General features: G+C 67.3%; 61 protein-coding genes. 7 read left to right on the top strand and 54 right to left on the bottom strand.

Annotation, left to right across the window (positions count from 1 at the left end):
• Positions 1 to 49: 49 nt before the first annotated feature.
• The 3 genes from QMK34_RS28070 to eccB form a co-directional block, all read right to left on the bottom strand.
• Positions 50 to 1,189: a WXG100 family type VII secretion target gene (locus tag QMK34_RS28070; protein WP_326417492.1), complete on the bottom strand. Its 1,140-nt coding sequence runs from the start codon at positions 1,187 to 1,189 to the stop codon at positions 50 to 52.
• The gene (locus tag QMK34_RS28075; RefSeq protein WP_326417493.1) at positions 1,189 to 1,509 is read right to left on the bottom strand and encodes a hypothetical protein; all 321 of its coding nucleotides are present in this window, start codon (positions 1,507 to 1,509) and stop codon (positions 1,189 to 1,191) included. Before QMK34_RS28075 ends, QMK34_RS28070 begins: the two co-directional genes overlap by 1 nt.
• Positions 1,510 to 1,579: 70 nt before the next feature.
• Positions 1,580 to 3,229 carry a type VII secretion protein EccB gene (gene eccB, locus QMK34_RS28080; RefSeq protein WP_326417494.1) on the bottom strand — a complete coding sequence of 550 codons (1,650 nt, stop codon included), beginning with the start codon at positions 3,227 to 3,229 and terminating at the stop codon, positions 1,580 to 1,582.
• A 486-nt stretch (positions 3,230 to 3,715) separates the two neighbouring features.
• On the opposite strand from eccB, the gene eccE reads away from it, so the two are divergent.
• The 3 genes from eccE (at position 3,716) to QMK34_RS28095 (ending at position 6,821) form a co-directional block, all read left to right on the top strand.
• Positions 3,716 to 4,951, top strand: coding sequence for a type VII secretion protein EccE (eccE, locus tag QMK34_RS28085; RefSeq protein ID WP_326417495.1), 1,236 nt, complete (start codon positions 3,716 to 3,718; stop codon positions 4,949 to 4,951).
• Positions 4,948 to 5,673: a hypothetical protein gene (locus QMK34_RS28090; protein ID WP_326417496.1), complete on the top strand. Its 726-nt coding sequence runs from the start codon at positions 4,948 to 4,950 to the stop codon at positions 5,671 to 5,673. Before eccE ends, QMK34_RS28090 begins: the two co-directional genes overlap by 4 nt.
• A gap of 248 nt (positions 5,674 to 5,921) precedes the next feature.
• Positions 5,922 to 6,821, top strand: a complete 900-nt coding sequence (locus tag QMK34_RS28095; protein WP_326417498.1) for an endonuclease domain-containing protein — start codon at positions 5,922 to 5,924, stop codon at positions 6,819 to 6,821.
• Positions 6,822 to 6,845: 24 nt separating this feature from the next.
• On the opposite strand, the gene truA is transcribed toward QMK34_RS28095, so the two are convergent.
• The 39 genes from truA to QMK34_RS28290 all read right to left on the bottom strand — a co-directional run bounded on the left by truA (position 6,846) and on the right by QMK34_RS28290 (position 31,264).
• On the bottom strand, positions 6,846 to 7,682 hold the full coding sequence (gene truA, locus QMK34_RS28100) for a tRNA pseudouridine(38-40) synthase TruA (protein WP_326417549.1): 837 nt from the start codon (positions 7,680 to 7,682) through the stop codon (positions 6,846 to 6,848).
• Between the two features lie 65 nt (positions 7,683 to 7,747).
• Positions 7,748 to 8,440: a 50S ribosomal protein L17, sunset domain variant gene (gene rplQ, locus QMK34_RS47950; protein WP_442785236.1), complete on the bottom strand. Its 693-nt coding sequence runs from the start codon at positions 8,438 to 8,440 to the stop codon at positions 7,748 to 7,750.
• A gap of 74 nt (positions 8,441 to 8,514) precedes the next feature.
• A complete protein-coding gene (locus QMK34_RS28110; RefSeq protein WP_326417499.1) occupies positions 8,515 to 9,591 on the bottom strand; it encodes a DNA-directed RNA polymerase subunit alpha in 1,077 nt (358 codons plus the stop codon).
• A 118-nt stretch (positions 9,592 to 9,709) separates the two neighbouring features.
• Positions 9,710 to 10,315 carry a 30S ribosomal protein S4 gene (gene rpsD / locus QMK34_RS28115; protein ID WP_326417500.1) on the bottom strand — a complete coding sequence of 202 codons (606 nt, stop codon included), beginning with the start codon at positions 10,313 to 10,315 and terminating at the stop codon, positions 9,710 to 9,712.
• 23 nt (positions 10,316 to 10,338) lie between these two features.
• Entirely contained in the window at positions 10,339 to 10,746 is a 408-nt protein-coding gene (rpsK, locus tag QMK34_RS28120; protein WP_297544165.1) for a 30S ribosomal protein S11, read from the bottom strand.
• 18 nt (positions 10,747 to 10,764) lie between these two features.
• Entirely contained in the window at positions 10,765 to 10,953 is a 189-nt protein-coding gene (locus QMK34_RS28125) for a hypothetical protein (RefSeq protein ID WP_326417552.1), read from the bottom strand.
• Complete coding sequence (gene rpsM, locus QMK34_RS28130; protein WP_326417501.1) at positions 10,950 to 11,330, bottom strand: 30S ribosomal protein S13; 381 nt, start codon at positions 11,328 to 11,330, stop codon at positions 10,950 to 10,952. The genes QMK34_RS28125 and rpsM overlap by 4 nt, the downstream gene beginning before the upstream one ends.
• 207 nt (positions 11,331 to 11,537) lie before the next feature.
• Positions 11,538 to 11,651 (bottom strand): 50S ribosomal protein L36, encoded by a 114-nt coding sequence (gene rpmJ, locus QMK34_RS28135; protein WP_004558882.1) that lies wholly within the window; start codon positions 11,649 to 11,651, stop codon positions 11,538 to 11,540.
• Positions 11,652 to 11,688: 37 nt separating this feature from the next.
• Positions 11,689 to 11,910, bottom strand: coding sequence for a translation initiation factor IF-1 (gene infA, locus QMK34_RS28140; RefSeq protein WP_005166804.1), 222 nt, complete (start codon positions 11,908 to 11,910; stop codon positions 11,689 to 11,691).
• A 398-nt stretch (positions 11,911 to 12,308) separates the two neighbouring features.
• Entirely contained in the window at positions 12,309 to 13,085 is a 777-nt protein-coding gene (gene map / locus QMK34_RS28145; RefSeq protein ID WP_326417502.1) for a type I methionyl aminopeptidase, read from the bottom strand.
• Between the two features lie 44 nt (positions 13,086 to 13,129).
• The gene (locus QMK34_RS28150) at positions 13,130 to 13,684 is read right to left on the bottom strand and encodes an adenylate kinase (RefSeq protein ID WP_326417503.1); all 555 of its coding nucleotides are present in this window, start codon (positions 13,682 to 13,684) and stop codon (positions 13,130 to 13,132) included.
• Positions 13,681 to 14,988 (bottom strand): preprotein translocase subunit SecY, encoded by a 1,308-nt coding sequence (gene secY / locus QMK34_RS28155; protein ID WP_326417550.1) that lies wholly within the window; start codon positions 14,986 to 14,988, stop codon positions 13,681 to 13,683. Before secY ends, QMK34_RS28150 begins: the two co-directional genes overlap by 4 nt.
• A 314-nt stretch (positions 14,989 to 15,302) precedes the next feature.
• Positions 15,303 to 15,929, bottom strand: a complete 627-nt coding sequence (locus tag QMK34_RS28160) for a LysE family translocator (RefSeq protein ID WP_326417504.1) — start codon at positions 15,927 to 15,929, stop codon at positions 15,303 to 15,305.
• Positions 15,930 to 16,185: 256 nt separating this feature from the next.
• The gene (gene rplO / locus QMK34_RS28165) at positions 16,186 to 16,632 is read right to left on the bottom strand and encodes a 50S ribosomal protein L15 (RefSeq protein WP_326417505.1); all 447 of its coding nucleotides are present in this window, start codon (positions 16,630 to 16,632) and stop codon (positions 16,186 to 16,188) included.
• Positions 16,629 to 16,814 (bottom strand): 50S ribosomal protein L30, encoded by a 186-nt coding sequence (gene rpmD / locus QMK34_RS28170; RefSeq protein ID WP_326417506.1) that lies wholly within the window; start codon positions 16,812 to 16,814, stop codon positions 16,629 to 16,631. Before rpmD ends, rplO begins: the two co-directional genes overlap by 4 nt.
• A gap of 1 nt (position 16,815) precedes the next feature.
• Entirely contained in the window at positions 16,816 to 17,466 is a 651-nt protein-coding gene (gene rpsE, locus QMK34_RS28175) for a 30S ribosomal protein S5 (protein ID WP_326417507.1), read from the bottom strand.
• A gap of 34 nt (positions 17,467 to 17,500) precedes the next feature.
• Positions 17,501 to 17,899, bottom strand: coding sequence for a 50S ribosomal protein L18 (gene rplR, locus QMK34_RS28180; protein WP_326417509.1), 399 nt, complete (start codon positions 17,897 to 17,899; stop codon positions 17,501 to 17,503).
• 2 nt (positions 17,900 to 17,901) lie between these two features.
• Positions 17,902 to 18,441: a 50S ribosomal protein L6 gene (gene rplF, locus QMK34_RS28185; RefSeq protein WP_326417510.1), complete on the bottom strand. Its 540-nt coding sequence runs from the start codon at positions 18,439 to 18,441 to the stop codon at positions 17,902 to 17,904.
• 16 nt (positions 18,442 to 18,457) lie between these two features.
• Positions 18,458 to 18,856: a 30S ribosomal protein S8 gene (rpsH, locus tag QMK34_RS28190; protein ID WP_326417511.1), complete on the bottom strand. Its 399-nt coding sequence runs from the start codon at positions 18,854 to 18,856 to the stop codon at positions 18,458 to 18,460.
• Positions 18,857 to 19,039: 183 nt separating this feature from the next.
• Complete coding sequence (locus tag QMK34_RS28195) at positions 19,040 to 19,225, bottom strand: type Z 30S ribosomal protein S14 (RefSeq protein ID WP_326417512.1); 186 nt, start codon at positions 19,223 to 19,225, stop codon at positions 19,040 to 19,042.
• Between the two features lie 4 nt (positions 19,226 to 19,229).
• Entirely contained in the window at positions 19,230 to 19,793 is a 564-nt protein-coding gene (rplE, locus tag QMK34_RS28200) for a 50S ribosomal protein L5 (RefSeq protein ID WP_326417551.1), read from the bottom strand.
• A gap of 11 nt (positions 19,794 to 19,804) precedes the next feature.
• Complete coding sequence (gene rplX, locus QMK34_RS28205; protein WP_326417513.1) at positions 19,805 to 20,119, bottom strand: 50S ribosomal protein L24; 315 nt, start codon at positions 20,117 to 20,119, stop codon at positions 19,805 to 19,807.
• A 3-nt stretch (positions 20,120 to 20,122) separates the two neighbouring features.
• Positions 20,123 to 20,491 carry a 50S ribosomal protein L14 gene (gene rplN / locus QMK34_RS28210; RefSeq protein ID WP_326417514.1) on the bottom strand — a complete coding sequence of 123 codons (369 nt, stop codon included), beginning with the start codon at positions 20,489 to 20,491 and terminating at the stop codon, positions 20,123 to 20,125.
• Positions 20,492 to 20,566: 75 nt separating this feature from the next.
• Positions 20,567 to 20,866, bottom strand: a complete 300-nt coding sequence (gene rpsQ / locus QMK34_RS28215) for a 30S ribosomal protein S17 (RefSeq protein WP_326417516.1) — start codon at positions 20,864 to 20,866, stop codon at positions 20,567 to 20,569.
• Positions 20,863 to 21,111 (bottom strand): 50S ribosomal protein L29, encoded by a 249-nt coding sequence (rpmC, locus tag QMK34_RS28220; RefSeq protein WP_326417517.1) that lies wholly within the window; start codon positions 21,109 to 21,111, stop codon positions 20,863 to 20,865. The genes rpsQ and rpmC overlap by 4 nt, the downstream gene beginning before the upstream one ends.
• Positions 21,111 to 21,530: a 50S ribosomal protein L16 gene (gene rplP / locus QMK34_RS28225; RefSeq protein WP_326417518.1), complete on the bottom strand. Its 420-nt coding sequence runs from the start codon at positions 21,528 to 21,530 to the stop codon at positions 21,111 to 21,113. The genes rpmC and rplP overlap by 1 nt, the downstream gene beginning before the upstream one ends.
• 3 nt (positions 21,531 to 21,533) lie before the next feature.
• The gene (gene rpsC / locus QMK34_RS28230; RefSeq protein WP_326417519.1) at positions 21,534 to 22,391 is read right to left on the bottom strand and encodes a 30S ribosomal protein S3; all 858 of its coding nucleotides are present in this window, start codon (positions 22,389 to 22,391) and stop codon (positions 21,534 to 21,536) included.
• Positions 22,391 to 22,810 (bottom strand): 50S ribosomal protein L22, encoded by a 420-nt coding sequence (gene rplV, locus QMK34_RS28235; RefSeq protein WP_326417521.1) that lies wholly within the window; start codon positions 22,808 to 22,810, stop codon positions 22,391 to 22,393. The genes rpsC and rplV overlap by 1 nt, the downstream gene beginning before the upstream one ends.
• Before the next feature lie 29 nt (positions 22,811 to 22,839).
• Positions 22,840 to 23,121 carry a 30S ribosomal protein S19 gene (gene rpsS, locus QMK34_RS28240; protein ID WP_326417522.1) on the bottom strand — a complete coding sequence of 94 codons (282 nt, stop codon included), beginning with the start codon at positions 23,119 to 23,121 and terminating at the stop codon, positions 22,840 to 22,842.
• An 18-nt stretch (positions 23,122 to 23,139) separates the two neighbouring features.
• Positions 23,140 to 23,976 (bottom strand): 50S ribosomal protein L2, encoded by an 837-nt coding sequence (rplB, locus tag QMK34_RS28245; protein WP_326417523.1) that lies wholly within the window; start codon positions 23,974 to 23,976, stop codon positions 23,140 to 23,142.
• A 16-nt stretch (positions 23,977 to 23,992) separates the two neighbouring features.
• Positions 23,993 to 24,304, bottom strand: coding sequence for a 50S ribosomal protein L23 (rplW, locus tag QMK34_RS28250; protein ID WP_326417525.1), 312 nt, complete (start codon positions 24,302 to 24,304; stop codon positions 23,993 to 23,995).
• Positions 24,301 to 24,990 carry a 50S ribosomal protein L4 gene (rplD, locus tag QMK34_RS28255; RefSeq protein WP_326417526.1) on the bottom strand — a complete coding sequence of 230 codons (690 nt, stop codon included), beginning with the start codon at positions 24,988 to 24,990 and terminating at the stop codon, positions 24,301 to 24,303. Before rplD ends, rplW begins: the two co-directional genes overlap by 4 nt.
• On the bottom strand, positions 24,987 to 25,643 hold the full coding sequence (rplC, locus tag QMK34_RS28260) for a 50S ribosomal protein L3 (RefSeq protein ID WP_326417527.1): 657 nt from the start codon (positions 25,641 to 25,643) through the stop codon (positions 24,987 to 24,989). The genes rplD and rplC overlap by 4 nt, the downstream gene beginning before the upstream one ends.
• 69 nt (positions 25,644 to 25,712) lie before the next feature.
• Positions 25,713 to 26,018: a 30S ribosomal protein S10 gene (gene rpsJ, locus QMK34_RS28265; RefSeq protein ID WP_003102098.1), complete on the bottom strand. Its 306-nt coding sequence runs from the start codon at positions 26,016 to 26,018 to the stop codon at positions 25,713 to 25,715.
• 414 nt (positions 26,019 to 26,432) lie between these two features.
• Positions 26,433 to 27,626, bottom strand: a complete 1,194-nt coding sequence (tuf, locus tag QMK34_RS28270; protein WP_326417528.1) for an elongation factor Tu — start codon at positions 27,624 to 27,626, stop codon at positions 26,433 to 26,435.
• A gap of 130 nt (positions 27,627 to 27,756) precedes the next feature.
• A complete protein-coding gene (gene fusA / locus QMK34_RS28275; RefSeq protein ID WP_326417529.1) occupies positions 27,757 to 29,853 on the bottom strand; it encodes an elongation factor G in 2,097 nt (698 codons plus the stop codon).
• Between the two features lie 63 nt (positions 29,854 to 29,916).
• A complete protein-coding gene (gene rpsG / locus QMK34_RS28280) occupies positions 29,917 to 30,387 on the bottom strand; it encodes a 30S ribosomal protein S7 (RefSeq protein WP_326417530.1) in 471 nt (156 codons plus the stop codon).
• Positions 30,387 to 30,761 carry a 30S ribosomal protein S12 gene (rpsL, locus tag QMK34_RS28285; protein WP_297544077.1) on the bottom strand — a complete coding sequence of 125 codons (375 nt, stop codon included), beginning with the start codon at positions 30,759 to 30,761 and terminating at the stop codon, positions 30,387 to 30,389. Before rpsL ends, rpsG begins: the two co-directional genes overlap by 1 nt.
• Positions 30,762 to 31,105: 344 nt before the next feature.
• Complete coding sequence (locus QMK34_RS28290; protein ID WP_326417531.1) at positions 31,106 to 31,264, bottom strand: hypothetical protein; 159 nt, start codon at positions 31,262 to 31,264, stop codon at positions 31,106 to 31,108.
• A gap of 592 nt (positions 31,265 to 31,856) precedes the next feature.
• Here QMK34_RS28290 and QMK34_RS28295 point away from each other — a divergent pair.
• The 3 genes from QMK34_RS28295 (at position 31,857) to QMK34_RS28305 (ending at position 33,797) form a co-directional block, all read left to right on the top strand.
• Positions 31,857 to 31,979 (top strand): hypothetical protein, encoded by a 123-nt coding sequence (locus QMK34_RS28295; protein WP_326417532.1) that lies wholly within the window; start codon positions 31,857 to 31,859, stop codon positions 31,977 to 31,979.
• A gap of 612 nt (positions 31,980 to 32,591) precedes the next feature.
• Positions 32,592 to 33,215, top strand: a complete 624-nt coding sequence (locus tag QMK34_RS28300; protein WP_326417533.1) for a hypothetical protein — start codon at positions 32,592 to 32,594, stop codon at positions 33,213 to 33,215.
• A 33-nt stretch (positions 33,216 to 33,248) separates the two neighbouring features.
• The gene (locus tag QMK34_RS28305) at positions 33,249 to 33,797 is read left to right on the top strand and encodes a GNAT family N-acetyltransferase (RefSeq protein WP_326417534.1); all 549 of its coding nucleotides are present in this window, start codon (positions 33,249 to 33,251) and stop codon (positions 33,795 to 33,797) included.
• Here QMK34_RS28305 and QMK34_RS28310 read toward each other — a convergent pair.
• The 7 genes from QMK34_RS28310 to QMK34_RS28340 form a co-directional block, all read right to left on the bottom strand.
• Positions 33,787 to 34,278 (bottom strand): MmpS family transport accessory protein, encoded by a 492-nt coding sequence (locus tag QMK34_RS28310; protein WP_326417536.1) that lies wholly within the window; start codon positions 34,276 to 34,278, stop codon positions 33,787 to 33,789. The two genes, QMK34_RS28305 and QMK34_RS28310, sit on opposite strands and share 11 nt — an antisense overlap.
• A 66-nt stretch (positions 34,279 to 34,344) precedes the next feature.
• Complete coding sequence (locus tag QMK34_RS28315; protein WP_326417537.1) at positions 34,345 to 34,596, bottom strand: hypothetical protein; 252 nt, start codon at positions 34,594 to 34,596, stop codon at positions 34,345 to 34,347.
• A gap of 36 nt (positions 34,597 to 34,632) precedes the next feature.
• Positions 34,633 to 34,881: a hypothetical protein gene (locus tag QMK34_RS28320; RefSeq protein WP_326417538.1), complete on the bottom strand. Its 249-nt coding sequence runs from the start codon at positions 34,879 to 34,881 to the stop codon at positions 34,633 to 34,635.
• Between the two features lie 59 nt (positions 34,882 to 34,940).
• Complete coding sequence (locus QMK34_RS28325; protein WP_326417539.1) at positions 34,941 to 36,707, bottom strand: hypothetical protein; 1,767 nt, start codon at positions 36,705 to 36,707, stop codon at positions 34,941 to 34,943.
• Between the two features lie 82 nt (positions 36,708 to 36,789).
• A complete protein-coding gene (locus QMK34_RS28330) occupies positions 36,790 to 38,583 on the bottom strand; it encodes a hypothetical protein (protein ID WP_326417540.1) in 1,794 nt (597 codons plus the stop codon).
• Between the two features lie 640 nt (positions 38,584 to 39,223).
• Positions 39,224 to 39,634, bottom strand: a complete 411-nt coding sequence (locus QMK34_RS28335; protein WP_326417541.1) for an SRPBCC family protein — start codon at positions 39,632 to 39,634, stop codon at positions 39,224 to 39,226.
• Between the two features lie 80 nt (positions 39,635 to 39,714).
• Positions 39,715 to 40,911, bottom strand: a complete 1,197-nt coding sequence (locus QMK34_RS28340; protein WP_326417542.1) for an MFS transporter — start codon at positions 40,909 to 40,911, stop codon at positions 39,715 to 39,717.
• A gap of 94 nt (positions 40,912 to 41,005) precedes the next feature.
• On the opposite strand from QMK34_RS28340, the gene QMK34_RS28345 reads away from it, so the two are divergent.
• On the top strand, positions 41,006 to 41,509 hold the full coding sequence (locus QMK34_RS28345) for an Lrp/AsnC family transcriptional regulator (RefSeq protein ID WP_326417543.1): 504 nt from the start codon (positions 41,006 to 41,008) through the stop codon (positions 41,507 to 41,509).
• Between the two features lie 22 nt (positions 41,510 to 41,531).
• Here QMK34_RS28345 and QMK34_RS28350 read toward each other — a convergent pair whose 3' ends face one another.
• The 5 genes from QMK34_RS28350 to rpoB form a co-directional block, all read right to left on the bottom strand.
• Positions 41,532 to 41,990: an SRPBCC family protein gene (locus tag QMK34_RS28350; RefSeq protein WP_326417544.1), complete on the bottom strand. Its 459-nt coding sequence runs from the start codon at positions 41,988 to 41,990 to the stop codon at positions 41,532 to 41,534.
• A gap of 2 nt (positions 41,991 to 41,992) precedes the next feature.
• Complete coding sequence (locus tag QMK34_RS28355; RefSeq protein ID WP_326417545.1) at positions 41,993 to 42,601, bottom strand: TetR/AcrR family transcriptional regulator; 609 nt, start codon at positions 42,599 to 42,601, stop codon at positions 41,993 to 41,995.
• A 216-nt stretch (positions 42,602 to 42,817) separates the two neighbouring features.
• The gene (locus QMK34_RS28360) at positions 42,818 to 44,575 is read right to left on the bottom strand and encodes a SpaA isopeptide-forming pilin-related protein (protein WP_326417546.1); all 1,758 of its coding nucleotides are present in this window, start codon (positions 44,573 to 44,575) and stop codon (positions 42,818 to 42,820) included.
• Positions 44,576 to 44,757: 182 nt separating this feature from the next.
• Positions 44,758 to 48,669 (bottom strand): DNA-directed RNA polymerase subunit beta', encoded by a 3,912-nt coding sequence (locus QMK34_RS28365; protein WP_326417547.1) that lies wholly within the window; start codon positions 48,667 to 48,669, stop codon positions 44,758 to 44,760.
• 90 nt (positions 48,670 to 48,759) lie between these two features.
• Positions 48,760 to 52,260 (bottom strand): DNA-directed RNA polymerase subunit beta, encoded by a 3,501-nt coding sequence (gene rpoB / locus QMK34_RS28370; RefSeq protein WP_326417548.1) that lies wholly within the window; start codon positions 52,258 to 52,260, stop codon positions 48,760 to 48,762.
• Between the last annotated feature and the right edge of the window lie 890 nt (positions 52,261 to 53,150).

Raw genomic sequence — 53,150 nt, forward strand, 5'->3', positions numbered from 1 at the left:
AAACGTGCTCGCGCGAGCACGTTTAGCCCGCTAAACGCAAGCGCGGGGGTCACTTGGGGGGCTGGGGCTTGGCCTTCGGTTTGGGGCTCGGGTCTTGGCCGAGGACGGGCGGGACGACCTTCTCCGGCTCGCCGAAGAGCTCCGAGGGGTTGGTCGTCGGCCGCGTCTTCGGCTGCCGCCGCGTACCGCCGCCCCCGCCGCCGCCGCCCATGGCCCCCATCCCCATCGGCATCATCGGCATCCCCATCCCGGCCTGGGCAGGGCCGTCGGCCTGAGCGGCCGCGGCCGGGACCATCTGGCCAGGCAGCCCCCCGCCGCCGTGCTGGCCCTGCTCGACGATCGGGTCAGCGGCGCCGGTCTGCCGCCCGGGGGACAACTCGTGTGCGGACGAGGGCGACGTCCCCTGGCCCACGTCTCCCCCGCCCTGCGCGGCGGGGGGTGCGGCAGCAGGCGCGTCGACGTCGCCGTGCAGGGCGAACCGGTTCTGCGGGTACCTGTGCGCGACCTCGATGCTCCGGGCCGCGGCGTCCGGATCGTCCACGCCGTCACACAGCCGTGCGAAGCCTTCCAGGACGTCCCGTGCGGCCTCGAACAGCGCCTTCGCGGACTCCTGCGCTTCAGACAGCTGGGCTCGCGCTCGGCGCATCCCACCAGACGGCAGCAGGGCGGACTCGGAGGCCAGCTCGGCGGTGTCCACCAGCAGTTGGACCAGGTCGATGGTGATGTGCCCGATCGTGGTGACGAGCTGGTCCAAGGCTTCGGCCAGCGTGTTCAGCGCGTCCTGGACGGCACTGCCCGCCGCGCTGATTTCCTCGATGTAGGTGACGAAGTCGTCGGCATCTCGCCCAGACCACGAAGCGTCGAGACGCCCGAGTTGATCGGCGAGCTCGACGGACACCGTCCCGGCCGTCTCGGCCGCGCCGCGGAGCCGCTGGGCCTCGTCCTGAAGATCGCTCCAGCGGCCGGTCAGCGGGGTGAGGTAGGCCTCGACCGGGTCGACGACACCCAGCTGGTCGGCCAGACCGGACAGGTACGCCAGATGCGGCTCCGCCGCCGCCAAGACGTCGTCCCCACCCCCACCGAGCGCGTTTAGCGGGCTAAACGCGCTCGGGGCGGCGACGGAGGAGCCGCCCCGAGCCATCGGGTGCGGGATCGACTCGGTCCGGGTGCTGTCCTGCTCGGAGGTCATCACGACGTCAGCTCCCCGGCTCGCCGGATCAGGTCCGCGGATTCCGCGTCCTGATCCGCGTGGCGTGCGGTGACCTTGCCCAGCGCGTCGGCCGCCGACCGCAGCGCGGCGGCGCCCTCGGTCAGCTGACGGCGCAACGCCCCGGCCGCCCGCGAGTAGGACGGCCCGAGCCCCACCAGCTCCCCGAGGGCACCGTAGGACTCTGCCGTGACCGGCTCACCGCTGACGTCCGCGGCCGCCGACTCCAGCTCGCCGGCCGCGGACTCGACGGTCTTGGCGTACTCCGCGACGACGACGCCGTCGATCTTCAGGCCGTCCACTGCACCCTCCACTCACCCGACTGTGCTCAGGCGTGTGACGGCCCGCGGCCGTCCCGGGTTCCGGCGAGCGTCAATTTCCGGCCGGGGCCGCCGCTGTCGACGAGGGGAACGAACCGGCGTTCGGGTCGATCGGCACGGTGTCGAACTCCCGCCGCACCGCCTGGGTGTTCAGCGACGATCCGGGCGGCAGCAGCCCGATGATCGTTTCGGGAGCGGGCTTGCGGTTGCCGAGCCCGATGCCGTTCGCGGTCGCGACGTCCGGGACGCCGTAACGGATACCGCGATCGGAGATCAGCTGGATGGCGCCCTTGCCGAAGGTTGCCTTGTTCGTCGCCGACTGGACCACCGCGGCGAAGCCCGACGGCATGTAGAAGCCGTCGATCGGCAGGCCGTTGGGCCCCCGGGTGCTCACCTTCACGGCTTTCGACGTGCCGTCGGGGTACTTCGGGCCGGGGAGCTTGTCGCTGACGAACACCGAGGTGTGGGAGTCGAGACTGGTGTCGGCACCGGTCAGGGACCAGCCAAGGCACGACACCGGGGAGCCCTTCGTGGCGTCCAGCACCACCGGCACCGTCCGCGGGTAGTCGCCGACCGCGAGGTACCCGTTGTCCGTCGGCCCCAGCACCTTCACGTTGCTGAGCTTGTCGAGGCCGAGGGTGGGCGGGCTGTTGCTGCCACCGCGCCCGGCCCGCAGGATGTCCGCGGCCGCGGGTGAGATCTTCTGGATGCCGTCCTGGGCGATCACCCAGGAGTCCGCCGGGCCCGCGGTCGGCTGGGTCTCGAAGACCTGTCCGACAGTGAGTCCGTCGAGACTGAACCCGGTGGGCTGGGCGCCCTGACCCGTGATCTGCGGGGACGTCAGCTGAGCCACTTCAGGAATGGCGTTGAGCAGGCCCCGCGAGATCTTGCGGCCCTTGGCGGGCAGCTTCAGCGCGGAGCTGACGGCGTAACTCTTGCCAGGGTCGATCTCCGCGCGGACGGTGTTCGCGTTCGGCTGGTTCGGGCTGGCCTGCAGGCGATAGATCAGATAGTTCTTGCCGTTGTCGGCGTTGGCGAGCAACGCCTCGTTCTCCCCGAGCTCACGGGCGCCGAGATTGGGGACACCGGCGAAAACCGTCGTCTCGGTCTTGTTGATGCTGTCCGGTACCGGCAGCTGCGGATCGAGTTTGACCTCGTCGCAGACCGCCCAATCGGGTGAAATCAACTGGTTGTCCGTGGGCATCAGCTGCGGGCCGTCCGGAATGCCGGTCAGCTTGCCGCGGGGAATGTTCTTGAGCTGCTCGTCGGAAACGACTGTGGCGTTCTTCACGTCGGGCGCGGCGGGCGCGGCGGCGGCCGGGGCAGGCGCGCCGGAGCTGCCGCCTGCCTGCTGAGCGGCCTGCTGCTTCTGCGCCATGAGGTAAAGACGCGCCGACGCGAGGTTGAAGGTCGGAATGAGCCTGATCGGGTTACCGGTGACCACGTACACGGTTCCCGACTGCTCGCCGATGACGATGTTGCCGGCCTGGGGAACCGTCGGTGCCGGGCTGAGCAGCCCCCAGACGATGAACACCACCATCCCCAGCCCGCCCAGCACCACGCCGACGATCGTCGCCCTGGTGTGGGTGCGCATCGGGTCGTGCAACATGACGGCGTCGCGGCGGACCAGCGCCGACTGCATCCGCCGTAGAACGAACTTGTAAGCCTGGACTTGAGACTTAGTCGTCGGTGTTGATGGCATTCTCGACCTACAGTCCTCCCCGTCGCGGTACGGTTCCGCAGGATAGCCGTACGGGGACCGTCTGGTGTGGGGTTTCTACCAACTCCGGCCAGTGTCCGATCCCCCGGGACCGGCTTTTCAGGCAAGCAGCACGCACGAGGGGAAGAGAAAGCGCGGATGTCCGTCACCACTCCTCCACGTCCGCCAGGCCCTCCTGGGCCTCCGCCTCCACAGGGCCGCCCGCCAGGGCCACCGCCCCGGCCCGGCAGACCGGGCGGTCCCGGTGGACCCATCGGCGGCCCTGGCGGTCCCGGTGGGCCCGGAATACCGCGACGTCCCGGCGGTCCGCCTGCGGGCGCGCCAGGTGGGCCTGGGGGTCCGGGTGGACCAGGGGGCCCTGGTGGACCTGGAGGCCCCGGTGGACCTGGAGGGCCTGGGGGTCCGAGCGGCCCCGGCGGTCCGGCCGGTCCGCCTTCCCAGCCCAGTGGCTCGACGCCCGCGGTGCGGATGGCGGCGCCTTCGCGGCGACGCTCCGCCGGGGTGAACCTCGGCCCGCTGCCGGTGTCGAACCTGGTCGTGCTGGAAGTCGGCCTGGCCGTCGGCCTCGTCCTGCTGGCGATCAGCATGTCGCTGAAGTATGTCGCGATAGGTGTCCTCGCGGTCGCGCTGCTGATCGCGTTCCTCCGCTGGCGCGGCAAGTGGTTCACCCAATGGGCTGGACTTACGCTGCGGTACACGTTCCGGTCACACGATCGTGTCGCGACTCCGCTTCCGCCGAGCAGCCTTGAGACGCTCGCCGCCGAAGAGGACGCGGTGACCGGTCCCGACGACGCCCGGGTGAACCTGCTTCGCCTGGCTGTGCCCGATCTGGTCGTCGCCCATGGCGTCGACCACGAACGGCAGCAGGTCGGGCTCGCCTGGAACGACGGAACCTGGACAGCGGTGCTCCTCGTCGAGCCTGCTCCCGACCTGATCACCCAGGCGGGCGGCGCGCCGAGCCTGCCACTGTCGGCGCTGGCGCCCTGCCTCGAAGACCGCGGCGTCGTGCTCGACTCCATCCAGATGATCTGGCATTGCTACCCCGGCAGCGCGGCGCTGCCGTCGGATTCCCCCGCGCTCAGCTCCTACATGGAGGTGCTCGGCCCGCTGCCCGCCGCTGCCCGGCGCACGACGTGGGTCGCCATCCGGCTCGACCCGCGCCGGTGCCCGGCCGCGATCCGCGAACGTGGCGGCGGCGTCGTCGGGGCGCACCGCGCGCTGATCGGCGCGCTGTCCCGGGTGCGGAACGCGCTGGAGTCACAGGGCGTGCCGACCCGGCCGCTGGATCCAGACGAGCTGCTGCGCGCCGGGATTTCGGCCGCGGAACTCACCGCTGTCGCGGGTTCACCGGGCAAGGTGAGCCTGCAGGAGCGCTGGACCGGCGTGACCGCGGCGGGCATCGGGCACGCGAGTTATGCGATCAGCGGCTGGCCAAAGGGCAAAATCAGCAGCAGCCTCAACGCGCTCACCAGCGTGCGGGCGCTGTCCGCGACGGTCGCGATGTCGATCTCACCGGCGTCCGACGAGGGCAAGATCGGCCTGCGCGGGGTGGTGCGCCTGAGCGCGCGGAACCCGCGTGAGCTCGAGGCCGCCGACCAACGGCTGCAGAGCCTCTCGGAGCGGCTCGATGTGAGCCTGACGCCGTTGCGTGGCCTGCAGATCTCCGCGTTCGCCGCGACGCTGCCGATCGGAGGCACAGCATGAGTAGCTCACGACTCCGCGACGCCGGGCAGAGCGGCGGTGTGGCCCCGGAGTTCATCGTCGATCCCGCGATGCTCGACGCGATCAGCCCGTCCGGCGACCGCGGCGGGATCGTGCTGGGTTCGGGTCTCAAGGGCGAGCCGCTGACCATTTCGGCCCTGCGGTCGACCCCGACGAGGATCGTGCTGGTCGGCGGTCTCTACCTGGCGCGCCAGGTGGCGCTGCGGGCGATGGCCGTCGGGGCGTGGGTGGTGGTCGCGACCGGTCGCCCCGCCGCGTGGCAGGTGCTGCCGCAGGCGGCCGGCAACCAGCCGAACGGGCGGCCGTCGCCGCTGGTGCAGATCCGCCGTCTGTCCCCGGTGGAACTGCCTCGTCCGTCGGAGGACGCGCCGTTGCTCGTGGTAACCGACGGCGGGCCGACTCCGCAGGACCTGTTCCCGCCTCGTTCCCCCTGGCAGACGACGATCTACGTGCTCCCGTACCTGCATCCGCAGGCGGGCGCGACGGCGAACGCGGCCGATCTGGTGCTCATGCAGCGGCTCCCGGCAGGCCAGGCCGAGCTCGCTGCCCGGATCTGGCGGCTCCCTCCCCAGATGATGCGGCAGCTGACCACCCTGAAGGACGATCAGGTGGTGGCACTGGGCCGCAACCTCTGGCGCCCACTCCGCCTGGTGACCACGGGCAAGGAGCAGCAACTCCTAGGCCCCGTCCGCCGAGGCGACTAACCCCGCGCCCGCGTTTAGCAGGCTAACTGTAAGCCGCCGAGCGCGTTTAGCCCGCTAACTGCGTCCGGCGAGGACGTTTAGCGGGCTAAACGCGCTCGGCGGGGCATGTGCCGGGTATTCGCCTGGCACACGCCCTTTGTCAATGGGTCCGTCTCGGGCCTGTGGACAACCAGGGGGATGTGGACAACTTCGCGGACCCGGCCGCTCGGGACGCGGATGCTGTCGGACGTCTTAGGGACTGTGTCGCCATGTCCACTTCCCTTGACACCAGGCACCTTGCAGAAGTCTTTCGCGGCTCGGAGGCGCGCAAAGCCGGCCTGATCACCAAAGGCCAGCTCCGCGGCAACGGCGTACGGCGGCTGTTCCAGGACGTCTACGCGCCCGCGCACGTCACCGTGACGCACGAACTGCGTTGCCGTGGCGCCGCGCTGCTCGTACCCAAGGAGGCCGTCCTCACCGGACGATCAGCGGCCACAGTTCGTGGCGTGGAGCTGGCAAAGCCTTACGACCCCGTCGAGTTCGTGGTGCCGGAGCAGTTCCGGTTCGGACCGATCGTCGGCATCAACGTGCGGCGCACCGAAGTCGCCGAAAACGAGTCGCGCCCATGGCAGAACGCCCGTATCGCCAGACCGGCACGCATAGCCCTGGATCTACTCCTCAGGCTTTCACCCCGCAAAAGGGGATGGGTGAGTCGCCTTCGGATCGGTGTGCCGGATCTGGACGCCTTCCTGCGTTCTGGCCTGGTCCGCCGCAAGGTCCTCAAGCAATTGTTCTTCGGTCGCCGAAACCGTGGCATCCGGCTGGCGAGAAATGCCTTACAGCTCGCGGATCCGCGAGCGGAATCCCTACCTGAATCCGTGGTGCGCGTCGTCATGGTGGTCGACGGCCTCGATCCGATACCCCAATACGAGGTCCGGAAAAACGGAAAGCTCTTGGGGCGTCTGGATCTTGCTCTGAAGAAGAGCAAGGTCGCGGTCGAATACGACGGCCGATGGCACAACACCCCAGAGCAGCGAGCACACGACGAAGAACGTCGAAGACGGATAACCGCCGAGGGCTGGACCTTCGTCATCGTGACAGCCGAACAGCTGGCCACGGACTTCGCAGGCGTCCTCGCCACCATCCGCGCGGCCATCGAGCGCGGTTAGCCCGCTAACTGCGCCCGGCGGTGGTCAGGAGCGGGGGGTGCGGGTGTTGCGGGTCAGCTCGGCGCGTGCGGCGAGCTCTGCGTCGGGCGGGTAGTCCACGGCCATCAGGGTGAGGCCGTGGGCGGGGGCCACGGCGCTGTCCCGGACACCGCCGGCGAGCAGCGCGGCGGGCCACTCGGCGGTGCGGCGGCCGTCGCCGACCTGGAGAAGCGCTCCGACCAGACTGCGCACCATCGAATGGCAGAACGCGTCGGCCGACACCTCGGCCTCGATCGCGTGCGAGCCAGTTCGCCGCCAGACCAAGTGCTGGAGCTCCCGGATCGTCGTGCTGCCCTCACGCTGCTTGCAGAAGGCCGCGAAGTCCTGCAACCCCAGCAGGGACTTCGCCGCCTCGTTCATGAGGTCGATCGACAGTGAATGCCCCCAGGCAAGCGTGTCGTAGCGTCGCAGCGGGTCCGCGCCCCACGGCGCGTCGGAAACCCGGTAGAGATAGTGCCGCCGGACCGCGGAGAAGCGCGCGTCGAATCCCGGCGGGGCAACGCGGGCGCCCAATACACGCACGTCCCTCGGCAGGAGACGATTCCAGCGGCGGCACATCCGCTCGAGGTCAGGGATGCCCCGCTCGTCCACGGATACCCGCCCCGATGACGTTTTGCCCGCTAAACGCGCGACGTCGAGGTGGAGGACTTGGGCGGCGGCGTGGACGCCGGCGTCGGTGCGGCCGGCCACCACGACGGACTTGGGGACCGAAGCGCCCGGGGGCTGCTTCGCCAGGGCGTCCTCCAGGACGCCCTGGACGGTGCGCAGGCCGGGCTGGCGGGCCCAGCCGGAGAAGTCCGTCCCGTCGTAGCTGACGTCCAGACGCAGACGAACGAGCCCGCCCTCCCCAGGGGGAGCGGCGGGCTCGTTCGGAGTGGTACCAGACGTCAGGACTTGTCCTCGGCGTCACGCTGTGACGGGGGAAGCTCGAAACCAGCAGCCTCAGCGGCCTCGGCGGTGGCGAACCACACCTCGGCGACGGTCTGGCTGTAGTGCGAGCTGTCCGGCACGTGGTACAGCTTCGAGTCGGCGTTGCCCTTGATCGGGAAGCCCTCGGGCTGCGAACCGTCCTCCAGCGGGGCGTGGCTGCCCTCACCGTAGGAAACCTCTTCAGTCGAAGCGTCAGCCTCGACGTCGGCGGTCTCAGTCGCCTTGGCAGCCGGCTTCGGCTGGTCCTTGGCGAACTTCGTCTTGCGCGCGGCCTCGGCCTCGGCGGTGACGGTCTTCTCGGCGACCAGTTCGATGACCGCCATCGGGGCGTTGTCGCCCTTGCGCGGCATCGTCTTGGTGATCCGGGTGTAGCCGCCCGGACGCTCCAGGAAGAACGGACCGATCTCGGCGATCAGCTTGTGCACGACGGTCTTGTCACGCACGACGCGCTGGATCTGACGGCGGTTGTGCAGGTCGCCCCGCTTCGCCTTCGTGATCAGCTTCTCGGCCAGCGGGCGAACCCGGCGGGCCTTCGCCTCGGTCGTGTGGATCTTGCCGTGCTCGAACAGCTGAGTGGCCAGGTTGGCCAGAATCAGCCGCTGGTGCGCGGCGGACCCGCCGAGACGGGGTCCCTTTGTGGGGGTGGGCATCGGTTCTCCTCGTTCAGCAGTACAGCTGGAGGCCAAGCTCCCCCACCCGAACGGGGAGGGAGCTCAAGCTGGCCTTACAGCTGCTCCGTCTCTGCGTAGTCCTGGCCATCGTCGTGGCTGGTGGTGTCCGAAATTGTGTCCGTGATGCCGTCGACGCCCTCGGACCAGCCTTCTCCGTCATAGCTGGCCGCGGCCGCGGTCGGGTCGAACCCGGGCGGGCTGTCCTTGAGCGCGAGGCCGAGACCGACGAGCTTGAGCTTGACCTCGTCGATCGACTTCGCACCGAAGTTGCGGATGTCGAGCAAGTCGGCCTCGCTGCGCGAAACCAGCTCGCCGACCGTGTGGATGCCTTCGCGCTTGAGGCAGTTGTAAGAGCGAACCGTGAGGTCCAGGTCCTCGATCGGCATCGCGTAGGCGGCGATGGTGTCTGCCTCCTGCGGCGACGGGCCGATCTCGATGCCCTCGGCGTCGATGTTCAGCTCGCGAGCGAGACCGAACAGCTCCACCAGCGTCTTACCGGCCGACGCGACAGCGTCCCGCGGCGTGATCGACGGCTTCGTCTCCACGTCCAGGATCAGCTTGTCGAAGTCGGTGCGCTGCTCGACACGGGTCGCCTCGACCTTGTAGGTCACCTTCAGCACCGGCGAGTAGATCGAGTCGACCGGGATCCGGCCGATCTCGGCGCCGGCCTGCTTGTTCTGCAGGGCCGGAACGTAGCCGCGGCCGCGCTCGACGACGAGCTCGATCTCGAGCTTGCCCTTGCCGTTCAGCGACGCGATGTGCAGATCCGGGTTGTGCACGGTGACCCCGGCCGGCGGCACGATGTCGGCCGCGGTGACCTCACCAGGGCCCTGCTTGCGCAGGTACATGGTGACCGGCTCGTCCTCCTCGGAGGACACGACCAGCTCCTTGAGGTTCAGGATGATGTCGGTGACATCCTCCTTCACCCCGGGAACGGTGGTGAACTCGTGGAGCACGCCGTCGATGCGGATGCTCGTCACGGCCGCGCCCGGAATGGACGACAGCAGCGTGCGCCGCAGCGAGTTGCCGAGCGTGTAACCGAAACCGGGCTCCAGCGGTTCGATGGTGAACCGGGAGCGAGTGTCGTTGACCGTCTCTTCGCCGAGAGCCGGCCGCTGGGAAATCAGCATTTTTCCTATTTCCTTTCCAGTCGGTGACCGCCATATGACACCGAAAGGGATGGCGAAGCGGCGGCGCACTGTGGGCGCCGCCGCTCGTATCCAAACCGAGTCGAAACCCGGTGGTGGATCACTTCGAGTAGAGCTCGACGATCAGCTGTTCCTGAACCGGAACATCGATCTGCGCGCGCTCCGGGAGCTGGTGAACCAGCACGCGGAGGTTGGACGAGACGACCTGCAGCCACGCCGGGATGGGCCGCTCGCCGAAGGACTCCTTGGCAGCGACGAAGGGCAGCATCGCGAACGACTTCGGCCGCACGTCGATGATGTCCCACTTCGAGACCTGGTAGGACGGGACGTTGACCTTGACGCCGTTCACGATGAAGTGACCGTGGCTCACCAGCTGACGCGCCTGACGGCGGGTGCGGGCGATGCCTGCGCGGTAGATCACGTTGTCGAGGCGGGCCTCGAGGATCTGGAGCAGGTTCTCACCGGTCTTACCGGGACGCCGTGCGGCCTCCTTGTAGTACCGGACGAACTGACGCTCGAGAACGCCGTAGGTGTAACGAGCCTTCTGCTTCTCCTGCGACTGCAGGAGGAACTCGCTCTCCTTGATCCGGCCACGGCCGTGCTGGCCGGGCGGATAGGGGCGACGCTCGAAAGCCTTGTCGCCACCGATGAGGTCAACCTTGAGGCGACGCGAAATACGCGTCGCGGGGCCGGTGTAACGAGCCATTTCTTCTTACTCCTCCCCGTTCCTCAGACCCGGCGCCGCTTGGGCGGGCGGCAGCCGTTGTGAGGCTGCGGGGTCACGTCCTGGATGGTGCCGACCTCGAGGCCGGCTGCCTGCAGCGAACGGATCGCGGTCTCCCGGCCGGAACCGGGGCCCTTCACGAACACGTCGACCTTCTTCATGCCGTGCTCCGCTGCCTTGCGGGCAGCGCTCTCGGCGGCCATCTGCGCGGCGAACGGGGTGGACTTACGCGAGCCCTTGAAGCCCACGTGACCACTCGACGCCCACGCGATCACGGCACCGGTCGGGTCCGTGATCGAGACGATGGTGTTGTTGAAGGTGCTCTTGATGTGCGCGTGACCGTGCGCGATGTTCTTCTTTTCCTTGCGCCGGACCTTTTTGGTCCCAGCGCCGGTACGAGACTTCGGTGGCATGTTCTGGGGGTTCTCCTCTTAGCGCGCGTTCTCTTGGTGAGCGGCAGCTGCTTCACGCTGTCCGCGCCGGATGACAGAACCGGCGTCGGTGTACAGGTTGCGCAGCGCCATCGGGCGGGCGTAGAGCGCCTTGGGCGAGACACAGGCAGTACCGCGACGCTGGACGCCGCCCATCTGCATGATCTTCTTGCCTTGGACGACGCTCACTTCTTGCCAGCCTTCTTCTTGCCGGCAACCGTCTTCTTCGGACCCTTGCGGGTACGGGCGTTGGTCTTGGTGCGCTGCCCACGGACGGGAAGTCCGCGGCGCCACCGAAGGCCCTCGTAGCACCCGATCTCGATCTTCCGACGGATGTCGGCGTTCACCTCGCGGCGAAGGTCACCCTCGACCTTGAAGTTCTCCTCGATGTGCACTCGCAGCTTGGCGAGGTCGTCATCGCTGAGGTCCTTCACGCGGGTGTCCGCGTTCAGCTCGGCAGCCACTACCAGCTGCTTCGAGCGCGTACGGCCGATCCCGTAGATGTAAGTCAGCGCGATCTCCAACCGCTTTTCGCGGGGGAGGTCTACGCCAGCGAGTCGTGCCATTGGCGGTGGTACTCCTTAGTCTGGTCATTCACTTCAGGTCTGCTCCCCGCCCGATTCCGGGACCGACTCGCAGTCGTGCCACCCGCTTGCGCGGCTGGTGTCCCGGCCCCGGCCTGAAGTCCGGGGGTGAACCGGACCGCTCGCGCGGCCCGGCAGGTGCGGGGAGGTCTGTGTAGCTGTCAATCCACTCTGTACGAGTGCGGGTGATCAGCCCTGCCGCTGCTTGTGCCGCAGGTTCTCGCAGATCACCATGATCCGGCCGTGACGGCGGATCACCTTGCACTTGTCGCAGATTTTCTTGACGCTCGGCTGGACCTTCACGTCTCCTGCTCTCCTGCTTGTGCTCTACTCTTCGTGATCACTTGTAGCGGTAGACGATGCGACCACGAGATAGGTCGTAGGGCGAGAGCTCTACGACGACCCTGTCCTCGGGCAGGATGCGGATGTAGTGCTGCCGCATCTTGCCGCTGATGTGTGCAAGGACCTTGTGGCCGTTCTCCAACTCCACGCGGAACATCGCGTTGGGGAGCGGCTCGACTACGCGGCCTTCGACCTCGATGGCCCCGTCTTTCTTGCCCATGTCCTCCGCTTTTCCTGAAACTGGCTCAGTCTGAAATTACTCAGTGTGACCGGTCGAGCGTGCGTGCTTGGCTGGGTGGTGCTCGGCACACTCCACCCCGACTCCAATGTGCGTGAGAGTTCACGAGCGCGCTGGAACCGACGTGATGAGTACGCCGACTTGACAGTGTACGCAACCCGTGTCGCGTGTCCCAAACGGGGGGTGACTGTGTTAGGTGAGCCTCTGGCCACCAGGGTACGCCGCTCCGGCCACCCTCGCCCCCACGAGCCCGCGACCTGCGTTTAGCGGGCTAAACGCAGTCGCCGGGGTGCCCGCGAGCGCGTTTAGCGGGCTAACCGTAGGCGCGGGAGCAGGAGGGAGCGCGTTCGGCGGGCTAACCGCGAACGTGGAGGGGTGGGTCAGGAGTCTTCGGGAGCGGTGAGGACCCAGGGGCCGTCGTCGGTGATCGCGACGGTGTGCTCCCAGTGGGCCGCGCGCGAGCCGTCCGCGGTGATCACGGTCCAGCCGTCGTCCAGTTCGACGGTCTCGCCGCCGCCGCCAGTGAGCATGGGCTCGATCGCGAGCGCCATCCCGGTCTTGAGCCGGGGGCCCTTCCCGGGCTTGCCGACGTTCGGCAGGAACGGGTCCATGTGCATCTGGGTGCCGATGCCATGGCCGCCGTACTCGACGATCATGCCGTAGTCGACGCCGTCGGCCTGGCTCGCCTTCTCCGCCGCCGACTGCACCGCGAAGGAGATGTCAGTAAGACGCCCGCCGGACGCGACCGCGGCGATCCCGGCCCACATCGCGGCCTCGGTGGCCGCGGAAAGCGCCATATCGGCTTTCGACACCGCGCCGATCGCGAGAGTCACCGCCGAGTCGCCGTGCCAGCCGTCGAGGATGGCGCCGCAGTCGACCGAGATGATGTCGCCCTCGGCGAGCACCGTCGAGGCAGACGGGATGCCGTGCACGATCTGTTCGTTCACCGAGGCGCAGATCGACCCCGGGAACCCGTGGTAGCCCTTGAACGAAGGCACCGCGCCGGCGTCGCGAATGGTCTGCTCGGCGATCTCGTCCAGGTCCGCGGTGGTCGCACCAGGCTTGGCGGCTTCGCGGACCCCGGCGAGCGTGCGTGCGACCACGAGCCCGGCGGCCCTCATCGCCTGCAGCTCACCAGGGGTCTTGACCTCGATCATGCGCCCGCGACGGAGCACTTGAAGAACACGCAATCCTCCGAGATTCACGAGCGATCGCGGAGCGCTTCCAGCACCCGGCCAGAGATCTCCTCGACGTCGCCGACGCCGTCCACGGTGACCAGGATGTCCGCGTAGTACTCCAGCAGCGGTGCCGTCTCGGACACGTAGATCTGCTGGCGACGACGGATGACGTCCTCGGTGTCGTCCGCGCGGCCGCGCGACATCAGGCGGCCGACGACGACGTCCTCGGACACCTGGAGCTGGATGACCGCGTCGAGCGAGAGGTCCGACTCGCCGAGAATCTCACCGAGGACCTCGGCCTGCTTCGTGTTGCGGGGGAAACCGTCGAGCAGGAAGCCAGCCTTCGCGTCCGGCTCGGCGAGCCGTTCACGGACCATCTCGTTCGTGACCGAGTCCGGCACGAGCTCGCCGGAATCCAGGTAACGCTTGGCTTCCTGGCCGAGCGGCGTCTGCTCGCCCGCGTGCGCGCGGAACAGATCGCCGGTCGAGATGTGCGGGACGCGGAGCTTCTCGGACAGCGCCACGGCCTGAGTGCCTTTGCCAGCGCCGGGCGGGCCCACGAGAACCAGGCGAGTCACTTCAAGAACCCTTCGTAGTTTCGCTGCATCAGCTGGCTTTCGATCTGCTTGACGGTGTCGAGGCCGACACCGACCATGATCAGCACAGCTGTACCACCGAACGGGAAGTTCTGGTTGTTCCCACCGCCGGTGATGGACAGGAAGAAGTTCGGGAGGATCGCGATGATGCCCAGGTACAGGGAGCCCGGAAGGGTGATCCGGCCCAGCACATAGCTGAGGTATTCAGCGGTGGGCCGACCCGGCCGGATGCCCGGGATGAAGCCACCGAACTTCTTCATTTCCTCTGCACGCTCGTCCACGTTGAACGTGATCGTGATGTAGAAGTACGTGAAGAAGATGATCAACGCGAAGTACAGCAGGATGTGCACCCAGCTGGACTGGTTGACCACGTAGTTCTTGATGAAGACCTGCCAGCCGGAGTTGCTGTTCGGGTTTCCGACCAGGCGGCTGATCAGGTCCGGCAGGTAGAGCAGCGACGACGCGAAGATGACCGGGATGACACCGGCCTGGTTCACCTTGATCGGCAGATAGGTCGACGTCCCGCCGTACATCCGGCGGCCGATCATGCGCTTGGCGTACTGCACCGGGATCCGGCGCTGGCCCTGCTCCACGAAGATGACGCTGGCGATGATCACCAGGCCGAAGACACAGATCAACGCGAGAACGACGCCACCCGAGCTGCTCAGGATGTTGCCGCCCTCGACCGGAATCCGGGCCGCGATGTTCAGGAAGATCAGGACGGACATGCCGTTACCGACACCGCGTTCGGTGATCAGCTCACCCAGCCACATCATCACCGCGGTACCGGCGGTCATCGTGATGACGATGATCGCGAGCGAGTACACGCTGTTGTCCGGGATGATCGGGGTTGTGCAGTCCGGGAAGAGCTGCTTGCGGTCCGCGAGCGCGACCACGCCGGTGGCCTGCAGGATCGCGAGCGCGACCGTCAGGTACCGGGTGTACTGGGTCAGCTTGCCCTGGCCGGACTGGCCTTCCTTCTTGAGCTCCTCGAAACGAGGGATCACGACGGTCAGCAGCTGAACGATGATGCTCGCCGTGATGTACGGCATGATGCCCGTCGAGAAAATCGACAGCTGCAGGAGCGCACCGCCGCTGAACAGGTTCAGCAGCTGGTAGACGCCCTCTTGCTGGGCTGTTGACGAGCATGCCTGCACGGCGGGGTACGAGATCCCGGGAGCGGGGGTGACCGCACCGATTCGGTAGACCGCGACGATGGCTAGCGTGAACAGGATCTTCTTACGTAGATCCGGCGTCGCGAGAGCCGAGCGGAAGGCGCTGAGCACGCGGGGGACCTCCTCGGCGTCGTCGGCTGTCGTACCGACGATCGGCTTGGCCGGCACTAGGCCGGCGGGAACACAGCTCACTGGCACAAGCCAGGAACGCTTCGGGGCACACTCGTCCCGAAGCGTGTCGCCGACTCTAACAGCTTCACTGGGCGTGTCCGCAGTGTGTGTGCGTTTTCCCGACGTAGGTTGGTCCGCTGGGTTGATCCACCTGGCCGTCTGCCTGGAAACCCTTGACATCCCGGCCCGCCGGCCGGGCGGGTTTCGGTCCCCCGCGCCTACAGTTAGCCCGCTAAACGCCCTGTGCGCGCAGGTCAGGCCGAGGCGGCCAGGGTGCCCGCGATTCCCAGCAGGACGACGCCGGTGCCGCGGTCGACGTTGCGCCGCGCACGGCGCGAGAGCCTGGCCGACCTCACTAGCGTCCCGACGCCGACGTACAGGGAGCCGGCCAGGAGTTCGGCCACTAGGTAGACCCCGCCGAGGATGCCGATCTGCCCGGCAACGGGGCCGTGGCCCGCGCCGATGAACTGCGGCACGAACGCGGTGAAGACGAGGATGGCCTTCGGGTTGGTGATCGCGACCGCGAACTCCTTGCGGGCGACCAGAACCGCGGAGGTCGCGACGGAAGCGTCGCCGGGCTGCGGCGGGTTCCCAGCACCCCTGAAAGAGGACCAGAGAAGCCGGCAGCCGAGCCAAAGCAGATAGACGACGCCCGCCCACTTGATGACCGTCAAAGCGGTCTCCGAAGCTGCCAGGAGCTGCCCGAGTCCCGCGGCCACCGCCGCGATCATCAGGGTGAACGCGGCCAACCGGCCGATCAGTCCGGCGAGCGCCCGACGTCCACCGTGCGTCATCCCGTTGTGTAGGCCGAGAAGGTTGTTCGCGCCTGGCGTAACCGCGATCAGCACGGCCGCGCCGAAGAACACCAGAACCCACGTCATCGGCTCCACCTCCTGGCCCCACGCTATCCCCCGGCGCGAGCGCATTTACCCCGCCTGGCGCCCGCGGCTCCGCGACTACGTTTAGCCCGCTAAACGCGCCCGGCCGGGGACGGTTAGCCCGCTAAACGCACTCGGCGGGGGTGGGGCGGATGCGTTTAGCGGGCTAAACGTAGGCGGGTGGGCATGCGAAAGGCCCGCCGGGCGTGAGCCGGGCGGGCCTTTCGGGTGGTGCTGGGTGGAGCTACGTACGGGGTACTCAGACCGTGGTGGCGGAGCCACCGGCGGCTTCGAGCTTCTCCTTGGCGGAGCCGGAGAAGCCGTCAGCGGTGATGTCCAGCTTGACGCCGTCGACATCGCCGTTGCCGAGCACCTTGACGAGCTTGCCCTTGCGGACGAGACCGTGGGCGACGAGCTCCTCGCTGCCGATCTTGCCACCGTCCGGGAAGACGCGGGCGATGTCGCCCACGTTCACCGGCTGGTACTCGGTACGGAAGCGGTTCTTGAAGCCACGCAGCTTCGGCAGCCGCATGTGGATGGGCATCTGCCCACCCTCGAAGCGGACGGGCACGTTCTTCCGGGCCTTGGTGCCCTTGGTACCGCGACCAGCCGTCTTACCCTTGGAGCCTTCACCACGACCGACACGCATCTTCTCGGTCTTGGCACCGGGCGCCGGGCGCAGGTGGTGGATCTTGATGGCCGTCATGACTTGACCTCCTCGACCTCCACGAGGTGGCGGACGGCCTTGATCAGGCCGCGCACCTGGGGGGTGTCTTCACGCACCGTCGACTGCCGGATCTTGCGCAGCCCGAGGGTGCGCAGCGATTCACGGTGGTTGTGCTTGGTGCCGATCTTGCTCTTGATCTGGGTGATCTTCAACTGAGCCACGTCAGTTCACCTGCCCCGCCCGCTGGCGCAGCATCCGGGCCGGAGCGACGTCCTCGAGCGGCAGGCCACGACGGGCCGCCACCTCCTCGGGACGCTGCAGACCCTTCAGTGCGGCGACGGTGGCGTGCACGATGTTGATCGCGTTGTCGCTACCCAGCGACTTCGAGAGCACGTCGTGAACACCGGCGCACTCCAAGACCGCGCGGACCGGGCCACCGGCGATGACGCCGGTACCGGCGCTGGCCGGACGGAGCAGCACGACGCCCGCGGCTTCCGCACCCTGGATCGGGTGCGGAATGGTGCCGCCGACGCGAGGAACGCGGAAGAAGTTCTTCTTCGCCTCTTCGACGCCCTTGGCGATGGCCGCGGGAACTTCCTTGGCCTTGCCGTAGCCGACGCCGACCTGGCCGTCGCCGTCACCGACGACAACGAGGGCGGTGAAGCTGAAGCGACGACCACCCTTGACGACCTTGGCCACTCGGTTGATCGTGACGACCTTCTCGAGGTGCGGGGTCTTCTCCTGGCCAGCCCCACGACCGCTGTCGCGCCGGTCACGGCCGCCACCGCGACGGTCATTGCGGTCGTTGCCGCCCTGCCCGCCGGGTCCGCCCTGCTGCTGACCGCCGCCGAATTGCCGTGTACGTCCCGGCATCAGGCTTTCCTTCCGTTAACAAGCTGCTGCATCGTCAGAATTCCAACCCCGCCTCACGGGCGGCGTCGGCCAGTGCGGCGATGCGGCCGTGGTAGGCGTTGCCACCACGGTCGAACACCACGGTCGAGACGCCTGCGCTCTTCGCGCGGGCGGCGACCAGCTCGCCGACCTTGGCGGCCTTGGCCTTCTTGTCGCCGTCCAGCGCGCGGACATCCGCCTCGAGGGTGGACGCCGACGCCAGGGTCTTGCCGACCAGGTCGTCGATGAGCTGCACCGCGATGTGCCGCGAGGAACGCTTGACGACCAGGCGCGGACGGATGTCCGTGCCGCTGATCTTCTTGCGGAGCCGGAAGTGCCGACGGGTCTTCGCGACGCGGCGGCGGGTCGAGATGTCCTTGCCGACCGGCTTGCGCTTCGTAGTCGTGTCGCTCATGATCACTTACCCGTCTTTCCGACCTTGCGGCGGATCTTCTCACCCTCGTAGCGCAGACCCTTACCCTTGTACGGGTCGGGCTTCCGCAGCTTACGGATGACCGCAGAGATCTGGCCGACCTTCTGCTTGTCGATGCCGGAGACCGAGAACCGGGTGGGGGTCTCGACCTTGAAGGTGATGCCTTCCGGCGCCTCGATCTTCACCGGGTGGCTGTAGCCGAGCGCGAACTCGAGATCCGAGCCCTTCGCCGCGACACGGTAGCCGACGCCGTGGATTTCGAGCTTCTTCTCGTAGCCGGCGGTGACGCCGACGACCAGGTTGTTCACCAGGGTGCGGGTGAGACCGTGCAGTGCACGGCTCGTGCGCTCCTCGTTGGGGCGCTTCACCTGGAGAGTGCCGTCTTCGGCCTTCTCCACGGTGATGGGCTCCGCGATGATGTGCTCGAGGGTGCCCTTGGGCCCCTTGACCTTGATTTGCTGACCGTTGATGGTCACCTCGACCCCGGAGGGGACGGTGACCGGCAGCTTTCCGATGCGTGACATGTCTGTGCCCCCTTCCTTACCAGACGTAGGCGAGGACTTCGCCGCCCACGCTGTTGCGCTTGGCCTGGCGATCGGTCTGGAGGCCGGAAGACGTCGAAATGATCGCGACGCCGAGGCCACCGAGAACGTTCGGCAGTTCGGTCGATTTTGCGTAGACCCGCAGACCCGGCTTGGAGACGCGCCGGAGACCGGCGATGCTCCGCTCACGGTTGGGGCCGTACTTCAGCTCCACGATGAGGTTCTTGTGCTTCTCGCCCGGCTCGTCGCGGTAGCCCGCGATGTAGCCCTGCTGCTTCAAGATCTCCGCGATGTTCGCCTTGATCTTGGAGTGGGGAAGCACGACCTCGTCGTGATATGCCGAGTTCGCGTTACGCAGACGGGTCAAGAAGTCTGCGATCGGGTCGGTCATCGTCATGGTGACCTGTCAACCTTTCTCGCCCTGGTTCCCTGCTTCATGCAGGGCCTGTGGCGAAGTGGGAGTTCTGTATCGATTGTTTGCCAATCCGACCGGCAGCCGCGGCGGAAACAGTACCGGTGAGCTGGCTAGCTCCCGGCCCGTATCCGCCTACTTTCGGCCAGATCGGCAAAGTAAAGTCTCTTACCAGCTGGACTTGCGGACGCCGGGCAGCTCGCCCGCGTGTGCCATCTCGCGAAGGCAGATCCGGCAGAGCCCGAACTTGCGGAAGACCGCGTGGGGGCGGCCGCACCGCTGGCAACGCGTGTAACCGCGCACCTTGAACTTCGGCTTCTTCGCGGCCTTGTTAATCAGCGCTTTCTTGGCCATCGACTCAGTTCTCCTTGAACGGGAAGCCGAGCTTGCGAAGCAGCGCGCGGCCCTCGTCGTCGGTGGTGGCGGTGGTGACAACAGTGACGTCCATACCGCGCGGGCGGTCGATGGCGTCCGGGTCGATCTCGTGGAACATCGACTGCTCGTTGAGACCGAAGGTGTAGTTGCCGTTGCCGTCGAACTGCTTCGGCGACAGCCCGCGGAAGTCGCGGATACGCGGCAGCGCGATGGTCAGCAGCCGGTCGAGGAACTCCCACATCCGGTCGTTGCGCAGCGTAACGCGCGCACCGATCGGCTGACCTTCACGCAGCTTGAACTGCGCGATGGACTTGCGGGCCTTGCGAACCTCGGGCTTCTGGCCGGTGATCGCGGCCAGGTCGCGGATCGCGCCTTCGATCAGCTTGCTGTCACGGGCGGCGTCACCGACACCCATGTTCACGACGACCTTGACGACGCCGGGAATCTGGTGGACGTTCTCGAAGCTGAACTCCTCCTGGAGCTGAGCTTTGATCTCGTCGCGGTACCGGGTCTTGAGACGCGGCACGATTTTCTCTGTACTAGTCACAGGGGCGCTCATCAGATGTCCTTACCGTTCCTGCGCGAGATACGGGATTTTTTACCGTCCTCGCCGATGCGGTAGCCCACCCGGGTCGGCTTGCCGTCGGAATCGACGACCTGCACGTTCGACACGTGGATCGGCGCTTCCTGGGTGACGATGCCGCCCGACTGCGCCCCACGCTGGGTCTGGGTGATCCGGGTGTGCTTCTTGATCCGGTTCACGCCTTCGACCAGCACACGCTCACGCTCGGGGTAGGCCTGAATGACCTTGCCCTTGGCGCCCTTGTCCTTGCCGGCGATGACGACGACCGTGTCGCCCTTCTTCACCTTCATGCTCTACAACACCTCCGGCGCGAGCGAAATGATCTTCATGAACTTTCGGTCGCGCAGCTCGCGGCCCACCGGGCCGAAGATGCGGGTGCCGCGGGGCTCATTGTCGTTCTTGATGAGCACAGCAGCGTTCTCGTCGAAGCGGATGTACGAGCCATCCGCGCGACGGCGCTCTTTACGCGTGCGAACGATGACCGCCTTGACGACGTCACCCTTCTTCACGCCGGCGGCCGGCATGGCGTCTTTCACGGTGGCGACGATGATGTCGCCGATACCCGCGTAGCGCCGCCCCGAACCACCGAGAACGCGGATGCAAAGAATTTCCTTCGCGCCCGTGTTGTCGGCAACCCGTAGCCGCGACTCCTGCTGGATCACGTCAACTCCTGTATGTCGCGCTGGTTCTCGCTGAAGCGAGCCTTGCGGAACTTAGGGACTCGGAAAGAGCCCTACTTACTTGGCCTTCTCGACGATCTGCACCAGACGCCAGCGCTTGGTGGCCGACAGGGGGCGGGTCTCCATCAAGGTGACCCGGTCGCCCTCGCCCGCCTCGTTGTTCTCGTCGTGCACCTTGACCTTGGTGGTGCTGCGGAGAACCTTGGCGTAGCGACGGTGCTTCTTGCGGTCTTCGAGCTCGACCACGATCGTCTTGTTCATCTTGTCCGAGACGACGTAGCCCTCGCGGACCTTGCGGTCGTTGCGGGCAGCGGCCGTCTCAGAGGCAGATTTCGCACTCTGCTCTTCAGTGCTCATGCCGCACCTTCACTCTCGGCGTCAGGGGAAACGGACAAGCCGAGTTCCCGCTCACGCATGACCGTGTAGATCCGCGCGATGTCCGTGCGGACGGTACGCAGACGACGGTTGTTGTCCAGCTGCCCGGTAGCCATCTGGAACCGGAGGTTGAAGAGCTCCTCCTTGTGTTCCTTCAGCCGCAACACGAGCTCTTCAGCGGTGAGCTCGCGAAGTTCGGACGCCGCAATGGCTCCAGCGCTCGCCATCAGAACTCACCACCTTCACGGGTAACGATTCGGCACTTCATGGGCAGCTTGTGGATCGCGCGGCGGAGCGCCTCGCGGGCCGTCTCTTCGTTCGGGAAGCTGATCTCGAACATGACACGGCCGGGCTTCACGTTGGCGATCCACCACTCGGGCGAACCCTTACCGGAACCCATGCGGGTTTCGGCAGGCTTCTTGGTGAGTGGGCGGTCAGGGAAGACCGTGGTCCACACCTTGCCGCCACGCTTGATGTGACGCGTCATGGCGATACGAGCGGACTCGATCTGCCGGTTGGTCACGTAGCTGTGCTCAAGCGCCTGAATGCCGTACTCGCCGAAGGTCACCTTCGTACCGCCCTTGGCGGCGCCGGCGCGCTTCGGAGAGTGCTGCTTCCGGTGCTTGACCCTGCGCGGGATGAGCACGTGTCAGCCCTCCGTCTTTTCTGCAGTCTCCGGGGAGGCCGCCTCGGGCGCGGCCACGGGGGCTACGTCCGTCTCGGTCTTCGCCGCGGCAGCGGCGCGACCGGCTTCGGTCGAGGTCGGGGTCGTGCCCGACGAGCCGGAACGGCGCGGGCGGGCAGGACGGTCGGCACGGTCGCGACGCGGTGCGCGGTCAGCGGCCGCGGCGGCGTCACGCGCCTCCTTGGCCTTGAGCCCACCGACGATCTCGCCCTTGTAGATCCAGACCTTCACGCCGATGCGGCCGAACGTCGTCTTGGCCTCGAAGAAGCCGTAGTCGATGTCGGCGCGCAGGGTGTGCAGGGGAACCCGGCCGTCGTGGTAGTGCTCCGAGCGGGACATCTCGGCACCGCCGAGACGACCACCGCACTGCACGCGGATGCCCTTGACCTGCGGCGAACGCATGGACGTCTGGAGCGCCTTACGCATCGCACGGCGGAACGCCACGCGATTCGAAAGCTGCTCCGCGACACCCTGTGCCACGAGCTGAGCGTCGGCCTCGGGGTTCTTCACCTCGAGGATGTTCAGCTGGACCTGCTTCTTGGTCAGCTTCTCCAGCGCGCCACGGATCCGGTCGGCTTCCGCGCCGCGACGGCCGATGACGATGCCCGGCCGGGCGGTGTGGATGTCGACGCGGACACGGTCACGGGTGCGCTCGATCTCGACCTTGGAGATGCCGGCGCGCTCCATGCCGGTGGACAGCAGCTTCCGGATCTTGACGTCCTCGGCCACGTACTCCGCGTACTGCTTGTCGGCGTACCAACGCGACTTCCAGTCAGTGGTGATACCCAGGCGGAAGCCGTGCGGGTTGATCTTCTGGCCCACTACCGGCCACCTGCCTTCTTCTTGCTCTGCGCCTTTTTCACGTCGGTCTTCGGCCGGGATTCGACCTCGACGGTGACGTGGCTGGTCCGCTTGCGGATCCGGTACGCACGGCCCTGGGCCCGCGGCCGGATGCGCTTGAGGGTCGGGCCCTCGTCGGCGTAGGCGTTCTTGACCCAGAGGGTGTCGGGGTCCAGCTGGAGGTTGTTCTCGGCGTTGGCCACGGCGCTAGCAAGCACCTTCGCGACCGTCTCGCTCGCCGCCTGAGGGGCGAAGCGGAGCACGGCCAAGGCGTCAGTGGCGCTACGTCCCTTGATGAGCTCGATTACCCGGCGCACCTTCATCGGTGAGTCCCGGACGAAGCGAGCCCGCGCGTAAGCCACAGGCAGAGCCTCGGCTGTCGCGTTGTTCTGGGCGTTCATCGCTGCTTCCCTTGTTCTCTCGTGCCCGCTCAGCGGCGGCGCGACTTCCGGTCGTCCTTGATGTGGCCCTTGAAGGTCCGAGTCGGGGCGAATTCGCCCAACTTGTGACCCACCATCGCCTCGGTCACGAAGACCGGAACGTGCTTGCGTCCGTCGTGCACCGCGATCGTGTGTCCCAGGAAATCCGGGATGATCGTGGAGCGACGGGACCAGGTCTTGATGACCGACTTCTTGCTGGCCTCGTTGAGAACGTCCACCTTCTTGAGCAGGTGGTCATCCACGAAGGGGCCCTTTTTAAGGCTACGTGGCATCTTTTTCTACCTCCCTGCTCAGCGCTTGTTCTTGCCGGTACGCCTGCGGCGGACGATCAACTGGTCGCTCGGCTTGCGGCGGCGGGTACGACCCTCCGGCTTGCCGTTCGGGTTCACCGGGTGGCGACCACCAGAGGTCTTACCCTCACCACCACCATGCGGGTGGTCGACCGGGTTCATCACGACACCACGGACGGTGGGGCGCTTGCCGCGCCAGCGGTTACGACCCGCCTTGCCCCAGTTGATGTTGGAGTGGTCGGAGTTGCCGACCTCGCCGATGGTAGCGCGGTTGCGCACGTCCACGTTGCGGATCTCGCCCGAGGGGAGACGCAGCTGGGCGTACGGACCGTCCTTGGCGACGAGCTGCACCTTCACACCGGCGGACCGGGCGATCTTCGCGCCGCCACCGGGGCGGAGCTCGATCGCGTGGATCACGGTACCGACGGGGATGTTGCGCAGCGGCAGGTTGTTACCCGGCTTGATGTCGGCGCGAGGGCCGTTCTCGATCAGGTCGCCCTGCTTCAGCTTCTCCGGCGCGATGATGTAGCGCTTCTCGCCGTCGGCGTAGTGCAGCAGTGCGATCCGTGCGGAACGGTTCGGGTCGTACTCGATGTGCGCGACCTTGGCCGGCACGCCGTCCTTGTCGTTCCGGCGGAAGTCGATCAGCCGGTACGCACGCTTGTGGCCGCCACCCTTGTGCCGGGTGGTGATCTTGCCGGACGAGTTACGCCCGCCCGTGCCGTGCAGCGGTCGCAGAAGAGACTTTTCCGGAGTCGACCGAGTGATCTCGGCGAAATCGGAAACGCTCGATCCACGACGGCCCGGCGTCGTTGGCTTGTACTTGCGGATGCCCATTAGTCAGCTCAGTCCTTTACGCGGTGGGTCCGCCGAAGATCTCAATCGGCTTGCTTTCAGCCGAAAGAGTCACGATGGCGCGCTTGGTGTCCTTGCGCTTGCCGAAGCCGGCGCGAGTCCGCTTACGCTTGCCCTGGCGGTTGAGGGTGTTGACACTGACCACCTTGACGCCGAACACCTTCTCGACCGCGATCTTGATCTGGGTCTTGTTGGCGTCCGGGCGAACCACGAACGTGTACTTGTGGTCCTCGAGCAGCCCATAGGACTTCTCGGAGATGACCGGTGCGAGCAAGACGTCGCGGTGGTCGGGAATGGCGATCGCACTCACTGCTCGTCACTCCCTTCCGCTACTTCGCTCGACCGCGCGGAAGCTTTCGCGCTCTTGCCCCGAACGGGACCGGCGACGAAGACCTCGAAAGCGGCCTTGGTGAACACCACGTCGTCGTTGACCAACACGTCGTAGGTGTTGAGCTGATCGGGCGCGATGATGTGGACCTGGGGCAGGTTCGACGCGGAGCGCCAGCTCAGCTGGTCGTCGCGGTGCAGGACCACGAGGACGCGCTTGGCCGGGGTAACCGCGGCGATGACCTGCTTCGCCAGCTTGGTCGACGGCTTCTCGCCGCCGACAAGCTCAGTGACGACGTGCAGCTGGCCGGCGCGAACCCGGTCGGAGAGGGCGCCACGCAGAGCGGCGACCTTCATCTTCTTCGGGGTGCGCTGGGTGTAGTCACGCGGCGTGGGGCCGTGGACGACGCCACCACCGGTGTACTGCGGCGCACGGGTCGAACCCTGGCGGGCGCGACCGGTGCCCTTCTGCCGGTACGGCTTCTTGCCACCACCGCGGACTTCGCCACGGGTCTTGGTGTCGTGAGTGCCCTGGCGTGCGGCGGCCAGCTGGCCGATCACGACCTGGTGCATCAGCGGCACGTTGGCCTGCACGTCGAAGATCTCCGCGGGGAGCTCGACAGTGCCGTCGGCTTTACCGGCCGGGGTCTTCAGCTCGACGCTGGTCATTCGGTTTTACCACCCTTCGCGGCGCTGCGAACGAACAGCAGACCGCCCTTGGGACCGGGCACGGCACCCTTGATCAGCAGCAGGCCGTCCTCAGCGCGCACCGCGTGCACGGTGAGGCCCTGTGTGGTGACCCGGTCACTGCCCATCCGGCCGGCCATGCGCATACCCTTGAACACGCGTCCAGGAGTGGCACAGCCACCAATGGAACCCGGCTTCCGGTGCACAGCCTGCGCACCGTGGCTGGCGCCCTGGCCCTTGAAGCCGTGACGCTTCATGACACCGGCGTAGCCCTTGCCCTTGCTGGTTCCGGTCACGTCGACCTCGGCACCGGCGGCGAACACCTCGACGGTGATCTCCTGGCCGATCTCGTAGGTCTCGGCGTCGGTGGTCCGCAGCTCGGCGAGGAACCGGCGCGGAGTGACACCCGCCTTGTCGAAGTGGCCAGTGCGCGGCTTGGTGACACGACGCGGGTCGACCGCGCCGAACGCCAGCTGCACGGCCACATAGCCGTCGGTTTCCTGGGTACGAACCTGGGTGACCACGTTCGGACCGGCCTTGACGACGGTCACCGGGACAACCCGGTTGTTCTCGTCGAAGACCTGGGTCATCCCGAGCTTGGTGCCCAGGATGCCCTTCATTTCCCTGTCAGACATAACTTGTCTCTTATCTCCGCCGCTCGCCCTGCACCTATGGTCGGACCCTGCAAGCAGGCCCTCCAGCGCTTACTGGATGTTGACGTCGACGCTCGCCGGAAGGTCGATGCGCATAAGCGCGTCGACCGTCTTCGGCGTCGGGTCGAGGATGTCGATCAGACGCTTGTGCGTGCGCATCTCGAAGTGCTCGCGCGAGTCCTTGTACTTGTGCGGCGAGCGGATGACGCAGTAAACGTTCTTCTCGGTGGGCAGCGGCACCGGCCCGACAACACGGGCGCCGGTGCGCGTGACCGTCTCGACGATCTTGCGCGCCGAGGTGTCGATCGCCTCGTGGTCGTAGGCCTTGAGCCGGATGCGGATCTTCTGTCCCGCCATGGTGGCTGCTCGTTCCTTGTCGTCTCGTGCCGCTACTTCACAAACCGGGGCCGTACAGGAGCTCTACCGCCCCGGTTTTCGCAGTTCAACGGCCCTGTCCCCGGTCCACGCGGTCGGGCGTGTCGCGCCCGCCGCACAGACGGATCCCGTGGGATCGTCGTCTTGCCTGGTCTTCCTCAACGTGAGGGGGTCCTCGTCAGCGTGTTGACGCCGCCGGATTCCCTTGCCCGCATACCCTCACCCGAAGGAAGAGCTGCGCGGACCGTGGTCACTCGCACGAAGGCGGCCGGATCCTTCAGAAAACACTGTCCGAAGGAATCGGCCGCCCTGCGACGAGCAACCCAAGTAGTGTCGCACACGTGATTTGACGACCTGGACCCGGGGGCGTATCAGGCCCCCGGGAGCAGGGTCACATCACTTGATGATCTTGGTGACCTGGCCGGCGCCGACGGTCCGTCCACCCTCACGGATGGCGAAACGCAGGCCCTCGTCCATGGCGATCGGCTGGATCAGCACAACGCTGATGTCCGTGTTGTCGCCCGGCATGACCATCTCGGTGCCCTCCTTGAGGGTCACCACGCCGGTCACGTCCGTCGTGCGGAAGTAGAACTGGGGGCGGTAGTTGTTGAAGAACGGGGTGTGACGGCCGCCCTCGTCCTTCGACAGGATGTAGACCGAGCCTTCGAACTCCGTGTGCGGGGTGGTGGTACCCGGCTTCACGACGACCTGGCCGCGCTCGACGTCCTCGCGCTTGATGCCACGAACCAGGAGGCCGACGTTGTCGCCCGCTTCACCCTGGTCGAGCAGCTTGCGGAACATCTCGACACCGGTGACGGTGGTCTTGGTCGACTTCTCCTTGATGCCGACGATCTCGACCTCTTCGTTCACGTTCACGCGGCCACGCTCGATACGGCCGGTAACGACCGTGCCACGGCCGGTGATCGTGAAGACGTCTTCGATCGGCATCAGGAACGGCTTGTCGAGTTCACGGACCGGGTCCGGCACGCTCTCGTCGACGGCTTCCATCAGCTTGAGGACGGTCTCGCCCCACTTGGCGTCGCCCTCGAGCGCCTTCAGGCCGGAGACCTGAACGACGGGAGCGTCGTCACCCGGGAAGTCCTGGGAGGACAGCAGCTCGCGGACCTCGAGCTCGACGAGCTCCAGGATCTCCTCGTCGTCCACCATGTCGGCCTTGTTCAGCGCGACGACGATGTACGGCACGCCGACCTGCTTCGCGAGCAGAACGTGCTCACGGGTCTGCGGCATGGGGCCGTCGGTCGCCGCGACCACGAGGATCGCACCGTCCATCTGGGCCGCACCGGTGATCATGTTCTTGATGTAGTCCGCGTGACCGGGGGCGTCGACGTGGGCGTAGTGACGCTTCTCGGTCTGGTACTCGACGTGCGAGATGTTGATCGTGATGCCACGCGCCTTCTCTTCGGGCGCGTTGTCGATCTGGTCGAACGCCGAGGCGGTGTTCAGCTCGGGGTACTTGTCGTGCAGAACCTTGGTGATCGCCGCGGTCAGAGTGGTCTTACCGTGGTCGACGTGACCGATGGTTCCGATGTTGACGTGCGGCTTGGTCCGCTCGAATTTCGCCTTCGCCACTGGAATGTCCTCCTGGACTGTTTTGCTTATTCACCCCGGCCGACGTGGCTGTCGCCGGCCGGGGACATATTACTTAGGTGGGTGGTGCGGACGTTCAGGAGTGTTCCTTATGCCCGCGTGCGAGGAGGGACTAGTCCCCCGTCACCTTCGCGATGATTTCCTTCGCGACGTTCGCGGGAACCTCTGCGTAGGAGTCGAACACCATGGAGTAGTTCGCCCGGCCCTGGGTGCGGGACCGCAGGTCGCCGACGTAGCCGAACATCTCCGACAGCGGCACCACGGCCTTGACGACGCGGGTGCCTGCGCGCTCCTCCATGGCCTGGATCTGGCCACGGCGGGAGTTGAGGTCGCCGATCACGTCACCCATGTAGTCCTCGGGTGTGGTCACCTCGACGGCCATGACCGGCTCGAGGATGACCGGACCGGCCTTCTTGGCGGCTTCACGCATCGCCATGGAGCCGGCGATCTTGAAGGCCATTTCCGAAGAGTCGACCTCGTGGTACGCACCGTCCAGCAAGGTGAACTTCAGCCCGACGAGCGGGTAGCCGGCCAGGACGCCGTTCTGCATCGCGTCCTGCGCGCCAGCGTCGACCGCCGGGATGTACTCCCGCGGCACGCGGCCACCGGAGACCTTGTTGACGAACTCGTAGAGAGCACCGTCGGTGGACTCGAGCGGCTCGAGCCGGACGATGACCTTCGCGAACTGACCGGAACCACCGGTCTGCTTCTTGTGCACGTAGTCGAACTTCTCGACCGTCTTGCGCACCGTCTCGCGGTAGGCGACCTGCGGCTTGCCGATGTTCGCCTCGACCTTGTAGTCGGACTTCATCCGGTTCACCAGCACCTCGAGGTGCAGCTCACCCATACCCGCGATGATCGTCTGGCCGGTCTCTTCATCCTGGTTGACCTGGAAGGTGGGGTCTTCCTCGGCCAGCTTCTGGATGGCGATCGACAGCTTCTCCTGGTCGGCCTTCGTCTTCGGTTCGATCGCGACGCGGATAACCGGCGCGGGGAACGTCATGGACTCGAGCACGATCGGGTTCTGCGGGTCGGCCAAGGTGTCACCGGTCGTGGTGTCCTTGAGGCCCTGGACGGCGTAGATGTGGCCCGCCTGACCCTCTTCGACCGGGTTCTCCTTGTTGGAGTGCATCTGGAACAGGCCGCCGATGCGCTCCTTGCGCTCCTTGGTCGCGTTGACGACCTGGGAGCCCTTGCTGATCTTGCCCGAGTAGACCCGGATGTAGGTCAGCTTGCCGAAGAACGGGTGCGCGGCGATCTTGAACGCGAGAGCCGCGAACGGCTCGCTGGTGTTCGGCTTGCGCAGCGCGGTGTCGCCGTTGGGGAGGATGCCCTCCACAGCGGGAACGTCCAGCGGCGTCGGCAGGTAGTCGATGACCGCGTCGAGCATGGGCTGAACGCCCTTGTTCTTGAACGCGGAACCGGTGAGCACCGGGTAGGCCTCGCGGGCGATGGTGAGCTTGCGGATACCGGCCTTCAGCTCGGCTTCCGTCAGCTCGCCGCCGTCGAGGAACTTCTCCATCAACGCGTCGTCGGTCTCGGCGATGGCCTCGACCAGCTTCTCCCGGTACTCCGCTGCCTTGTCGGCAAGCTCGGCCGGGATCTCCTCGACCGCGTAGTCCTCGCCCTTCTGGACGTCACCACGCCAGGTCAGCGCCTTCATGCGGACCAGGTCGATGACACCTTCGAAGGCGTTCTCGGCACCGATCGGCAGCTGGATGACCAGCGGCCGGGCGCCGAGGCGGTCCTCGATGGTCTTCACCGTGAAGTAGAAGTCCGCGCCGAGCTTGTCCATCTTGTTGACGAAACAGATACGAGGAACCTCGTACTTGTCCGCCTGACGCCAGACCTGCTCGGACTGCGGCTCGACACCTTCCTTGCCGTCGAAGACGGCGACGGCACCGTCGAGGACGCGGAGCGAACGCTCCACCTCGACGGTGAAGTCGACATGGCCAGGGGTGTCGATGATGTTGATCTGGTGGTCGGCCCAGAAGGTGGTGGTGGCAGCCGAGGTGATGGTGATGCCCCGCTTCTGCTCCTCCTCCATCCAGTCCATCGTCGCGGCGCCGTCGTGGACTTCGCCGATCTTGTAGTTGACCCCGGTGTAGAACAGGATCCGCTCGGTGGTGGTGGTCTTACCGGCATCGATGTGCGCCATGATGCCGATGTTGCGGACCATGTTCAGGTCGGTCAGCACGTCACGTGCCACGAGAGTGTTCCCCTGTCTCAAACTTGGGGCCCGGCGAGGCTATGGATGGCCTCCGGGCGATGATCACCAGCGGTAGTGCGCGAAGGCCTTGTTGGACTCGGCCATCTTGTGCGTGTCCTCGCGGCGCTTGACGCTGGCCCCGAGGCCGTTGCTCGCGTCGAGCAGCTCGTTCTGCAGGCGCTCGATCATGGTCTTCTCGCGGCGAGCCGCGGAGAAGGACACCAGCCAGCGCAGGGCGAGAGTCGTGGAGCGGCCCGGCTTGACCTCGATCGGCACCTGGTAGGTGGCACCACCGACGCGGCGGCTCTTCACCTCGATGGAGGGCTTCACGTTGTCGAGCGCACGCTTCAGGGTGACGACCGGGTCGGTGCCGGTCTTCTCCTTGGCGCCTTCGAGCGCGCCGTAAACGATGCGCTCGGCCAGGGAACGCTTGCCGTCCTTCAGCACCTTGTTCACCAGCTGGGTGACCAGCGGGGAGGCGTAGACGGGGTCGGAGATCAGCGGCCGCTTCGGGGCCGGTCCCTTGCGGGGCATTAGCTCTTCTCCTTCTTCGCGCCGTACTTGCTGCGCGCCTGCTTACGGTTCTTCACACCCTGGGTGTCGAGGGAACCGCGGATGATCTTGTAGCGAACACCCGGCAAGTCCTTCACACGACCGCCACGCACGAGCACCATGGAGTGCTCCTGGAGGTTGTGTCCCTCACCGGGAATGTAGGCGGTGACCTCGATGCCGCTGGTCAACTTCACACGAGCGACCTTGCGAAGCGCCGAGTTCGGCTTCTTGGGGGTCGTGGTGTACACGCGAGTGCACACGCCACGCCGCTGCGGGCTCCCCTTGAGGGCCGCGGTCTTCTGCTTGGCAGCCTTGTCCTGGCGGCCCTTTCGGACCAGCTGCTGGATCGTGGGCAATGGACCAGCTTTCTGTTCGAGATCTTGCTCAGTTCGTGGTTCTCCGGCCCCCGCGGTCGGGCGTGTCGGCCCGTGTCACGGTCTTTCGACCGGTAACTTCCCGTAGGGATTTTCCGTCGGACCCCGTGTTGGCGAAGCCGGTGACCGGGTGCCTGAGCACCCCGTCCATGCCGCACGGCACACGGAGTGGCCCGACACCTGCCGGGCACGGTCTCCAAAGATACCCGCCGTCATCTGGGACGACCAAATCGGGGGGTGCGAAGGAGGGAGAACCTCCAGCCTACCCGCCGTGGACGGTCCACCGCGGCGTTCTCACGACGGGCGGACCCGGTGTCCCCGGCGGCTCAGTCCTCGTCCGGCTTGGCGTGATCCGCCCGGCCGGGATGGGGATCGCGAGCCGGATCGATGAGCGGGTGCACGGCGGCGCCCTCCGGCGCCGCGTGGCGGCCCGGCCTGGTCTCCGGCTTCGCTTCGTCCTGCGATTGGTCCTGCTCGGTGTTCACGACGCCCTCTCGCCCTCCTCGTTTTGTTCCTGTGGCGGCCGATGTGGTGCACCTGCGAACTGCCACTCCCCTGCGCCGGGACACGCTACCCACCGCACGAACGGGTGAGACCGCCGGATCCGAAACCGCAATCCGTGCGGGCACCCGGCCGAAAGGGTCACCATGTGAGCAGTGACACCTGTGCGATACGGCTTTAGGGGAGGCGGCATGTCAGCCGGGTTCGACCAGCTCGTGGCGGAGTTCGAGCAGTTCCAGTCGAGGCCGAACTGGGACAGCTCGAAGTCACCGCAACCTCACCCGACCGGGGGGGGAGTGACCGTGGTCGCCGGACCAGGTGGAGCCGTACTGGACGTCCGCTTCACCGAGGACGCGCTGAGGCAAACGCCACAGGCACTGTCCGCGGCGGTGATGTCGACATTGGCGCAGGCCGTCGCCGAGCTCCGGGCGAAGATGACGGAAGAAGCTCCCCCGTCGCCAGCGCCCACCACTTCCACTGCTCCCGCCGAGGACTTCTCGGAGCAGTCGTTCCTCAGCGCCGACGAGTTCGCCCGCGACGAGCAACGACCCCGGCTTCCACGTCGACATCCTCGCGTTGCGCGCCTACGCGGGCGGCCTCGGCAAGTACCGCGAGCAGAGCGCGAAGATCAAAGACACGGTCGGCCAGGCCGACGTCGGCAACCAGTCCTGCGGTCTGGCCAAGATCACGTCGGCATAGGAGTCGCTTCGGAACTCGAGGACAAATACTGGATGGCCAGTGTCGCTCGTGACACTGGCGACACCTTTCACAAGAGCTACGGCAAGTCTCAGCCCACAACCGGACTCACTTCCGACGCCGCTCCTGGGACCCCGTTGAAACGAGAGCTCCGCACTAGGGCGATCGAATCGACCTATCGTGAGCGCGCCCTCGAAGCCGCCTACCCTCCACAAAGGACGGAAAGTCTGCCCATTCGCCCGTTTCATACCGCCACGACCGTTTCGCGCGTGCCCTGAAGGCCACCATGACAGCGTTAAACGCCGTGAAGGCTCCCATCAGGGCACACGGCAAGCCTGGGGTCGCGACTGAAGGGGACCTTCCCTCGACTCAACCTCGCAAAAGGCCCCTTCATCAGAACAGGCCGATGTGGAGAAGCTACTTCCACAGAGGTTCTGGGAACGCGGCGACATCGAGGCCCCACAACCACAGGAGTAGCTCGCGACCCCTCTCTTGATCAGCGGAGGATCCGCGGTTCGGGGCGGCAGTGGTGACGCCGGATTCCTGCACTGGTTCATGGAGACCGCTCCGCCTCGCGGGCTGCCGGTGGGCGGGCACTGACCGTACGATCCGGGGATGGCTCGGGCGCGGCGGGAAGCGACTCCTCAGGAGTGGGCGAAACGGCACAACGCCGCGCTCTTCCTGGCCGGGGATGGCCGTGCGCCGAGCTTCGGGTACTTCCCCAACGCTCGTCAGCGCACCACGATGACGCATCTGACCGCGCAGGCGGCGCCGTACGAATACGCCGTCGAGCTGCGGCTTCGAGACCACGCGGTGCTGGCCTTCGAGTACCGGACCGGCGAACAGACGGCCGGGACGGGCCACATGGTGCAGACCTGGACGCCGCCGGTGCCCGCGCTGAGCTTCGACACCTCGCTGAAGAGCATGCTCGCCACGATCAAGCGGCCGACGACGACGTTCCAGGCACCGGGCACGGTGGCCACCGGCTATCCGCCGTTCGACGATCGGTTCACCGTCTACTGCGAGCATCCGGACTTCGCCCGCGGCGTACTCACACCGCAGGTGGTGCAGTGGCTGCTCGGTGATCCGCGCACGCCCGGCCAGTTCGCGTTGCTGAACTCCGTCGCGCTCACGTCGGGCACCCGGCGGCTCGTGCTCGACGACGTCGACGGGACGGCCGGGTTCCTGGTCGACTTCGTATGCGCGCTGCCCGGGTACACCTGGCAGTACCGGCCCTGAGAAATCGGTGGACAGGTCGGCGAGGATTGCCGGGTGACCGAACGCTGGACCATCAGCCCCCTCCCCGTCGACCATCCCGACGCCGTCGGCCTGCTGCGCGAGTACATGACGGACGTCGCCTCGCGCTACTACGGCCGTCCCGCCACGGACGCCGAGGTGGACACCGCGCTGGCCGAGGACTCCCACGCCGACCTGATGCCGCCGACCGGGGTGCTCCTGGTCGCCCGGCGGGACGACGGCTCGCTCGCCGGCTGCGTTGGCACCCGGCTGGTCGAGGACGGCCTGACGCTGCTCACCCGGATGTACGTGCGGCCGGACGCCCGGGGGCAGCGCGGCGGCGAGCGGCTCGTCGCGGCCGCGGAGGACGCGGCGAGGGGTATGGGCGCGAGGGTTATGCGGCTGGACACCCGGAAGGACCTCGTCGAGGCCCGTGCGCTGTACGCGCGCACCGGCTACGTCGAGGTCGAGCCCTTCAACAACGGCAAGTACGCCGACCACTGGTTCTCGAAGAACCTCGCCCAGGTCAGCGCCCCGGCGCCTGCGTTTAGCCCGCTAAACGCAGGTCAGGGCGCTACGGAGTGAGCTTGCCCGCGCAGGTGACGACGTCACCTTTCGCGGCCTTGTCCGAGGTCACCAGCGAGCCGCGGACGGTGATCCGGCACTCGAGTCTGCCGTCGCCTTGGCCCTGCAGCTGGACGCGGGGCGGGACGCCGGTGTTCTGCCAGGTGAGCTCCTTGCGCCATGGCAGCGGCACGGCCAGCTCCTGGTGCACGAGGCCCAGGCCGTTCTCGTCGTAGACGAGCGTCGCGGTGCCCGAGCCGGTCAGTTCGTACGTGATCCGCCAGTCGTTCGCGGGCTGCGGTGTTTCGGCAGACGGCGTCCGCGTGACGGTCTGGTCCGGCGGCCGCGACGACGCGGGCACGGCGGGCGGGGGCTCGCCGACCACGGCGACGGCCTGCGGTGGCGGGTCGTCCCCGCCGGTCAGCAGGACCACCCCGCCGGCCAGGGCGCCGACCACCACGACGGCCACGCCGAGACGGGCGAGCAACTGTCTGTCAGCCATCCGGGCTCCTCAAGTCGGAGGCACGGGCGCGGCCCTCACCGGGTGAGGGCCGCGCCCGGCGCTCGGTCAGTAGCCGCCAGTGGGAGTCGGCAGCAGTTTGCCGGGGACGCCGTTGACCGACTGCAGCAGGCCGAGCAGCGGCACTCCCGCCGGGGCGAACGTCCAGAGGTTGTTCAGGTTGGTCGTGTCGGGCTGGTCGACGACCACGACGCCGCCGGGAGTGTCCTGAGTGGACGCGAGGGCAGGCACGGCCGCGCCGAGGACGGCGATACCCGCGAGCGTCGCGCCCGCGACGAGACAGGCGAGGTTCTTCTTCATCGGTGACTCCTTTTTGTTGGCAAACAAGGGGATTTGCTACGAAACCAGCGTGATGAGCCCGAAGACCGGGGCCAGCAGCTGGGTCGGCGCCTGGACCGACGGGCCGAGCAGCCCGCCCGCGTCGAGGCCGGGAACTGCCCAGATCGCCGGGGCGCCCGAGGTCGGCAGCGCGGGCAGGGACGGCAGCCCCGGCGCCGGGGCGGCGGTCGCGATCCCCCCGGCCAGGCCGGTCAGGGCCGCGGCGGCGGCGATCGGAAGCACGACACGGGCGGCGATGCGCTTCATGGATTCATCTCCTGGGTATCGGGGGTTCTTGTCCTGCCGCCCATGACCGGGCGGAAGTCTCACCGCAGGGCGTTGCTCACCGGCACGATCGTGCCGTCGGGCACCCATTGCCCCGCGTAGTCGCGGTTCATCACCATGCCGGTGGCGTGCGGTTCGTTCGGGTACATCGGCATGGCGTTGACCTGCGCCGCGGCGAAGATCTGGACCTCGCCGTTGACGGCGCGCCAGTTGTCGCCGAGCCAGGCGCGGAAGCCGCCGAGAGTGGGACTCTCACCGCCGAAGGTGTTGCCGGACGCGACGGCGTAGGACACCGCGAGCTGCTCGCGGGGATCGAATCGCAGCGGCAGGGACGCGCTCGCGACGGCGTTCACGATCGGTCCGTTCAGCAGCCAGGGCGCCAAGTACAGGCCGTACTGGTGGGTGGGCTGGAGCCGCTGGGATTCCGCGGCCCTGCTCATCGCCGTGTACCCGGCCGCCCAGCCCGAAACGACGACCAGCGCGGTGTCGGGCCCCGCGGTCGCCTGCACCGGGAGCCCGGTGCGAGCGGCCGTTTCGCGCACGAGCTTCGCCGCGGCGACGCTGCGCGAGGAACTGTCCTCGACCAGCGTGATCGCGGACGGTTTGCGGCCCGCGAGGAACTCGACGAGCTTGACCAGCGATCCGCTGTCCTCCGGCGAAAGGGCATCGGACGGGCAGGTCGTGAGGACCTCGTGACGCTCGCCGATCAGGCCGCCGAGGGCCGCACCGGCGCACTCGGGGGCATCGGCGTCGGCGATCACCGGGCCGGGCGCGCTGCCCGCGTCCACCTCGACGGTGGTGCGGGCGTCGCCCCTGCTGATCACCAGGTCACTCCGGCCCTCGGGCAGGTCGACCTCGGCCCAGGTCCCCTCCGCGCCGGGGCGAGAGATGGCCTTGGTGACCAGCCCGCCTTCGAGCCCGGCGGACAGGTCGTCCCCGGCGCTGGCGGGGAAATGCACCAGGTTGCGGCCCGGCCGTTGCGGGCTGACCAGCACCGGGACCTGCGCTCCCCCGGCGACGACGGCCGCCAGCAACGGGACTCCGGGGACGGGCAGGGCGGGCGGGCGCGGGATGGCGGCGAGGGCGCTCCACGCGACAAACCCGATGGCGACGCCCACGACGCCGAAGCGGTACACCCGGACGTCGCGCTGGAAGAAACCCGCGACCACGGTGACCGCGATCGGCAGGACCACGATCACCACCAGCGAGACGCCGAACAGCGTGCCGTAAAGCCTGCGATCGAACCCGACCCCGGACAGCGCGAGCTGAGTGGCGCCCGCGATCGCGAGCAGCCCGCCGAGGGTCAGCGACAGCGGGCCGAGGCGGAAGTTGCTGGTACGCCACTGATCCACCGGCACCCACGCCAACAGGACGGTGACGCCGAACCAGACAGCGGCCGCGGCGACGAAGACGGTGTTGACGGCGAATTCAACGCCGGTGTCGGTGCCGGAGCGGCCCAGTGACGTCTCCAGCACCACCAGGACGATCAGCGCCACCGACGCCCAGCGGCCCGGCGACGGCCACCACCGGAGCAGCACCGGGATCGACAGTGCGAGTACGACATGGACTACCAGTGCGACGACGTTGACATCGACCGGCACGGCCGAAACCACCGCGAGCGCCGCGGAAACGGCACCGAGTCCCGCAACCGTGCCGAAGAGCCGTCGTGGCACTTCGGCGACCAGCGGCCGCAGAAACCCAGTACCGGCAAGGAAAGCGGTGGCGAGCAGCAGCACGAGCCGGAGCACGAGCGCGGCCGCGTCCACCCCGGCGGAGCCTGAGCTCGCCGTCATGTCGTGGTGATCCATGGGGCCTTCCGGGGAAAGGGTCCGGCGGAGGTCCTCCGGTGACGGACGTGCCGTCACCGGAGGACCGGTCGCGCCGGGAGGGCTACTTGAGATCCGAATCCGCGACCACGAACAGCTCGGAGTGCGGTTTCGCGTTGCCGAAGTCCCCGTGGGGCCAGGACTTCCGGTTGAAGTTGAGGCCGACCTGCCCGGTGAACTCGTCCCGGAAGTTCTGGTCGACCGAGATCTTCCCGTCCTCGCCCAGGTTCAGCAGGTTCACCTTGTGGTCACCGTCCAAACCGGACCGCGCGACGAAGTAGTTCGACACCGCGAGGTGCTGCGGCTGCTTGGTTTCGTGGTAGAAGCCGTCGTCGCCGAGCACGAAGTTGTCGTACGCACCCCAGTGCGGGCCCGCGCCGGGCGTACCCGGGTTGATCGGTGCCGCACCCACGACGGTCGGCAGGTCGTCCCCGCCGCCCTGCTGGGCCTTTTCCTTGGTGTCGATCGCACCCTTGTAGTCGTCACCCGCGGCGAGGAGTTTCTGGATGTCGAGGACGTAGACGCCGCCGGTGGTGCCGGGGTCGTCCGCGGACAGGGTGCCCTTCTGACGCCCGACGATCGCGCGGTAGAGGTACTTGTCGTCGGGGCTGGTCTGGATCCAGCCGCCGTTCGAGCTGGCGCCGTTCGAGTCGTTGTTCGGGTAGATCGCCTTGTTGGCCGACCCGTCGTCGAACACCTCACGCCAGTGCGGCTCGGCCGCGGTGATGTCCGGCGTGTAGAAGACCGCGCCACCCTGCATGGTCTGGGCGAACGCGCCCTTGTGACCGGGCAGGTTTGTCACCGTGGTTTCCATGACCGCGCGGCTTTCGGCGTGCAGCGGGTCCGCGGGATCGGCGCGCGGACCGTCCTGCAGGTAGGACACCGACTTCAGCTTCGGGTCATTGCGGTCGGAGATGTCCCAGGTCCGGACGGTCGGGCGGCGCAGGTACGGCGACGGCTGCTTGACCGGGTCCAGGATGATGTTGCGCGGCTCGGCGTAGTCACTGGTGACCAGCGTGTTCAGGTCCTCGCGGGCCTGGATGCCGTGCGGGTTGGCGCAGGTGGGCTTGCCGAGCTGCGGCAGGTTGTCGCACAGCTTCCGGTTGTCGCCCTGCGGGGTCGCCGCCGGGGACTGTGAGAGCACCTGGGCGTTCTGGTCGAAGTGCACGACCTCGCCGGGGCTGCCCGCGAAGCCGTTGCCGACCTGGGTGGAACCGTCCTGGTAGACGTACGGACCGGGCACGACCGGGCCACCCATGTAGGTGCCGTAGGCGGTGCCGTCCTTGAGCACCCAGTAGGCGTCCGGCACGGAACCGCCGAGCGTCTGGGTGGGCAGGCTGACGCCCTTGAGCTTCAACTGCGGCAGCGCGCTGACGTCGAAGGCGTAGGTGGCGGCCGCGAAGAGCGCACCGGCGTAGATCGTGTCGCCCTTGTGCCACACGTACTGCATGTGGTGCGGCTCGTTCTCGACGAGCGGTCCGACCGTCGCGGTGTTGACCACCTTGCCGTAGGTCGGCGACCCCTGGGTGGCGTCGATGACCGCCAGGAAGTCGGGGCCGGGCAGCGCGTTCTTGATCTTGTTGAGGCCGCCACCGAGCGAGCCCGGCAGGTTCTTGACGTCCTTGACCAGGGTGTCGGCGATGTTCTCGTCACCGGCCCAGACCAGGAGCCACTTCTTGGGGGTGCCGGTGGCGGACCTCGCTGAGGCCGCGAGATCCTTCTGTACCAGGTGGTTCTGCACCCAGTACTGCTTGCCGTCGGCGGCGGTCTTGGCGTCGGTGACGACCTTGACGTCGGCGTAGGCGCTGGTGGCCGACCCCGTGTAGGTCACCGCGCCGACGGCGAGTGCCGCCGCCATGGCGCCTATCACCACTTTTCGCCACTTCGGCGAGTTGGATAGCATTCGTTCTCCCTGTTTATTGCGAAAGGCGCCAGGAATAGGCACACCTCTCCCCTTTTTTCGCGTTTTTCGCGTTTTCGCGCACGACGACGGAACGCGGGTGCCAGGGGAAAGCAGATGGCCGCCCGGCCTTGAGGACGACAAAGCCTTACGGGCAGCGGAAAATGTCAGCGCCACGAAGAACTCGCCCGCCCGGGACTGGGCGGGCGGATTCAGCGGGTCGCGACGGGATGAGTCAGTTCAGGAATCCATACACAGCGCGCTCGCTTGCTGTCGCAAGTCGACGTGCCGGCGCCACACCAGGGCGACAGGAGAGGACATGGGCGAAATACTCTTGCGAAGTGAACTCGGTGTCAATCTCGTGATCAAAGAATGGGACTTCGCTCGCACAGGTGACTTTCCCACCACCTGAGAGCGTTTGCCGCACGCTGCTAGCCCGAACGGGTGAGTCCTTTCCGCATAATGGCCGTTAGGTCATCAGGCGGCATGACGATGCGTGACCAGGACCGTTCGACCGCCTACTCAAAGCCCTGACACCGTGATCTTTTTGTTACCCGGTCTCGGGAACTTCGACTCCTGGCGACCGGCGATTTGACACTCAGAGCTTCGAGTGCCAGGCTCCTTCGCAGAGCGCTTTGAGCAACGTAAGTTCCTGTTCGACGATTGCCCCCTGCTCAGCGACAGCGGTATCGGACGCCGAATCGGGCAGCAGGAGGGTGAAGACGAACTCGCTTTGGGCACCGTTCGGGACGACCCGGGTGAAGACCGTCGACTCGCCGCCGTCGGCCGCTGTCAGCCGGAGGTCGACCGTGCCCGCCCCCGCGTCGAGCAGCGCCTCCAGCCGGAGCGCGCCCCTGGCCGTCTCGGCGATCCACGCGTCGCCGTCCGGCGTCACCGACTTCGCGAAGCCCGGCGCGTACCGGGGCAGTGTCGTCGGATCCGCGACCACCGCGAACACCAGCGGCCGCGGCGCGGCGATGGACACTGCCCTGGTCACTGCTCGTCCCATCCCCCGGAGTCTAGTTACTTAGCCATGCTCAGCGCCGCGTTTAGCCCGCTAACCGCAGGTCGCCGGGGACAGTTAGCCCGCTAAATGCGCTCGCGGCGGGTGGTGAGCAGGGTGAACGGGAGGAGGGCGAGCACGCCGCCGACGACGGCGACGAGGACGTAACCGCCGTCGGCGAACAGCAGCCCGGCGGCCAGGCTGGCCAGGGCGGACGCGCCCCACACGAGCGCGTCGACCATGCCCTGGAGGCGGGCGCGCTCTTCGACGGGCAGGTCGCGGCTGAGCAGGCTGCTCCCGCCTACGAACACGAGGTTCCAGCCGTAGCCGAGCAGGAACAGGGCGAGCGGCAGGCCGGACGTGTGCGCGGTGGGCGCTCCCACCGCTGTCGCCGCCGCGACGGCGAGCGTGCCGAGGCCGCAGTTGATCGCGACCTGCCCGCCCCAGCGATCGGCGATCCGGCCGGACAGCGGCGCCAGCGCGAACATGCCGATCATGTGCGCGCTCAGCACCCAGCCGACCACCCCGAGGCCGTGCCCGTGGGCCTGCAGCTGGAGCGGAGTCATCGTCATCACCGCGACCATGGCCAGCTGGGCCGCGATCATCGCGACGAGCGGCCGCAGCACCACCGGCCGCCGCAGGGCCGCCCTGATCGGGAACGACATCGGCGCGGGCCGTGCTTCGGGTGTCCGCGGTATCTCTCGCGGCAGCGTCAGGATCGCCGCCATCGCGACGATGGCGGTCAACGCCGACACGGCGACCGGCCCGGACAGCGACGGCAGCCCGAGCCGGACGGCGAGGCCCGAAGCCGGGGCGATCAGCGCCGGTCCGGCCAGCGCCCCGACCGTCCCGCCCCAGACGATGGTGGACACCGCGAACCCGCGGCGCTGCTCCGGGTAGAGATCGGCGGCCACGTAGCGGGACAGCTGCGCGCCGGCGTTGCCGATCCCCAGCAGCACGATCCCCGCCAGCAACACTACGAGCACCGACAGCACAGCTCCGGCGAAGGCGATGATTCCGCCCGCGACCGCCAGGCCGTAGGCGGTGGACAGGGTGAACCGGCCGCCGCGACGGGCCATCAGGACACCGGCGCCAAGCGCGCCCGCAGCCGTGCCGAGCACACTCGCGGTGGCGGGCAGGCCGCTCCAGCTCGGGCCGTTCCGCTGAGCGACGATCAGCGCTCCGGCCGTGGTCGCCCCCACCATGGCCGTGTTCATCGCCGCGACCCCCGCGAACACCGACACCATCGACTTCGTCCGCCCCAGCACCACCGCATTCCCCATGTCCAGAATGCTAGAGAGGTCGATCAGCCGTTCGAAGGGCCTTTCAACGGACTTTCGAGCCCGTGGGCGTCCACTTGGAAGGAAGATGGACCGTATGACCTTCCGACCGGACAAACCGCTCGACAACGTGGACTGGCAGCTGCTCGATCAGCTGCAGAACGACGGCAGGCTGTCGTTCAAGGAGCTCGGCCGCCGGATCAACCTCTCCGCGCCGGCGGTGGCCGACCGGATCCGGCGGCTGGAGGAGACCGGGGTGATCACCGGCTACCGGGCTCAGGTCGACGCGCGGCAGGCGGGCTACCCGATGATGGCGTTCGTAGAGATGCGGTGCTCACTCGCCACCTGCCTGCTCAAGACCAGCAAGTCCGAGGACTACCCGGAGGTGGTCGAGCTCCATAAGCTCAGCGGCGACCATTGCGCGATGGTCAAGGTCCGGGTGGCCTCGCTGGAGCATTTCGAGGGACTCTGCGAACGGCTGGGCCGGCACGGCGAGTTGCGTTCGTCGATCGTCCTGTCGACCCAGTACGAGGGCCGACCCGTCGAACCGCCCGCCGCCGACTTCCTGCGCGCGACCAGCGACAACGGCTGGAAGCGCTGACCCGGCGTTTGCGGTTAGCCCGCTAAACGCAACGTCCGGGCAGCTCGAGGTGGGTTTTCAGGCGGGCCAGTTCGGCGGGGACGTCGTGGGCGAGCCAGCGCCGCAGCGGTGGGTCCAGTAGCCAGGACAGTGGGCGGCGGAAGCGGAACTCGAGGCGGCGGCGCACGTGGGTTCCGTCCTCCCGCTCGACGCATTCGAGCAGGCCGTGGAAGTCGGCCAGGCGGTCCAGCGGCCCGGGGACCTGGGAGATGTCCACGCGCACCCCCGGGGTGAGCGCGACGCGCTGAGTCGTCATCGGGCCCGGCAGGCCGAGCAGCCGGGGCCGGAAGCGGAAGACGGTTTCGGCGGCGGCTCGCCGGACCCACCTGATCGTCTTCAGGCGCGGGTCCACGACGCGGTACGCCTCGACGTCCATGATGAACGCCAGGATGTCCGCCGCCGGTCTCGCGATGATCGTGCTCGCCTCACCTGTCGCCACCATGGTCAGTCCCCCGTCTCGCTCGGTACCAATCCGTGGGCCACCAGCTCGATCCACGCGCGCACCAGGCGTTCGTCGTCGATCTCGGCGGGCGCGCGCTCGGTGCAGATGGCGAGCGCGCGGTAGTAGGACAGGCCCGAGAACAGCACAGCCGCGGTGGCGTCGCAGTCGGCGACCCGAAGCCGTCCGGCGGCGGCCTGCTCGGCGAGCCACCCGGCGAGCGTCCGGTGCAGGGCCCGCAGGACGCCGTCGAAAACGCGGTCCGCCAGCTCCGGGTGGTCTCTGAGGTCGCGGAAGGTCACACGGACCAGGTCGGCGTTGGCCTCGAGCGCGCCGACGAGCCCGTAAGCGATCGCCTCGAGCGCCTGCCGGGGATCGCCCCCGGCCATCGTGGGCAGGACCTCGCGCTCGGCCTCCTGATACCCCGACACGTGCCGCTCGACCGCCGCGGCCAGCAGCTCCTCCTTCGACCGGAAGTGCTTGTAGAGCGCGCCCGACCCGGGCGCCAGGCCGGCGGCCTCCTGGATGAGCGCCACGCTCGTCGCCCCGTATCCCCGCTCGGCGAACAGCCCGACGGCAACCCGCACGATCCGGTCCCTCGCACTCTCAGCCATACGAGAGAGAGTACTCACTCACCTAGGCAGCCGTCCAGCCACCGTCCCCGGCGACTTACGTTTAGCCCGCTAAACGCGCTCGCGGTGCAGGTCAGGCGGGGGGCGGCGGATTCGCGAGCACCGGGGGTGATGACCACGCGACTGCGGTTAGCCCGCTAGACGCAAAGCGTCCCCGGTCTGTGGGACCGGGGACGCTGGCGAAACGGAACTGCGGTGCTAACCGGCGATCCGGCGTCGGCGGGCGCGGAGCAGCAGGCCCGTGCCGAGGCCCAGTGCGGCCAGCGCGAGCGCGCCGAGCCCGATCACGTCGACCCCGGTGCTGGCCAGTCCGCTGCCACTGGCCTGCCCACCGCCGGTGCCCGGCGTCGGTGTGGGGGTGGCGGTCTTGCCGCAGTCAGCGGACTGGGTGGGCACGGTCGGCAGCGGCGCGTCACCGGCCACGACTTCGATCCCGACCCGAGCAGCGCGGTCCTCCGGAGCGTAGACATCGACCGAGGTCGGGTTGTCGTACTTGATCTTCCACCCCGCGGGGGGCAGGAAGTACAGGCTGTAGTTCAGCCCGGGAACCAGCTTGTGGAACTCGAAATGTCCCTTCTCGTCCGTCGTCTGCTCGCCCACGACGGGACAGGCCTGCTCGGCGGTGAGCACGACCTTGACCCCGGCCAAGCCCTGGCCGGAGTGGACCTCAACGTCGCCGATGAGGGCGCCGAAGCCACCGGGCACAGTTGCCTGGTCATGGGCGTCCGCGTGGTTTTCGGTGTCGACCTCGCGATAGCCGAAGTCGCAGGAAGCAGCGACGTAGCCGCGGTTGAAGGCGGCTTCCGGCACCGTTTCGGACACGTCGAACGTGCGAGTCTGACCGGGCGCGATGGTCACCCCACGCGACCACACGAGATCCCCCCAGCCGGGGCCGGTGCCCCGCAGGATGTAGTCGTTGCCGACGCGGTTGCACGCGGCCACGATGCCGGTGAGCGGGATCTTGCCGGAGTTGGACAGCGTCACGGTGACGTGCGCCAGGTCGCCGACCTGGTAGGTGTCCTTGGCGAACGCCATCGACGCGTGCAGCGCGCCGTTCAGCGGCGGTACCCCGCGGACGTTCAGGTCCTTGGTGTCCGGTCCGATCTGGACGGTTTCGAACGGGATGAGCCAGCCGCCGACCACGTCGCCGCCGAGGTAGTACTCGGCCGACGGGATTGTCCCGAAGTCGAACTTCCCCTTGGCGCCGCTGGTGACCTTGAACGTGGCTGAGCCGTTGACGTACCGCAAGGTGAGGGCGATGCCGCCCAGCTCCTCGCCGTCGTCGAGCTTGCCGTTGCCGTTCCCGTCGCCGTACACGAGTCCCGCGGCGTGACCGGCCACGTTGGTGACGCGCGCGCTGAAGCTGAACTCCTGGCTGGCGCTCATGCCGCTCTTGTCGAACATGACACCCTGCACGACCGTGGTGTCCTGTTCGATGTCCTGGATCTTCCCGGAGGCCGCCAGTTCGTAGGTCGCCCCCGGGTCGAGCGCCAGGCCCTTGCCCACCTGCAGCGGGCCCCAGTCGGAAACCCTCAAGTTGGTCGAGTCGACGTGGGTTTGGCCGACCGTGAGCCCCTCGGCCCTGGTCGTGCCGACGTTCGTCACCTTGAAGGTGAAGCGGACGTCCTCATTGGTGTTGTACGACTTCTTGTCGAAGACGAGCGACACCTCGACCGTCGATCGCTCGGCGGGCGCGGCCTGCGGCTTCGGCTCCGCGGGCTTCGAGCTTTCGACGGGCGGTGCGCTGGACTCCGGTGCCGTGGAACTGCGCGGCGGTTCGACGATGGACGGCGCAGTGGACGCCGCCGTGGATGGCACAGTGGATGGCACAGTGGAAGCCGGTGCCGGATCCGGATCGGCCGCGGCCGATCCGGCGAACGTCCCGGTCAGCGCCAACGCCACGGCGAGCGCGGCGAAAAAACGCGAGATCGGTCTCGCACCTGGTGATTTGGTCATGCAGTAACACCCCTGATTACCGATGGAAACGCGCAAAGCCCCCGACCCGCGTGTAACCGGACCACCCTAACCAAGTTCGCGGATGATGAATACCCACTTCGGGCGATAGGCGAATTCCCGCCCAACGCGAAGCGCCCCCGGTCCGAGTGGACCGGGGGCGCTTCGGGTGGAACTGGTGGTGCTTAGCGGAAGTCGCGACCGAAGTCGTAGTCGTCCAGCGGCACCGCCGCGCCCGGCGTGGAGCCGAACACGTCCGGGGTGTAGTAACCGTCGTCGTAGGACGGGATCGCGTAAGCCGCGACCCGAGCCTCTTCGGTCGGCTGCACCTGGATGTTGCGGTACTTGTTGATTCCGGTACCGGCCGGGATCAGCTTACCGATGATCACGTTCTCCTTGAGGCCCACGAGGCGGTCCGAACGGCCGTTGATGGCCGCGTCGGTCAGCACTCGCGTGGTCTCCTGGAACGACGCCGCCGACAGCCACGAGTCCGTGGTGAGCGACGCCTTCGTGATGCCCATCAGCACCGGGCGGCCCGAAGCGGGCTCGCCGCCTTCGGCGACCGCGGCGCGGTTACGCGCCTCGAACTTGGTCCGCTCGGGCAGCTCGCCCGGCAGGAAGTCCGTGGACCCGTTCTCGATGATCGTGACCCGGCGGAGCATCTGCCGGACGATCACCTCGATGTGCTTGTCGTGGATCGACACGCCCTGTGCCCGGTACACCTTCTGGACCTCGTCGGTGAGGTGCATCTGCGCCTCACGCGGACCCATGACCCGCAGAACCTCGTGCGGGTCGGGCGTACCTTCCAGCAGCTGCTGGCCGACGGCGACCTTGTCACCGTCCGCCAGCGGGCCGGACGCGGTGCCGGCGAGCCGCTGACGCTTGGACAGCTTGTCGAAGACGATCTCTTCGCCACCGTCGTCCGGGATCAGCGTGATCTTCCAGAACCGCTCGCTCTCTTCGATGCGCACGCGGCCATCGACGTCGGCGATCGGCGCCTTGCCCTTCGGGACACGGGCCTCGAACAGCTCCTGCACACGCGGCAGACCGGTCGTGATGTCGTCACCGGCCACACCACCCTGGTGGAACGTACGCATCGTCAGCTGCGTGCCGGGCTCACCGATCGACTGGGCCGCGACGATACCCACGGCCTCGCCGACGTCGACGAGCTGACCGGTCGCCATGGACCGGCCGTAGCAGGTCGCACAGATACCGACAGCCGACTCGCAGGTCAGGACCGAGCGGACCTTGACCTTGGCGATGGCACTCGCCACGAGCTGGTCGAGGGCCGGGTCGCCGATGTCGTCGCCGGCGTTCAGCACCACGTTGCCCTTGGCGTCCACCGCGTCCACCGCGAGGTTCCGGGCGTACACGCTGGTCTCGATGTGCTGGTCACGCAGGACCGTGCCGTCGGGCTGGGTCTCACCGATCGGCATGTTGATGCCCCGGGTGGTCCCGCAGTCGGTCTCGCGGACGATGACGTCCTGCGAAACGTCCACCAGACGACGGGTCAGGTAACCCGAGTCGGCGGTCCGCAGCGCGGTGTCCGCCAGGCCCTTACGAGCACCGTGCGTCGCGATGAAGTACTCGGCGACCGACAGGCCTTCACGGAAGTTGGCCTTGATCGGACGCGGGATGTACTCACCCTTCGGGTTCGACACCAGCCCACGCATCCCGGCCAGCGAGCGGACCTGCGTCATGTTGCCCGCCGCGCCCGACTTCACGATCACGGCGATCGGGTTGTCGTCCGGCAGCGCCGTTTCCATGATCTTGTGGACTTCTTCGGTCGCCAGCGTCCACACCTTGACGAGCTCGTTGTTGCGCTCGGTGTGCGACAGCTGACCACGCTGGTAGCGCTTCTCGACCTGGTCGGCCTTGCCCTCGTACTCGTCGAGGATGGCCTTCTTGCCGATCGGGGTCAGCACGTCCGAGATGGCGATGGTGACGCCCGAGCGGGTCGCCCAGTAGAAACCGGCGTCCTTCAGGCGGTCCAGCGTCTGCGCGACCTGGGTCATCGAGTACCGCTCGGCGAGGTCGTTCACGATCAGGGCCTGACGCTTCTTGGGCATCGGCTCGTTGATGAACGGGTAGTCCGCCGGCAGCAGCTCGTTGAACAGCACGCGGCCCAGGGTGGTCTCGGCGAGCCACGGCTTGCCGGGCTCCCAGCCCTTTTCCGCGAGACGGGCTTCGTCGGCCTTGGCCGGCGAACGGTCCGAAACGCGGATCTTGCAGGGAGCATGCAGGCTGAGCGCCTTGCGGTCGTAGGCCATGATGGCCTCGGCCGGCGAGGAGAACGCCTTGCCCGCGCCCTCGGTGCCCTCGGTGAGCCGGGTCAGGTGGAACAGGCCGGTCACCATGTCCAGTCGCGGCATGGCGAGCGGACGGCCCGACGCCGGCGAAAGGATGTTGTTCGCCGACAGCATCAGGATGCGGGCCTCGGACTGCGCCTCCGCGGAAAGCGGGAGGTGCACGGCCATCTGGTCACCGTCGAAGTCCGCGTTGAACGCCTCGCAGACCAGCGGGTGCAGCTGGATGGCCTTGCCTTCGACCAGCTGCGGCTCGAAGGCCTGGATCCCGAGGCGGTGCAGGGTCGGTGCGCGGTTCAGCATCACCGGGTGACCGGTGATGACCTCTTCGAGCACGTCCCACACCTGCGGGCGCGAGCGCTCCACCATCCGCTTGGCGGACTTGATGTTCTGCGCGTGGTTCAGGTCGACCAGCCGCTTCATGACGAACGGCTTGAACAGCTCGAGCGCCATGTCCTTCGGCAGACCGCACTGGTGCAGCTTCAGCTGCGGCCCGACGATGATGACCGAACGGCCCGAGTAGTCGACGCGCTTGCCGAGCAGGTTCTGGCGGAACCGGCCCTGCTTGCCCTTGAGCAGATCGGACAGCGACTTCAGCGGCCGGTTACCGGGGCCGGTGACCGGACGGCCACGGCGGCCGTTGTCGAACAGCGCGTCGACGGCCTCCTGCAGCATCCGCTTCTCGTTGTTGACGATGATCTCGGGCGCGCCGAGGTCGATCAGCCGCTTGAGGCGGTTGTTCCGGTTGATCACGCGGCGGTACAGGTCGTTCAGGTCGGAGGTCGCGAAGCGGCCACCGTCCAGCTGCACCATCGGACGCAGGTCCGGCGGGATCACGGGGACGGCGTCGAGCACCATGCCGCGCGGGTCGTTGCCGGTGGCCTGGAAGGCCGCGACGACCTTGAGCCGCTTCAGCGCGCGGAGCTTCTTCTGCCCCTTGCCGTTGCGGATGGTGTCGCGCAGGTGGTCGGCCTCGGCCGCGACGTCGAACTCGGCAGCCAGCTTCTGGATGGCTTCCGCGCCCATGCCACCGGTGAAGTACTCGCCGTAGCGGTCGACGAGCTCGCGGTAGAGCAGCTCGTCGGCGATCAGCTGACGCACGTCCAGCTTGGTGAAGGTCGTCCAGACCTCTTCGAGACGGTCCAGCTCGCGACCGGCGCGGTCACGCAGCTGGCGCATCTCGCGCTCGCCGCCTTCCTTGACCTTGCGGCGGACGTCGGACTTGGCGCCCTCGGCCTCCAGCTCGGCGAGGTCGGCTTCGAGCTTCTGCGCACGGGTCTCGATGTCCGAGTCACGCTTGGTCTCGAGGTTCTTGCGCTCGACGCCGATCTCGTTCTCGAGGGTCGGCAGGTCGGTGTGACGCAGGTCGGTGTTCACGCCGGTGATGACGTAAGCAGCGAAGTAGATGATCTTCTCGAGGTCCTTCGGCGCCAGGTCCAGCAGGTAGCCGAGGCGGGAAGGAACACCCTTGAAGTACCAGATGTGGGTGACCGGAGCGGCGAGCTCGATGTGGCCCATGCGCTCACGGCGAACCTTGGCGCGGGTCACCTCGACGCCGCAGCGCTCACAGATGATGCCCTTGAAGCGGACACGCTTGTACTTACCGCAGTAGCACTCCCAGTCGCGGGTCGGGCCGAAGATCTTCTCGCAGAAGAGCCCGTCCTTCTCCGGCTTGAGCGTGCGGTAGTTGATGGTCTCCGGCTTCTTCACTTCGCCAAAGGACCACTGGCGGATGTCGTCAGCGGTGGCGAGGCCGATCCGGAGCTCATCGAAGAAATTGACGTCCAGCACGTCTTTACATCCCCTTGGGGTTGATTCGACAAAGAGGGGTTGGCGGTCGAGGCGGGACCCACTTCAGGCAGGTCCCGCCTCAGACAGCCGTCAGTGCACGACGTCGTCCACCGAGGGCGACTCGTTGCGGGACAGGTTGATGCCCAGGTTCGCCGCGGCGCGCTCGAGGTCCTCGTCGTCCGAATCGCGCATCTCGATCGCGGCGCCGTCACTGGACAGCACCTCGACGTTGAGGCAGAGCGACTGGAGCTCCTTCAGGAGCACCTTGAACGACTCGGGGATACCCGGCTCGGGGATGTTCTCGCCCTTGACGATGGCCTCGTACACCTTGACGCGGCCGACCACGTCGTCCGACTTGATCGTCAGCAGCTCCTGGAGCGTGTACGCCGCTCCGTAGGCCTGCATCGCCCAGCACTCCATCTCACCGAAGCGCTGACCACCGAACTGCGCCTTACCACCCAGCGGCTGCTGGGTGATCATCGAGTACGGGCCGGTGGAACGGGCGTGGATCTTGTCGTCGACCAGGTGGTGGAGCTTCAGGATGTACATGTAGCCGACGGCGACCGGGTACGGGTACGGCTCGCCGGAGCGACCGTCCAGCAGCGTGGCCTTGCCGTTCTGCTTGACCATCCGCTCGCCGTCGCGGTTCGGCTTGGTCGCCGCGAGCAGCCCGGTGAGCTCCTCTTCCTTGGCGCCGTCGAACACCGGGGTGGCGGTGTTCGTGCCGGGGTCGACGTCGAACAGCTCCTGGTTCAGGTTCTTCGACCAGTCGGGATTGCCCTCGATCTTCCAGCCCTGCGACGCCAGCCAGCCGAGGTGCAGTTCGAGCACCTGGCCGATGTTCATCCGTCGCGGAACACCGTGGGTGTTCAGGATGATGTCGACCGGGGTCCCGTCCTCCATGAACGGCATGTCCTCGGCGGGCAGGATCTTGCCGATGACGCCCTTGTTGCCGTGACGGCCGGCGAGCTTGTCACCCGGCTGGATCTTCCGCTTCTGGGCCACGTAGACGCGGACCAGCTCGTTGACACCGGGGGGCAGCTCGTCGTCGTCCTCGCGCGAGAACACGCGGATGCCGATGACCTTGCCGGTCTCGCCGTGCGGCACCTTCAGCGAGGTGTCGCGGACTTCGCGGGCCTTCTCACCGAAGATCGCGCGGAGCAGGCGCTCTTCCGGCGTCAGCTCGGTCTCGCCCTTGGGCGTGACCTTGCCGACGAGGATGTCGCCGTCGCGGACCTCGGCACCGATCCGGATGATGCCGCGCTCGTCGAGGTCGGCGAGCACCTCCTCGGAGACGTTCGGGATGTCCCGGGTGATCTCCTCGGCGCCCAGCTTGGTGTCGCGGGCGTCGATCTCGTGCTCCTCGATGTGGATCGACGTGAGCACGTCGTCCTGCACCAGGCGCTCGGAGAGGATGATCGCGTCCTCGTAGTTGTGGCCCTCCCACGGCATGACCGCGACCAGGAGGTTCTTGCCGAGCGCCATCTCACCGTTCTCGGTGGACGGCCCATCGGCGATGACCTGGCCCTTTTCGACCCGGTCACCCTCGTCGACGATCGGGCGGTGGTTGAAGCAGGTGCCGTGGTTCGAGCGGCGGAACTTGTACAGTCCGTAGCTCTTCCGGGTGCCGTCGTCGTGCATGATCGTCACCAGGTCGGCGGAGAGCTCCTCCACCACACCGGCCTGCTCGGCGACGAGCACGTCACCGGCGTCGATCGCGGCGCGCAGCTCCATGCCGGTGCCGACCAGCGGCGCCGTGTTGCGGAGCAGCGGGACGGCCTGACGCTGCATGTTCGCACCCATCAGGGCGCGGTTCGCGTCGTCGTGCTCGAGGAACGGGATCATCGCCGTCGCGACCGACACCATCTGGCGCGGCGAGACGTCCATGTAGTCCACGTCGGACGGGTCGATCAGCTCGACCTCGCCGCCCTTCTTACGGACGGTGACGCGCTCCTCGAGGAAGTGGCCCTCCTCGTCGATCGGCGCGTTCGCCTGCGCCTTCACGAAGCGGTCTTCCTCGTCCGCGGTGAGGTAGTCGACCTGGTCGGTGACCTGACCGTCGATGACCTTGCGGTACGGGGTCTCGATGAAGCCGAACGGGTTGACCCGCGCGTACGAGCAGAGCGAGCCGATCAGGCCGATGTTCGGGCCTTCCGGGGTCTCGATCGGGCACATGCGGCCGTAGTGCGACGGGTGGACGTCGCGGACCTCCATGCCGGCGCGCTCACGGGACAGACCACCGGGGCCGAGTGCGGACAGACGTCGCTTGTGCGTCAGCCCCGACAGCGGGTTGTTCTGGTCCATGAACTGCGACAGCTGCGAAGTCCCGAAGAACTCCTTGATCGCCGCCACGACGGGACGGATGTTGATCAGGGTCTGCGGCGTGATCGCCTCGACGTCCTGGGTCGTCATCCGCTCGCGGACGACGCGCTCCATGCGGGAGAGGCCGACCCGGATCTGGTTCTGGATCAGCTCGCCCACGGTGCGGAGACGGCGGTTGCCGAAGTGGTCGATGTCGTCGACCTCGACCGGGATCTCGACACCGTCGACCGTCATCTTCTCCTCGCCGGCGTGCAGCCGGACCAGGTACTCGATGGTGGTGATGATGTCTTCTTCGGTCAGCGTGCCCGTGTCGTACGGGGACGCCATGCCCAGCTTCTTGTTGACCTTGTACCGGCCGACCTTCGCCAGGTCGTAGCGCTTGGTCTTGAAGAACAGGTTCTCCAAGAGGGTCTGGGCGCTCTCCTTGGTGGGGGGCTCGCCCGGACGCAGCTTGCGGTAGATGTCGAGCAGCGCCTCGTCGGTGCCGGCGGTGTGGTCCTTCTCGAGGGTCGCCAGCAGCGTCTCCGAGAAGGAGAAGCGCTCGCGGATCGCCTCGGTGGTCCAGCCGAGCGCCTTCAGCAGCACGGTGACCGGCTGGCGGCGCTTGCGGTCGATCCGGACGCCGACGGTGTCGCGCTTGTCGACGTCGAACTCGAGCCAGGCGCCGCGGCTCGGGATGACGCGGACGCCGAAGACGTCCTTGTCCGTCGTCTTGTCGACACTCGTGTCGAAGTAGACGCCGGGCGAGCGGACGAGCTGGGACACGACGACACGCTCGGTGCCGTTGATCACGAACGTGCCCTTGTCGGTCATCACCGGGAAGTCACCCATGAAGACCGTCTGGCTCTTGATCTCGCCGGTGTTGTTGTTGACGAACTCGGCGGTCACGAACAGCGGGGCCGCGTACGTCATGTCCTTGTCCTTGCACTCCTCGACGGAGGCCTTGACCTCGTCGAAGCGCGGGTCGGAGAAGGACAGCGACATGGAACCGGAGAAGTCTTCGATCGGCGAGATCTCGTTGAGGACCTCGGAGAGGCCGCCGACCGGGTTTTCTTCGCCTTCCTCGACGCGGCGTTCGAACCACGCCTCGGCGCCGGTGAACCATTCGAACGACCGGATCTGCACGTCGAGCAGGTTCGGGGTGGTGAGGGGCTCGCGAATCTTCGCGAAGGAGACCCGCTGGGGGGCTCCCGGGATTCCCGTGGACTCCGAGCGAGATACAGCCGATGTGGTCGCAGCAGTGGCCTGGTTCGCGGGAGAGACTGCCAAGATGCGTCCTTCCGGGGACAATGAGCGGTGAGCAGCCGCGTTAGCAACAGCTAATGCGGACTGTCAAGGGTGCCGTGTGCCCACTACTCTAACTACCGGCTCCGGGCAGCCTGAAAGAGGGCAGCGCAAAGAAGCAGTCTAGCCTGTACGGCGCGGCATGTCCAGGGGGCGCTCCTGACGGGGCCCAGCCTGCATCGCGACGTCTTCAGGTATGCCTCTCCGGCTCGTTCCTCCCGCCCTCCCGCAAGGGCCGGGTCGGTTCTCACCGTTGGCAGTAAGCGTGACCCCACAGACGCCTGGAGTCAAGATGCCACGCAGCGGACCCGCCAGTTGGAGGTACCGCATCTTTGGCCGACGCACCGGCCGACGGGCGCCGCCAAGCCGCTCCTGACTCCCAGCATAAGCGGGGGCTTTGGGTGAATCCCGGGGTGCGGTTGGAGGCCTGTTTCGGCCAGCGTGCTTGCTTGCGCCGCTGGGTCGTTACTGGTGCTCGGCGGCGGTGCGGGTTTTTGGTCGCGTCGTGAGGTGCGGTTGGAGGCCTGTTTCGGCCAGCGTGCTTGCTTGCGCCGCTGGGTTGTTACTGGTGCTCAGCGGCGGTGCGGGTTTTTGGTTGCGTCCTGAGGTGCGGCTAGAAGCCTGTGTTTTTGGCCAGCGCGCTCACAAACTCGCGCCGCCAGGTCGCCCCGACCCCCAGCGCACGCGCGGCTTTTGCTTGTAGGGGGGCGACCTACCGTCGCGAGTTGGGAGGGCCTGGCGGCCCTAAAAGAGGGCGCGCGGCGGTGAAGTCTCCCCTCGCAGGGCTCGGGGAGACGCTGTGGCTGGGGCGAACAGCTGGGGCTGGGTCACGTGGTCGGTGTCGTGGTCGAGTTGGGTGGGGGGCCACGTGCCTC

The sequence above is a fragment of the Amycolatopsis sp. H20-H5 genome (assembly GCF_035828755.1).
Classification (GTDB): Bacteria; Actinomycetota; Actinomycetes; order Mycobacteriales; family Pseudonocardiaceae; genus Amycolatopsis.

Bases quoted from the DNA above. Each gene is read 5' to 3' on its own strand.
- rplR (WP_326417509.1), bottom strand. From the start codon at position 17,899: ATGAGCGACACGACTACGAAGCGCAAGCCGGTCGGCAAGGACATCTCG.
- rpsQ (WP_326417516.1), bottom strand. From the start codon at position 20,866: ATGAGCACTGAAGAGCAGAGTGCGAAATCTGCCTCTGAGACGGCCGCT.
- QMK34_RS28315 (WP_326417537.1), bottom strand. From the start codon at position 34,596: ATGAAGAAGAACCTCGCCTGTCTCGTCGCGGGCGCGACGCTCGCGGGT.
- QMK34_RS28195 (WP_326417512.1), bottom strand. From the start codon at position 19,225: ATGGCCAAGAAAGCGCTGATTAACAAGGCCGCGAAGAAGCCGAAGTTC.
- rpsD (WP_326417500.1), bottom strand. From the start codon at position 10,315: ATGGCTCGTTACACCGGCCCCGCGACGCGTATTTCGCGTCGCCTCAAG.
- QMK34_RS28360 (WP_326417546.1), bottom strand. From the start codon at position 44,575: ATGACCAAATCACCAGGTGCGAGACCGATCTCGCGTTTTTTCGCCGCG.
- QMK34_RS28335 (WP_326417541.1), bottom strand. From the start codon at position 39,634: ATGGGACGAGCAGTGACCAGGGCAGTGTCCATCGCCGCGCCGCGGCCG.
- rplC (WP_326417527.1), bottom strand. From the start codon at position 25,643: ATGTCTGACAGGGAAATGAAGGGCATCCTGGGCACCAAGCTCGGGATG.
- rpsJ (WP_003102098.1), bottom strand. From the start codon at position 26,018: ATGGCGGGACAGAAGATCCGCATCCGGCTCAAGGCCTACGACCACGAG.
- QMK34_RS28340 (WP_326417542.1), bottom strand. From the start codon at position 40,911: ATGGGGAATGCGGTGGTGCTGGGGCGGACGAAGTCGATGGTGTCGGTG.
- QMK34_RS28320 (WP_326417538.1), bottom strand. From the start codon at position 34,881: ATGAAGCGCATCGCCGCCCGTGTCGTGCTTCCGATCGCCGCCGCCGCG.
- rpsG (WP_326417530.1), bottom strand. From the start codon at position 30,387: ATGCCCCGCAAGGGACCGGCCCCGAAGCGGCCGCTGATCTCCGACCCC.
- rpsH (WP_326417511.1), bottom strand. From the start codon at position 18,856: ATGACGATGACCGACCCGATCGCAGACTTCTTGACCCGTCTGCGTAAC.
- QMK34_RS28325 (WP_326417539.1), bottom strand. From the start codon at position 36,707: ATGGATCACCACGACATGACGGCGAGCTCAGGCTCCGCCGGGGTGGAC.
- QMK34_RS28090 (WP_326417496.1), top strand. From the start codon at position 4,948: ATGAGTAGCTCACGACTCCGCGACGCCGGGCAGAGCGGCGGTGTGGCC.
- rplF (WP_326417510.1), bottom strand. From the start codon at position 18,441: ATGTCACGCATCGGAAAGCTGCCGGTCACCGTCCCCTCCGGGGTCGAG.
- rpmC (WP_326417517.1), bottom strand. From the start codon at position 21,111: ATGGCGAGCGCTGGAGCCATTGCGGCGTCCGAACTTCGCGAGCTCACC.
- rplX (WP_326417513.1), bottom strand. From the start codon at position 20,119: ATGAAGGTGAAGAAGGGCGACACGGTCGTCGTCATCGCCGGCAAGGAC.
- eccB (WP_326417494.1), bottom strand. From the start codon at position 3,229: ATGCCATCAACACCGACGACTAAGTCTCAAGTCCAGGCTTACAAGTTC.
- QMK34_RS28330 (WP_326417540.1), bottom strand. From the start codon at position 38,583: ATGGCGGCGGCACTCGCCGTCGGCGCGGTGACCTACACGGGGTCGGCC.
- eccE (WP_326417495.1), top strand. From the start codon at position 3,716: ATGGCGGCGCCTTCGCGGCGACGCTCCGCCGGGGTGAACCTCGGCCCG.
- QMK34_RS28095 (WP_326417498.1), top strand. From the start codon at position 5,922: ATGTCCACTTCCCTTGACACCAGGCACCTTGCAGAAGTCTTTCGCGGC.
- QMK34_RS28160 (WP_326417504.1), bottom strand. From the start codon at position 15,929: ATGACGTGGGTTCTGGTGTTCTTCGGCGCGGCCGTGCTGATCGCGGTT.
- rpsK (WP_297544165.1), bottom strand. From the start codon at position 10,746: ATGCCACCGAAGTCTCGTACCGGCGCTGGGACCAAAAAGGTCCGGCGC.
- QMK34_RS28355 (WP_326417545.1), bottom strand. From the start codon at position 42,601: ATGGCTGAGAGTGCGAGGGACCGGATCGTGCGGGTTGCCGTCGGGCTG.
- rpsS (WP_326417522.1), bottom strand. From the start codon at position 23,121: ATGCCACGTAGCCTTAAAAAGGGCCCCTTCGTGGATGACCACCTGCTC.
- rplB (WP_326417523.1), bottom strand. From the start codon at position 23,976: ATGGGCATCCGCAAGTACAAGCCAACGACGCCGGGCCGTCGTGGATCG.
- rplD (WP_326417526.1), bottom strand. From the start codon at position 24,990: ATGACCAGCGTCGAGCTGAAGACCCCGGCCGGTAAAGCCGACGGCACT.
- rplV (WP_326417521.1), bottom strand. From the start codon at position 22,810: ATGAACGCCCAGAACAACGCGACAGCCGAGGCTCTGCCTGTGGCTTAC.
- infA (WP_005166804.1), bottom strand. From the start codon at position 11,910: ATGGGCAAGAAAGACGGGGCCATCGAGGTCGAAGGCCGCGTAGTCGAG.
- rpsM (WP_326417501.1), bottom strand. From the start codon at position 11,330: ATGGCACGACTCGCTGGCGTAGACCTCCCCCGCGAAAAGCGGTTGGAG.
- QMK34_RS28110 (WP_326417499.1), bottom strand. From the start codon at position 9,591: ATGCTGATTTCCCAGCGGCCGGCTCTCGGCGAAGAGACGGTCAACGAC.
- map (WP_326417502.1), bottom strand. From the start codon at position 13,085: ATGATCGAGGTCAAGACCCCTGGTGAGCTGCAGGCGATGAGGGCCGCC.
- QMK34_RS28345 (WP_326417543.1), top strand. From the start codon at position 41,006: ATGACCTTCCGACCGGACAAACCGCTCGACAACGTGGACTGGCAGCTG.
- QMK34_RS28310 (WP_326417536.1), bottom strand. From the start codon at position 34,278: ATGGCTGACAGACAGTTGCTCGCCCGTCTCGGCGTGGCCGTCGTGGTG.
- QMK34_RS28070 (WP_326417492.1), bottom strand. From the start codon at position 1,189: ATGACCTCCGAGCAGGACAGCACCCGGACCGAGTCGATCCCGCACCCG.
- QMK34_RS28350 (WP_326417544.1), bottom strand. From the start codon at position 41,990: ATGGTGGCGACAGGTGAGGCGAGCACGATCATCGCGAGACCGGCGGCG.
- QMK34_RS28300 (WP_326417533.1), top strand. From the start codon at position 32,592: ATGGCTCGGGCGCGGCGGGAAGCGACTCCTCAGGAGTGGGCGAAACGG.
- rplQ (WP_442785236.1), bottom strand. From the start codon at position 8,440: ATGCCCACCCCCACAAAGGGACCCCGTCTCGGCGGGTCCGCCGCGCAC.
- rpsE (WP_326417507.1), bottom strand. From the start codon at position 17,466: ATGCCGGGACGTACACGGCAATTCGGCGGCGGTCAGCAGCAGGGCGGA.
- rplO (WP_326417505.1), bottom strand. From the start codon at position 16,632: ATGACGGCCATCAAGATCCACCACCTGCGCCCGGCGCCCGGTGCCAAG.